Consider the following 56,569-nt stretch of genomic DNA (forward strand, 5'->3'; position numbering starts at 1 on the left):
GCTCACTTTCGTGAGCCGGAGGCTTTGCCGGTATCGGCCCTTATCCCGTCATCCCCATGACGGTCTTCGGGAAACTTTTACTCTGCGGTTGGCAGTACGAACGAAGCGTCGATTTCAATCTTGACCTTGTCGCTGACCAGGACGCCACCGGCTTCCAGTGCTGCGTTCCAGGTGATGCCGAATTCCTTGCGGGAGATGGTCGTGGATGCGAAGAAGCCGACGCGGGTTGCACCGAAAGCGTCCACTGCTTCGCCGCCTAGCTCTGCTTCGAATTCAACTTCCTTGCTCACGCCGCGGATGGTCAGATCGCCAACGAGAACGAACTCGCCGGCGTCGCCCTTGACCGCAGTGGACTTGAAGGTCATGGTTGGGAACTGCTCGGCGTTGAAGAAGTCCTCGCCCTTCAGGTGGCCGTCGCGGTTGGCGTCCTTGGTGTTGACCGATGCGATCTGGACGGTTGCCTCGACCGTGGAGTCTGCCAGGGTCTCGCCGGTGGTCAGGGTTGCATCGAATTCGGTGAAGCTGCCGCGGACCTTGGAGATGCCTGCGTGGCGAACCGAGAAGCCGATCTCGGAGTGCGATGCGTCGAGGTTCCAGGTTCCGGTGGTCAGTGCAGATGCAGTCATGTCTAAATCCTTTCGTCGGGCCATCAAGTAGTTGACGCCTCAATTTGTTTTGCTGATACCAGTATGACACTAATGAAGTTGAAGCGTCAACCACTTTTCCCGAAAAAGTTTCAAATGAGCCCTCAATGGATTCATTTTCACTATCTGACTAGGAAAGTTTCTACTGAAATTATTTTTCGCTCATCCCTTTACTCCTACGTGTACATGGCTAGACTGAGGCCATGAACGCAAATACCCCAGATCCCGATCATGCCCAAGAAGAAGCCGAGCTATCCGCAGAGCTAGAGGAAATCTGGCAGGAAGAATCCATCACTACCGCTGCCACGACCGAAATCGCCGATGAAGTCGACGGCGAACTCGGCACCCGGGATCAGCAGTAGGTAGATGGCCTCCACCTGTTTCCATCCTGCAAGCAAATCCAACAGAGCGAAACCAATCTCCAGTGAATCCTCGGCGACATTAAACTGGATCCCCGGCATCGCGATGCCGGGGATCCAGTGCTTAAGCTATGCAGTTTTCATTGTCTTGGTTAGGGGTTGGAGACCAAGCCTTGTCCAACCATCCATTCGAAGGCAACATCCGCTGGCTCACGACCAACGACGTCCACCTGGTAGTTCAGGTCCATCAGGACCTGATCAGTCAGCAACGGAGCGATCTTGTCCATGATCTGCTGGATTTCCGGGTGCTTTTCAAGGAATTCTCCGTTGAAAGCCGGGGCGGCGTTGTAGCTTGGGAAATACTTGCGGTCATCTTCCAGCACGGTCAAGTTCAGCGCCTTGATGCGCCCGTCAGTGGTGAAGACTTCACCGAAGTTGCACGCGCCATTGGCGGTTGCCTGGTAAATGGCACCGACGTCATACAGGCCAATGTTGTCCTCCGTCACCTCTGAACCACGGTCGATATCGTAGTGTTCCAGCATTGGAGTCAGACCATCGCGACGCGAGTTGAATTCCGGGTCGACGCAGAACGTCAGGTCCTCGCGGTCAAGCTTCTGCAATTCAGAAAGCTTGGTGATTCCCAGCCGCTTGGTCGTTTCTTCGTTCATCGCCAAGGCATAGGTGTTGTTCAACGGTGCCGGATTTCCCCAGATAATTCCGTTGGCAACATCCTCGTCATGCACGGACTGCCACTGCTCTTCTTCACCCACTACCGGCGCTTCGTGGCCCAAGTAGGTCAGCCACGCGGTACCGGTGTACTCCCAGAGCACGCTCGCGTCGCCGGAAAGCAGCAGCTGTCGTGCCGGCTGGGAGCCAGGCACATTGGTCAGGTCGGTGACGTCATACCCGGCGGCCTTGAGCGCGATCACGGTGATCTTCCCCAGCAGCAGCTGCTCGGTAAAGGCCTTGGACGTAACGGTCACGGTGGTGTCTTCAGCGTTCTCGACCAGCGGCTTGATGTCGGCCGGGCCGGCTTTGGGCACCGTACCGGTCGATGGGCTAAGCCCGCATCCAGTCAAACCGATCAGCGCGGCCATGGACAGCACGGCGAATTTCAATTTGCGGTTCACGAAAGTCCTCTCGGTCGGGCCACCTGTTCGACGACGCGGCCAAGCCAGTCAATCGTCAATGCCAGCAAGGCCACTAGCAACGAGCCGGCAATCAGCACCACATTCAGGTTCAGGTTCACACCCGTGGTGATCAAGATGCCCAGCCCGCCGCCGTTGATAAAGGTTGCCAGCGTTGCGGTGCCTACCAGCAGCACCAAGGCCGTGCGGATGCCCGAAAGCATCACCGGGACGGCCAACGGCAGTTCAACCTTCAACAGCACGGACATCTGGCTCATGCCGATTCCCCGTCCGGCTTCCACCAGGCGTTCGTCAACCTGCTGCAGGCCAACAATCGTGTTGGAGAGCACCGGAAGAATCGCATAGATCACCAGCGAGACAATCGCAGTTTTCGGACCGAAGCCCAACCAGAAGGCCAAGAGCACGATGACGCCAATGGCGGGGGCGGCCTGGCCGAAGTTGGCAATGGCGCGCACCGCCGGAGCTGCCTTGCGCAGTCGCGGGCGGGTGAGCAGCACGCCGAGCGGAATAGCGATCAGCAGGACGATAAGCGCCGAGATGACCGTGATCTTCAGGTGGTCAAGGGTGTAGCCCCAAATCGTTGCCGGATCCAGCGTCTGCTGTTCGGTCTCGGTCAGGTCGGCGGTCACCAGCCAACCCACCAAGATGGCAAAAGCAGCTGCGATTCCGGCGATCTGCCAAATCAAGCTGCGGGTTTCGGACCTCATGCCGATTCACCACCCTGCTCGGTGGCCGCACTATCGATATTCACGACGTTAATGGCACCCGAATTCAGGCCAACCGGTGCCTCATGATTAGCATCCGTGGTGTTGTTCGCGGCGGCGATCGCCTCCATGACGGTCTGCACGGTGATGACACCCGTGAGCACATCACGGCGCCCCGTTACCAACGCCGACTCCGAACTGGCCACCAGCATGGTGTCCAGTGCGTCGTTCAAGGTTGCCTGCTCACCGACTACCGGCATGGATTCATCGTAGGTACCCTCGATGATCTGGGCACGCGACAGCTGCCGGCGGTCCATACGGCGCAGCGGACGTCCACGCGAATCGAGCACCACCGCGTATTTGCGCCCGGAACCCTGCAGTTGAGAGAGCACATCCGAAGCGTTCTTGCCCGGGGTCGTGGTAACCGCTTCTCCCAGCTCCACTTCGTTCACCCGAGTCAGGGTCAGCTGCTTCAACCCGGCACCCGAACCGATGAAGTTCTCCACGAACTCGCTGGCCGGATTGGCCAGGATCCGCTCTGGGGAGTCGTACTGCTCCAACTGCGCACCTTCGTTGAAGATCGCAATCCAGTCGCCGAGCTTCACCGCTTCATCGAAGTCATGGGTCACGCACACAATGGTCTTCTGAACTTCAGACTGGATGTTCAGCAGCTCATCTTGCAGACGCTGGCGGGTAATAGGGTCAACCGCACCGAATGGCTCATCCATCAGCAATACCGGAGGATCCGCTGCCAGCGCACGGGCGACGCCCACACGCTGCTGCTGGCCGCCGGAGAGCTCCTTGGGGAAACGGTCCCGGTAGAGTTCTGGATCCAGGGAGACGAGCTCCAGCAGCTCGTCAACGCGGGCAGCGATCTTTTCCTTGGGCCAGCCCAGCATCTTTGGAACCATGGCGATATTGGTAGCCACGGTCATATGCGGGAAGAGGCCGCCGGCCTGGATCACATAGCCAATGCGGCGGCGCAGCTCATCACCGTTCATGCCGGTGACATCTTCGCCATCGATAACGATCTTGCCGCTGGTTGGCTCGATCAGGCGGTTAATCATCTTCAGCGTGGTCGTCTTGCCGCAACCGGATGGCCCCACGAACATCACGATGGATCCGGCAGGGATCTCGAGGGTCAGGCCGCCTACGGCCGATTTCTTCTGTCCCGGGTAAGTCTTGGTTACTTCTTCGAGCATGATCGAAGCGCCGGTGACATTCTGGGCCATGGCATTTTCGGAGATCTTATGTTCAGACACGGATACCTCGCGGGGTAGTCAGTCGGCCAATGCCGAGCAAAATCAAATCAAGGATGAGCGCTAGGATGACGACGCCAACTACGCCGGTGATCACGGATTCCAGGGAGTTCGCGCCGCCAAGACGCGAGAGTCCTTGGAAAATGAACCCACCAAGGCCTGGGCCCAGGGCATAGGAGACCACCGCGGCGACGCCCATTACCATCTGGGCTGAAATACGCACGCCGGTCAGGATCACCGGCCAAGCTATGGGGATTTCTACCGATACCAGCGTCTTCAGCCGGCTCATGCCGATGCCGCGCGCTGATTCGATAATGGTTGGTTCGATATTGTTCAGCCCTACGATGGCGTTGCGCAGAATCGGCAGGGCCGCGAAGAACGTCACCACGATGACTGCCGGCGTGACGCCGAAGCCCACGGGAACAATAAGCAAGCCGATCAAGGCAAAGGATGGAACAGTCAGGCCGACGGCGCTAATGCCGTTGGCCAAACCCGATAAGGACTTATTGCGGTATACCAGTACGGCAATAAGCACAGAAATAATTGTCGCTAGGATCAAGCACTGCGCGACTAGCGAGAAGTGCTGCCACGAGGCGAAGAGGATATGGCGAGATCGCTCGCCAAAAAAGTCACCCACATTAAAACCTGCTTCACTTTAGTTTCGTATCTAGATCATTATTTCAAGACTGGTCTCTGGGACCGGAGCATGCCATGAGTTTAGCCGGGTCACTGGAGCTTGACCAAGCCACGTTTTCATAGCAGAACTCTGGCTTGGACGTATTTAGAGCGAATAACTATAAATTGCCAATCTTGAAATATGGTGCACTTTCAGCAAGAAATGTAGTGAGATAGATTCATGAAACTTGCAACGCTCCGCCTCGCCAGCGAACCAGGCCACACTACCGCTGCTGTCATTGACGATGGCCGCGCCTACTACTTGGATAACCTCGATTCAGTGCAGCGCTTCCTGCGTCTTGACGAAGCCGACCAGCAAGAAGTCATTGCCCGCGCGCTGGTCGGTGATTCCATCGCCGAGGGCGAAGCCGACTACGCCGCGCTGATCCCCAAGCCGGAGAAAATCTACTGCATCGGCTTGAACTACAAGACCCATGCGGCCGAGGTCGCCGAAGAGCTGCCGAAGTATCCGACGGTATTCGCGAAGTTCGCTTCCACCCTATGCGGGGCCAATGACACCATTGAAATTCCAGTGGAAGACCACCGCGTGGACTACGAAGCGGAACTGGCCATAATTATCGGCAAGCCAGGTCGTCGCATCAGCCAGGAGGATGCTGCCTCGCATATTGCCGGTTACGCCGTGTCCAGCGATGTATCCATGCGCGGTTACCAGGGCCGCACCCAGGAATGGCTGCAGGGCAAGATCTGGGATCATTCCACTCCCCTGGGCCCTTGGCTCGTGACCCCTGATGAGCTGAATCCTGCCGCCCGCATCACCAGCTCTGTCAATGGCACCGTGGTGCAGGACCAGCAGATCGATGATCTCATTTTCTCGGCGGATGCATTGGTTTCCTACCTTTCAACCTTCAATGAATTGCAGCCGGGCGACGTCATCTTGACGGGTACCCCCTCAGGTGTGGCTTTGGGCCGCCGCGACGAAAATGGGCGCCACCCGTGGCTCAAGCACGGCGATGCACTTGAAACCTCGATTGAAGGCTTGGGTACCTCAACGGTAATTTTCAACGCGCCGCAGAACTGATTTTCCCTATTGCCTTCGGGGGCCTGGCCGCATCTGCGGGCGGGCCCCCGAAGCTTTAATCCCCGTTCACGACTTTGCTATTGAGACTCATTCTCATATAAGCTGAAACGCGTGAATCTTATCGTTCTCTCCGCACTTGATACTTCCAGCCGCGACTCCGGCCTAAGCCACCTGCGGCGCCACCACCGTGATGCCATCATCCTGCGCTACGACTTCGTCGACGGCAACCGGCTGGTGCGCCATGTCGCCGGATCAGCAGCCGCTGAACATGCCGAAACCGTCCTCGGGCATCCCTGCATCGGCTGTGCAACGAAGTTCGAGATCCTGCCAACGATCCAGCGCCTGGCGCCTGAAGATTCCGAGGCCACCATGATACTGGGGTTGCCAGCCACCTGGCATAGCGGAACAGTGCTGGAGATGATCGGAACGAAGCTCGAACCGCTGAAAATCCAGATCGGCAGCATCGCATTGGCCCTGGACCCAGCCGAGCTGGAGGACCAGATGTGGGACCGGCATTCCCTCTGGGAGTCGGGATTCAACGCCATGGAACACGACGAGCGGACTTCGGGAGAGTTTTTCTTCACAGAACTCATGCAGGCAGATACCCTCATTCCGGTTGAAGGCCTGGAAACCCAGCTGCTTGAAAGCGCCTCAGGTCCACGACGCGCTGGCGGCACCGACTATGAAGCCGGCCTCGAATTGGCTCGGCAGATGGCGCCGCATGCGCAAGTCTGCGTGCACGAAGAGGAACTCGGTTCCTTCCATCCCGCTGCAGCGCGCAAGCGCACCAGCGCCGGGCACATGCCGCGAGCCGCGATAGATGCCGGCAATGCCCCGATCCGCTTGCAAGCCGAACGGCCGCTTCACCCCGAGCGCTTCCGCCAGGCCCTGCCTTCCCTTGCCGAATCCTGCACCTGCATCCGCGGCATCCTCTGGGTGGCCAGTGCCCTCAGTGAGCGCGTTGCCATCGGCGGAGCTGGTCCACGCATCTGGATGGAAAACACCGGAGCGTGGAATTCGAATATCGCCGTTTCGGAACTGCTGCTCTACGGATCCGAACACGAAGCTTCGCAGATCGAGACGGTCTTCGAACAATGCCAGGTCACCGAGGAAGAACTCAAAGGACTTTTCAGCTCCGCACATCGTGAAGGAGGTGAATGGCATGAAAGTTAGGAACTCCATCCGCGCACTGAAGAAGGCGCCCGGCTCCCAAGTGGTCAGACGACGTGGTCGCGTCTTCGTGATCAACAAGAAAAATCCGCGCATGAAAGCGCGGCAGGGCTGAAGCCCGGAAATTGCCGGCGTCCACTTTGGTGGATGCCGGCAATGCGATGCCCGCCAAAGCCGTGATCCATTCGTGAAATAAAGTTAACGAACCGGACATGACATCCGCCAGCGCGCTTTGTGACACAGCTCTCCCCTTGTCATATGATGGCACTCACATAAGGGGATCGGCTTCTCGCTTGAGACTCTTGATCATCAGTCACTCGCAAATAAGGATGTTAAATCCATGGACGATTTGGGCGCTCTCTTCGGAGATATCTCCTCCGTCATCTGGGGACCGTTTGTCCTCATCCCGCTACTTTTGGGTACTGGCCTGTACCTGACCATCCGCTTGGGCGGCCTGCAATTCTTCAAGCTCGCCGCCGCACTGCGCCTTGGCCTGCTCAAGCGCAAGGATGCCGAGGCAGAAGGCGACATCTCGCAGTTCCAGGCGCTGACTACTGCGTTGGCCGCCACCGTTGGTACCGGTAACATCGTCGGTGTCGCAACCGCCATCGGCATCGGCGGCCCGGGCGCCCTGTTCTGGATGTGGGTTACCGGCCTGCTCGGCATGGCATCGAAGTACACCGAGGCCTATCTGGGCGTTCGCTTCCGTGGCACAGACGCAGCCGGTGAAAAGTCCGGCGGTCCGCAGTACTACCTGGAGCGCGGCATCAAGGGCCCAATTGGCAAGTTCCTGGCCCTGTTCTTCGCTATCGCTGCCACCCTTGCCAGCTTCGGCATCGGCAACATGACCCAGGGCAACTCGATTGCCGCCAACTTGGATAATTCCTTCCATGTGACCCCTTGGGTTACCGGCGTGATCCTGACCGTGCTGTCCATCGCCGTATTGGTTGGCGGCATCAAGTCCATCGGCCGCGTTACCGCTGGTTTCGTTCCCGTGATGATCGTCTTCTACGTAGCAGCCTCGATCTACATCCTGATCGCCAACGTGGGCGGCATTCCGGCGGCCTTCGGCGAGATCTTCACCGATGCCTTCACCGGCACCTCGGCAGTGGGCGGCTTCGTCGGCTCGGCCATCATCATTGCTGTCCAGTACGGTGTGGCCCGCGGCATCTTCTCCAACGAGTCCGGCATGGGTTCAGCAGCGATCGCCGCTGCTTCGGCACAGACCACCCACCCGGTTCGCCAGGGCCTGGTCTCCATGACCCAGACCTTCATCGACACCATCATCGTTGTTACCTGCACCGGCCTGGTCATCATCACCACCGGCACATGGAAGATGCTCGATGGGGAAACCGGCGAGCAGATCTCCGCGGCGCTGATGACCGGTCAGGCATTCACCAATGGCCTGCCCGGACAGTGGGGCCACTGGATTGTGACCATCGGCCTGGTCATGTTCGCTTTCTCCACCATCCTGGGCTGGTGCTACTACGGCGAGCGGAACATCGAGCGCCTCTTCGGCCGCAAGCTGGTGATGCCGTTCCGCATCGTGTTCTCGCTGGTCGTATACGTAGGCTGCACCACCGAGCTGACCGCCGTTTGGAACTTCTCTGACATGATGAACGGCCTGATGGCACTGCCGAACCTGATCGGCCTACTGATCCTTTCGGGCATGGTTGCCCGCGAAACCGGCTGGTACCTCAAGAATGACCCGAATCTGCAAGCCAACAAGGCGCAGATCGAGGACTTCATGAACGAGCGTCCGGGTTGGGCTGAATGGAAGGCTGGCGACGTAGTCGGTTCCTCGCGCAACCGCGGTGCCCACGAAGCATAAGCTCCGCAAGCGAAAAGAACCCGTCCAGCATCTGATTGATTTCAGATGCTGGACGGGTTCTTTGCTGTTGGAAGGCAGCTAAAGGCTTAGGCGTTCCACAGGCCGTAGGAGTCGGCCAGGTCGGCAATCTTCTGGGCACGGGCCAGACGCGGCAGGTAGGACCCGTCGCCCACCGAAGCACCGGCAGCGTGCGCTTCGAGCAGTTCCATGGCCCAAGACAGTTCGTCTTCGCTGGGGGCCAGCGCGGCATTAATGCCATCTACGTGATCGGTAGACAAGGAAAGCTTGCCGGTCATGCCCATGGATGCGGTGATCCGGGTTTCTTCGGTCACCTTGGCTGCGTCGGCGCCTGCTGGTGGTGGTCCGTCGATAGCGCCAGGCAGCTTGCCCACGCGCGAAGCGATCACGAGCCGTCCGCGTGCGTAGGCCAGCGCCATCGGGTCATCGGAGACGCCGGTGTCCTTGCGGAAGTCGTTGATGCCGAACGCCAAGCGGAAGGTACCGGGAGCCGAAGCAATCTGCGTTGCGTTCTCGATGCCCAAAGCGGTTTCGATCAAGGCCAGCACCGGAGTGCCCGCACGCAGACGCATCGCGCTGTAGGTGACCTGTTCTGGCTGCTCGGTCATGGCCAGCATGATTCCACGCAGGCCCGGAGTCCCCGACAGCGCGGCAAGGTCATCGGCCCAGAAATCAGTGTCAATGCCGTTGACGCGCACCCAGGCAGTCATGCCATTGGACAGCGCGCGCACTACGTTGTCGCGAGCCTGAATCTTCTGATTATCAGGAACGGCAGCTTCCATGTCAAAAATCACCGAGTCCGCTTCACAAGCCAGCGAAGGAGCGAAAGTTTCCTCCTTGGCCGCATTGACCAAGAGCCAGGAACGGGACAATTTTGCAGGAAGAGCCGCAGCTCGACGATTTCGGAATGCCATACGTCCTACACTACTCACTTGCCCCTCCAAGCTTCCACTGGCCATGTACAGTATTTGCTTCAAGTGAACCAATAGGCTCGGAATGCACCGCAGGAGCATTCCGGTTTCACATTTTCAAGATGCACCGCGCAGCCTTTTCCACAGCGGAGCTGACCTAGGATTCCGTGGTGCCCGAGGTGGCTTCCAGTGTCCCATGCTGCCATTTCAGATACCCTGTCGCAGACTGCGGAATACGGGAATTGATCATCTATTGTTCTGATTCTGCTGATCAAGCGCGTTCCGCTAATTCCAATTGCTGGAACCGGAGGAATTCCTTCGCGAATTTTCCCGTGGCTTTATTCCGCTGCTATTTCTGCCAACCCGATGGCCAGCAGCGACGAAGTGCCCCCTTCAAGTGCTGTCCCTGCACACCCAGCCATGGCACGGAGCTGTGCCCCGTCTGCCTGGATCCAGCGGCATATAACCAATTTCACAACTATTAAGCTTGCTCACAGTCCACGGTGACGACCAAATATAGCTGCTCAATATAACTGCGATAACCTCTTTCAGCGGTCTAGTTCTTCTCCCGGGCAGACCGTCTCCTTCGAAAAACCGAAGGGATCTGCTCATGAAAGGTGCAGCCGTGGCGAACGATTCCACGCAACTGAAAACCGTTTCCGACGGAACGAAACTTGAGCGCGGCCTGTCCAGCAGGCACATCCAGCTCATGGCGATATCCGGAGCAGTCGGCACCGGTTTGTTCATGGGCTCCGGCAAGACCATTTCCGCTGCCGGCCCGTCGGTCATCTTCGTATACATGATCATCGGTTTCATGCTCTTCTTCGTCATGCGTGCCATGGGCGAAATCCTGCTCAGCAACTTGAACTACAAGACCTTTGCAGATTTTGCAGGAGATCTCTTGGGACCTTGGGCTGCCTTCTTCACCGGTTGGACCTATTGGTTCTGCTGGGTCGTCACCGGCATTGCCGACGTAGTCGCGATCGCCCAGTACGTCGCCTACTGGTGGTCCGAGATCCCGTTGTGGCTGCCTGCGCTCTGCTGCATCCTGCTACTGGTCGGGCTGAACCTGCCCACCGTCAAGGCTTTTGGCGAAACCGAGTTCTGGTTCTCATTGGTGAAAATCGTTGCAATCCTGGCATTGATCGTTTGCGGCTTGGCAATGGTCGTCACCGGATTCAGTTCTTCGGAGGGAGACACCGCTTCCTTCGTCCACCTGTGGGCGCACGGCGGCATGTTCCCCACTGGTTTCATGGGCTTCGTCGCAGGCTTCCAGATCGCTGTTTTCGCCTTCGTTGGCATTGAATTGGTTGGTACGGCTGCGGCTGAAACCAAGGATCCTGAAAAGAATCTCCCGAAGGCCATCAACTCCATTCCACTGCGCGTGATCCTGTTCTACGTCGGTGCCTTGACCGTCCTGATGGCCGTCACCCCTTGGTACAAGTTCTCCGCTGATGCATCGCCATTCGTTGGCATGTTCTCGATGGCTGGTTTGGCCGCAGCTGCGGGCCTGGTCAACTTTGTCGTGCTGACGGCCGCCGCTTCCAGTGCGAATTCCGGGATCTATTCGACATCGCGCATGCTGTATGCCCTGTCCCAAGATGGAGATGCTCCGCAGAAGTTCAGCAAGCTTTCTTCCACCCAGGTGCCACGCAATGCGTTGCTGTTCTCCTGCATTTTCCTTCTTGCTGCCGTCGTGCTGTTGTACTCGGGTGACTCCGTAGCCCAGGCCTTCACCCTGGTCACCACTGTGTCAGCCCTGTGCTTCATGTTCGTCTGGTCAATGATTCTGATCAGCTACTTGGCCTTCCGCAAGCGTCGCCCGCAGCTGCACGATGCCTCGAAGTTCAAGGTCCCCGGCGGCCTGGGAACCCCGTACATGGTGCTTGCGTTCTTCGTATTCGTCCTGTGGGCGTTGACCACGCAAGCCGATACGCGTGCTGCGTTGCTGGCTACGCCCCTGTGGTTCCTTCTTGTTGGAATGTTCTATGTAAAGGTGCGCAAGTCCGATCGCCACAAGGAGCTGCGTGTCGCGCACCGAGCCAAAGTATCTGCCGAGAATGATGCGGCGAAGTTGTACCGCATGGGCTAAGTCCGCCCAAGCAGTCTTGTCCCGCCCTGGCCTCTTGCCCTGCAAGGAAACTCTTCACGGACACGATGCACTTGAAAAGTGCACTCGTGGGAACGCCAGCCACGTGCCGCACTAGCGATATTCCGTGGCTGCCTGCGCGGGGCGCAGCGAGGAGGTCCGGGAGTTATGCAATAGCGGCTCGCTCCCTTTCCCGTCTAGTTTGCCCCTCGACCACAGCAGCTTTTGGAGCATTGGATTCGGCAGCTGAATGCCATATCCAGCTGCCGCAACTGGAGATGGACTTCTGGCCATGAGAGGACTTCAAAGTGCTATTCGAGCCATCCAAGCCTAGAAGCGGCTATGCCCAGCTGAAATCGAGTGCTCACCTCGGCTCGATTCATCAGTAGCTGCAAGCGACGCTGGACCGTGCGCAGACTAACGGAAAGCTGCCCAGCGATTGCATTATCCGTGATGCCTGCACGGAGCAACACCAGCAGGTGGCGGTCTGATTCGTCCAGCGAATCGAACCCTTCAGCATTCTCCGGCGATAGGTAAGTTGGCTGCGCCTGCTTCCAGCACAACTCATACAGTGCTCGCATAGCGTCAAGCAGTCCGCTGGGGCGCAAAAGTAGCGCACCGATTTCACCGCCGGCCCCCGTCTGCGAATTCAGGGGAAGAAGTGCTAGCTCCTGATCGGCAATGAGCATCCGCAACGGAAGAGAATCGGTCAGCCTGATCTCTTCCCCGGAATTTGATGACAAAGCCGCTTGCTTTGCGAATCCAGGCTTATTGAAAGCGCCGGATTCTACAATCACCTTGTACTTGACGCCCCGCGCCAGAGCGGCTTCCTCGTCAACATTGTCTGCGGAATCCACGACCGCCACATCGCTCTTGACCATCGCCCACACGGATCTCTTGGCGCCACGCTGCAACTGGGCAAAATGCTGGGCAACAGCCTGTGGCCCTCGAACGATGTCAATGACATCCACCCCTGCCCTACCGGTGGCGGATTTGTGGAACATTTCAGCCAAGGCATGCAATTCAAGTTCTGCTTTGCGTAACTCTTGTTGTTGATCGACGATCAAAGATCCCAAAGCCAGTTCCGGAGGCGAAGCGTTGAAATGCTCCGGCGCGGCTACTGAGCGCGCTGCCAGCCCGAGTTTTTCCAGGGATTCCAAAGCCAACGTCACCTCAGACTGCGACAGCCCAAGATCCTGTGCAATTTCCGCAGCCGTGGCTGACGCGGCCGCCACCAGCCGGCGATACACGCTTTCTTGCAAATCAGTTAGTCCGAGCACACTTAGCATTTTTCCCCCTAGGGACAAGGAACTGAGCTACTACCACTGGCAGAAAGTAGTCATGTCATATATCCGCCATTGAAGATCCTACATAGGTTTGGCAGATTTATGTCAGAAGTTCCGAACTCGTTTCCCTGAAAGGTCACCATGCATCGCAATAAACGCCTGCCAGCTGCCATCCTGGCGCTGGCTGTCGGCACCAGCCTTTTCTCAGCGGCTGTTCCACCTGCAATGGCCGCTCCCCCGAATAGTTCCAACACCGTTGTAGGGCATTCCAAGGAAACGCTGGCAGAAGCCGTCACACTCATTAACGGTGCCACGATCCAGGTCACGGTTTCAGGCGACGGCCACCCTTCGGCCATCCTGCCAGCTGGAGAAGACTACTACACGCGCGTCGTGGACAAAGATCTGTACGTGTTTCCCGCCGAGGCCCAAAATCTGATCGCATCAGGAGTGCTGGACCCTGAACTGTTCAACGTCACGGGGTTGATTGCCCAAGGATATGGGGATGCGGAGAGCCAAACACTTCCGCTGATTATGCAGGCCAAGAGCTCAGCCATGGCCAGATCCACCGGATTGACGCTGAATTTGTCACTCGAATCTATCGGCGCTTCTGCTTTGACTTTGGACAAGTCCACGGCGGCGAAGACCTACGACCAGCTATTGGGTTCCCGGGCGAGAGCTGCTGGCACCGTCCAGAAAATCTGGCTCGACGCCCGAGTCTCTGCGAGTTCAGTGCCGTTGGATCCTGCAACGGGTGTCGAGCAAACCGGTGCCCCAGAGGCCTGGGACTTGGGATTCGATGGATCAGGAATTAAGGTCGCGGTGCTCGACACCGGGTATGACACCGACCACCCGGATCTAGCGGGCCAAGTTGTGGCCGCCAAGGATTTCACTGGCGAAGGCATCGAGGATCATCAAGGGCACGGTACGCACGTAGCCTCGACAGTCGGTGGTGCTGGCCTTGCCGACGCATCGAAAATTGGCATGGCACCACAGTCTGATTTGCTGGTCGGCAAAGTCTTGGGCAATTGGGGCGGGCAAGCTTCGTGGATCATCGACGGCATGGAATGGGCTGTCGAACAGGACGCCGATGTGGTCAATATGAGCCTAGGTTCAGATATGCCAACTGACTGCAGCGATCCAATGTCTCTGGCAAGTGAACAGCTTTCGGAGCAAAGTACAACCTTGTTCGTCGTAGCCGCCGGAAATGCGGGCCTCCGAGAAACTGTTAGCGCGCCAGGGTGCGCCGAAGGAGTACTAACAGTCGGTGCCGTTGATGCCAAAGGCGAAGTTGCCGCGTTCTCCAGTCGTGGTGCCACTATGGGCGGCCACCGGGTCAAGCCGGACCTATCCGCCCCAGGCGTGGATATTGCCGGTGCCCGTGCTGGAGGCACTGACGACGAGGCTTACACCACGATGTCCGGCACTTCCATGGCCAGCCCGCACGTGGCGGGCGCGGCCGCACTATTGCGTCAAGCCCACCCCGGATACACCGCACAACAGCTCAAGGCGGCTCTTGTCTCTTCTGCCAAACCGGATGCGGAGGACACAGTCTATGCACAAGGCAGTGGAGAACTATGGACTCCGGCAGCCATTGCCACCGAGCTCTTCAGTGAAACCAGCATCGAGCTCGGCGAATTCGATTGGCCGCATGACAAGCATCAGAGCTCTACGCGTCCATTGACCTACACGAATACGTCGGACAAACCGATGAAACTGAAACTGAAGCTCCAAGACCTGACCGGTGCCGATGGGAAATCGGTTCCTTCTAGCCTCATCGAAATCGAGCACAAGAACATTACGGTCCCGGCCAATGGTTCCGCCACCGTCGATATCACGGCCAAAGGCAATTCGAATAATCTCCGGGAAAGTGCCTTCGGCGAAATCGGAGCTCGAATCGTCGCTACCGAGGCAGGATCTGGAAATTCCCGAGCAACGACCTCCGTCGGGTTCTGGCTGGAGCCAAAAACCGTCTCCGTGACGGTCAAGGCCATTGACCGCAATGGCAAGGCAGCCACCCGCGGCTTCCTGGATCTGACCGATATGCACCAGCCCGCGCGGGCCGTAGAGTACTTCACCGGCGAAGACCTTGAGCTTCGGGTACGAGCTGGGGAACACTTGGCCACCGCGATCATCAGCACCATTAGCGATGAAGGAGACAATACATATTCCTATGTAGGACAGCCGCAAATGAGCTTTTCGGAAGACACCACACTCATTCTGGATGCCCGCGAAGCCATTCCGGTGACGCTGGAAGGCGACCGCCCAATGGCTATCCGTTCGGGCTCTTTGTCAATTGACCGCGCATGGGATGAGACTTGGCGCGTGGCCAGTTCCGTAGTCGCCGCTTCAGTTACCGATCTCTACGTGACGCCAACCCAAAAGGTCAAAAATGGCACTTTCAACTTCGGCACCTACCTGCGTGCCTACGACCCTGATGCAGCCGTAGAAACCAGCTCCTACCTATACAATCTCGCATTCACCAACGAGGGCCGCGTTTCCAAGAACCAGCACCACCACGTTCCCGATTCTTCCCTCGGCACGGTGGAGGAGTCCTGGCATGCCCAAGGCGGCCGGAATTGGGAAGCGGAAGAGTGGGCCCGAATCATGCCCGACGAAGCAGGTGCAAGCCCGTTCTACGCTTCTTCCGGTTCCTACATCTCAACTCCGTTGGAACGTACCGCCTACTACTCACCGGAGCTTCGATGGCAGCAGTTGTCCCAATCCGGTCCCTTCAACCAATTCCCGGAACTCTGGTTCGACCCGATTCGGACCTACCCGGCCGGGTCGAACTCTGAAATCGACTGGTTCAAGTTGCCAACTAACACCGCAATGGCAGTCCATCCCGATGGCGCGCCCAGCCGGGTTGCAGAACGCCAGGGAAACCTGGTCGGCTTCAGCTTCCCGCAATGGAAAGATAGCGAAGTCGGACGCACCGCAATTGGAGGGTTGGCCGACATCGGGAAGCTATCCATATACGAAGATGGACAGCTCCTTGACACCTTCCCTGTAGCCGGAGGAACTGCAGAAGTAGGAGCCGGGAATTCAACGATCACAGCCGTGGTGGACCAGCGCCGGCTTCGCCGCAATGGCTACTGGGACCTGGGGTTCCACACTCAAACCACTTACACTTTCGAGTCGCAGCGCCCGGATCACGATGAAACTGTCCCGTTGCCCATCGCGCTGCCGATTATTGACGCTGAAGTCGATGGATTCAACCGGGCTCCGGCGCAGGCCGACTTCCCGGTACGGGTTGACTTGCTCGGACAAGAAGGATACGACCCCGGTGGAATCGCCAGAATGACTGCCTCGGTCAACTACGACCGTCACCAGCAGTCCGATGAGGATTCCGAGAGGGAGCCAGAGTGGATTGAGGCCACCGTGGTGAAGCACGAAGGGAAGTGGCAGGTCCTGGTCGATAACACGTTGGCGGACGAAGGCTTCGTCTCGCTCAAGTTGGATATCGTCGATGGACAGGGAGCCCGAACCGGGCAACTCATCAAGAACCTCTACGCTGTCAATAACTAGCTCAACCCAGGTGGCCCGGTAACGCAGTAATGCGCTACCGGGCCAACTGGTTTTCTACCGTCCTAAGACCTGGCCAGCAAGGGTACAAGCCTTGCTCGTGCCGCAGAGTTCTCTCGAGGAGAAAATTGCTACTGGGTCTGTTCAGCTTCCGCAGCCACGGCCGCAGCAACAGCAGGCATCACGCGGTCATCGGTTGCCGAAGGAATGATGTAGTCCGCTGCCAGATCATCGCCAACCAGGTTGGCAATGGCGTGAGCCGCCGCAACCTTCATGCCTTCGGTGATCTTCTTGGCTCCCGAGTCCAGCGCCCCGCGGAAGATGCCCGGGAAGGCCAGCACGTTATTGATCTGGTTCGGGAAGTCGCTGCGTCCGGTGGCAACCACGGCTGCATACTTCGCGGCAACATCCGGCATGATTTCCGGGGTCGGGTTGGACAGCGCGAAGATGATGGCGTCCTTGTTCATCTTCGCCACGGCGGCCTCGTCAAAGGTCGACGAGGACAGGCCGACTACGACATCCGCACCGTCCAACGCCTCTGCCAGGGAACCCATGACGTCATCGCGGTTGGTGCGTCCGGCCAGGTCGGCCTTGACCGGGTTCAGGTCGTCGCGTTCGCGGTGGATGGTGCCGCGCGAGTCGAGCACGATGACATCGTCCACGCCGGCCGAGAGCAGCAGGTTGGTTACGGCGACGCCGGCCGAACCAGCGCCGGAGATGACGACCTTCAGCGAGCTGATGTCGCGATTGATCTGGCGGGCAGCACCGATCAGCGCTGCCAGCACCACCACTGCGGTGCCGTGCTGGTCATCATGCATAACCGGGATGTCCAGTGCCTCGATCAGGCGCTTTTCGATTTCGAAGCAGCGCGGGGCGGAGATGTCTTCCAGGTTCACTGCACCGAAGCTCGGGCGCAGGCGGATGACGGTTTCGACGATTTCGTCCACGTCGGTGGTGTCCAGCACCAGCGGGATGGAATCCAGTCCGCCGAATTCCTTGAACAGCGCGCTTTTGCCTTCCATGACCGGAAGCGAGGCAGCGGCGCCGATGTTCCCCAGGCCCAGCACCGCGGTGCCGTCCGAGACCACAGCGACCAGGCGGGAAGCCCAGGTGTGGGTGGCGTGCTTGGCTGGATCATCCGCGATGGCCTGGGATACCTTGGCTACACCCGGGGTGTAGGCGATGGACAGATCGCGCTTGGTATTCAGAGGCATTTGCGAGGAGACGGAAAGCTTGCCGCCAAGGTGGGCGTCGAAAATCTCTGCGTCGGTGATGGTTGACAGGTCTTTAGTGGATTCAACAGACATTGAATAGCTCTTCTTTCAAGAAAGTTCTGATTGACGAAAACGCAGTACCCACGAAATTGGTGGCAGAGCGTAGGAACGCGCATGACCATTCATCCGACCGCAATGGAGCGTGACCCACAGGCAATTAAGCAGGGCATCAGGCTTCCATGTACACAATTCCCAGTTGGGCTCCGCCGGGTGAGGCTGAAGGATCCGTCATGGTGTGCCGGAAGATGGCTGGTCAGTACTTTCTTTAGACCTACAATTTCCACCATACGGGAACCGCTCACCGCATGACAAGACCGCTTATCCCGGGCGTGCACCATGAACGTCGGGGCCTGAGGCGAACGCCGACAGACCCCGCCAACCTCAGCGCACTTGAAGTTACGCCGCGAATTCAGGCCTGACTTGGTCAGAAGCTAGATTCACCAGCTGCTCGCCGAGTGCTGCTTCCAGGGTCTGGAGCAACTGCCGGCCCTGCGGTAACCCGGCGAGATTTTCTAGTTCGTCATAATCGCAGCGATGGTCATAAAGCTCGTAATCGCCGGTGCCGAAATACTTCGTTAGCCTTCCCTCTGAGGTAATTACCGAACGGATGCGCACAGGAGCGCTAAGTCCATCCAGCGAAAATGGCTGGTCTTCCTCAATCAGCAGGGCTCGATGTTCTTTCCCCAGCCCCAACTGACCTTCCTCCACCAAGCTCTGGCCCTGGATGCCCCTGAAACCTGGGACCTGCGCCAGGTCCATGAAGGTCGGTGCCAAATCGGCACTGGATACCAGCTGCTCGCTGCGCCGTTCGGTGGCCTGTCGAGGCATGTGGATCAGCAAGGGCACTCGAGTCACGGCGCGGTAGTGGACGAAATGCTTGAGCATCAATCCATGATCACCGAAAAGGTCGCCATGATCCGAGGTGAAGACCACGATAGTGTTCTCAGCTTGGCCGGTTTCTTCCAAGGTATCCAGCACTCGCCCGATCTGCTCGTCCATGAATTCGATCAGGCCGTATTGGGCCGCGGCGGCCAGGCGGTATTGTTCCTCGGTCACGGCAAAGGACATAGTCGGGTCAGCGTTGGGCTCGCCCCGGCGCTCGAGCATCTTTCGGATGTGCTCCGGCGAGCGCGAGTGGTCCTGGGCGAAGCCCACCGGCAGCTCAAGGCTCTCGGGATCGTAGCGGTGCGCGTATTCAAGCGGCGGGGCAAATGGATGGTGCGGGTCCGGGAAGGAAACGAACATGAAGAAGGGATCTTCCTGTCCCGCGGCCTGGCGGATCCTGCCGGCAGCCTTGTCCCCGATGTAGCGGGTGGGATGCACCTCGGCCGGGATCGAAGACGCGTACACTTGCTCCCAGCTTTCCAGGACCTGGCTGCCAGCCGCCGGGCCGCCCAGCTGGCCAGGATCGACTCCTCGTTCGCGGGCCCAGTGCTCCCAGTGCCCGCCCGGCGCGTCGCCGTGACCGATGACCAGGTCGACGTCCTGGTAGCCGTAGTAGTCATCGGGCAGAGGCAAGAAGCCGGCGGCATGGCGCGCACGGTTCTCCCATTTGTCCCAGCCTGCTTCGCGCCGGCGCGTAAAGGCGTCCGCAATGGCCGTGTCCATCAGCTTGGGTGCGCTGGCTATGATCTGGTCAAGTTGCTCCGGTTCGAAATCCCAGCCCATGCTCTGGTGGTGCAGCTTGCCCACGGCCGAGGTACGGTAGCCGCAGCGGGCCAGCTGGCGCACGAAAGTGGACGCTTCGGGGTCCACCGGGATCCCGTTGTACTGCGTGCCATGGGCACTGGGCCAGCGTCCGGTAAGCAAGCTGGCCCGATTGGGCATGCAGGTCGGGTTCGCCACGTGCGCGTTGTCGTACACCGTGGAGCGCTTGGCCAGGCGATCCAGGTTCGGGGTGCACACTTCGCTGTTGCCGTAGGCGCCTAGGTGGTCTGCCCGCAGCTGGTCGGCGATGAACACCAGGATGTTCGGACGCGTGGCCTGCTTCGGGCTCATGCTGCGGACTTACGGATCAGCGAGAGCACCTCGGTTCGCAAGCCTGAAAAGGCCGGCATGGCACGGGTGCTGATCTGGTCGCGGGGCTGCGGCAGCTCTACGGGCAGGATTTCCAGGACGCGGGCCGGCTTGTTTCCGATGGCGACAATTCGGTCGGAGAGGTACACCGCTTCGTCGATGTCGTGGGTGACCAGCAGGATGGTCATGCCCAGCTCGTCGCGGATTTTCAGGCATAGGTCCTCGAGCTCGAAGCGGGTCTGCGCATCCACCGAGGCGAAAGGCTCGTCCATGATCAAGATTTCCGGACGATAGGCAAGAGCACGGGCGATGGCTACGCGCTGCTGCATGCCGCCTGACAGTTGCCAGGGATAGCGCTTGGCCGCGTGGGACAAGCCCACCTCCTCCAGTGCTTCCTTGGTTCGGGAGCGCATTTCCCCGGCCGGCAGATGCAGGTGGCGCAGGGGCAGCTGCAAGTTTTTCTCCACGGTCAGCCAAGGCATCAGGGAGCGGGAATAGTCCTGGAACACCAGGGCCATTTCAGGTGGCGGGCCGGAAACCTTGCGTCCATCGATCCTCATCGTCCCGCCGCTGGAAGGCTGCAGGCCGGCCAGGCATTTGAGCAGGGTGGTCTTGCCGACTCCGGAGGGACCGACGATGCAGACGACTTCCCCGGCGTTGACTGAGAAGGTCAGGTCCTCGATGACTTCAACGGCTTTCGGGCCGGACCCGTAAGTCTTGGCCAGGCCTTGGACTTCAAGCCGGGCAACGGCCGCTTCAGAGGATTCGGCGTGCGTTGGGGTGGGAATGGTGGAATTCACGATACCTTCTCCATTTTCTTGGAACCGATGTACCAGGCCAATGCCCGGTTCTTGATGAGGTCGAACAGGATGTTGCCCAGGAAGCCGACCAGCCCGAGCAGCAGGATCCCGGCCCACATGTCGGCGGCCATGAAGGTCTGCTGCGCCAGCAGTGTCATCGCCCCGATGCCCTGGGCGGTGCCCATCATTTCCGAGGCGATCATGACGATGAAGGCCACCAGTAAACTCACCTGCATGCCGGCGGCGATCTGCGGTCCGGCCGAGGGCAGGTAGACCGAGAACAATCGGTCCTTGCGGTCCAGCTGGTAGACGGTGCATACATCCTTCAGCGATGAATCCACTGCCTTGATCCCGTCCATCGTGGCGATCAGCGTCGGGAAGACCGCGGCGATCACAATCGAGGAAATGCGCATCTGCTCGGTGAATCCGACCAGCGTAATCAGGATGGGCACCAGCGCTACCGGCGGGATTCCGCGCAACAGGTGCAGCGAGGGCTCGAACAGGGCGCGCAGCAGCGGTACGGTGGCCAGCACGAAGCCGAGCACCACGCCCAGCACTGCGGCCAACAGGAAACCGAACACCAGGTTGCGCAGGCTCGGGATGATGTCGCTGGCGAAATGCTCGAAGAGCCACAAATCAGCGAAGTGGGCCAGGATCTCGCCAAGCGGCGGGAAGAACGGACTGGCCGACTGGCTGGAGAGCTTGAACCAGGCCAGGATCAGCAGCAGCGGCGTCGCGATGGCCAAGCTGAGATTGAACAGGTGGCGTTTCATTTCGCGTCCTTCCGGAACGCCGGGTGCCAATGCAGCACCCGCCGTTCGATCGCGCCGGACAGGTTCTGGGCCAACAGCCCGAGCACTCCGAGAACCAGGACCAGTGCATAGGTCCGTGGGAAGTCCCCTGCGGCCTGGGACTGGTAGATGGCACTGCCCAGTCCCGGGGCGCCACCCAGCAGCCCGGCGACCACGACGATAATCAGGGCTGCCGGAGCTCCGATGCGCACCGAAGTGCCGATGTAAGGAGCGGCCGAAGGCAGGGTGATCCGCAGCAGCCGCTCGGAGTGGCCCATTCCGTAGGAGCGCGCGGTATTCATGGCCACCGGGTCGGTGTCGTTAACTCCGGCGACAACCTGGATGGTGGTGGCCAAGACGGTACCGATCATCACTAGCACCAGTGCCATGGTGCTGGTCGGACCCCAGATCATCACGCACAGCGGCAGCACGACAATCGGCGGGATGGGCTTAAGGAATTCAGTCACTGCGCGGGAGGCATGGCGCAACCAGTCGATGGTGCCCAGCAACAGCCCGAGCAGGATCCCGGCGGCAAGCGCGATCACCATGCCCAATGCGGCAAGCCAGATAGTCGTGGCCGTGTCTGCCCAGAATTCGGGATCACCGAGCAAGCGGGCCAGCGCGACGGCGGTGGCATCGACGCTGGGCAGGCCACTGCCGAAGATCCCGCGTATTGCCGCCAATTGCCAAAGGCCCAGCAAAAGCAACGCCCCGAGCAGCCCCAGCCCGAGCTTGGTTGGCCCGGAGTCGTAGTCCAGCTGCCAGACCGTGGTGCGCGTGCTACTGGGATTCGAAGATAAGCGATTCATCGAGACCCACCTCCTGTTCCAGGTAGCCGAGCTTGGCCAGCTTCGCGTCGACGCGCTGCAGGTCGGCGATGTCCACCTCGGCTGGCCAGTAGGAATCGGCCCCGCTCTTGATAGTTTCCAGATCGATGCCGGTGATTTCGGCGGCCTTGGCCTTCATTTCTTCCAGGTTTTCGTTGGCGTAGGCATTCGCTTTGTAGATTGCCCGCTGGAATGCGGCCATGCTTTCGGCATCGCCGCTGACCTGTTCGGCTCCGGCTACCCAGAGGCCTACCGCGCCATCTTCGAAGAACTCGACTCCGGGGCTGCCCAGCAGCTCCATGCCCTCGGACTTTGCATTGTTGGTGAAGGGAGCTACCAGCCCGGCGGCTTCAACGCGGCCTTGCTGCAAGGATTGCAGGGAACTGGCCGGATCCAGCACCATCCAATTGATGCTCGCGGGGTCTCCGCCGTCCTTTTCGACCATGTCGGCCACGGTAACCTCGATTTGCGCCTTGCGTGCTGGCACGGCGATCTTCTTGCCGGCCAGATCCCGTGCGCGAGAGATGCCGCTGTCCGGCTGGATGTACAGCCCGGTGTCATCCACCGAATCGGGTTCCATCGAGTCGACGGCGCCTTCGGCGTAGCCGTCCGCCGCGGCGATGACCGTCAGCTTGACGTCCTGCGACAAGGCATTGAGCAGCGGAATGGACGGGGTGTAGGCCACGTCCAGCTGCCCGGATTGTGCCGCAGCGATTCCGGCAGGCGGATTGGCGACGACCGTGGTTTCAACTTCCAGGCCTTCTTCTGCGAAGTATCCCTCGTCGATGGCTGTCTGGATGGCGGCATCGGAGCTGATGCCGATGATGCCGACGGTGAGCTTCTCGCTGCTGTTGCCGCCTTCGGCGGAGCAGGCAGCCAGGGAGGCGGTCATGGCGAGCAGGGCCGCTCCTGCAAGAGTTCGTTTTTTCATGTCGTTTTCTCCTGATACTTCTCAGTTGGGCGAGTCGAGCCGATGCACTACGTCGCCGTTGACGATGGTGTGGGTCGTGGGATTCTGCTGCAGTTGGCGCACGTCCTCGGACAAGGGGTCGCGCAGGATGCACAGGTCGGCGAGCTGGCCGACCGCGATGCGCCCCTTGTGTTTCTCTGCATGGTCCTGCCATGCGGGAGTCTGGGTCATCATGGCCAGCGCCTGGGCCAAGCTGATCCGCTCGCCATCTCCGGTGCCAGCACCTGCACTCGTATCCCGGGTGACGGCCGCGATGACGCTGTTGCGCCAATCCGGATCGGTAACCGGGGCATCCGAAGCCAGCGAGGCCGCAACACCCAGCCCGGCCGCGGTGGCCAGCGGCTGTTGCTGGGCGAAGCGCTCCGGGCCGAGCAAGGCCAGTTGCAATGCACCCGCATCTGCGCGGATCTTGGGATTGGTGCTGTACCCCATGCCCGCGCGCTGAACCCGTTGGAGCAGCGCCGGTTCACGGAAGGCCCCGTGGATGATGTAGTGCCGGTGATCCCGGCCCTGCCCTGCGTCGCCGAGATGTTCGACCGCCTCGATAAGCGCTTCTGTGGCAGCATCGCCGGTCACGTGCACGCCTGCTTGCAGGCCAGCCGCATCGATTTCGGCAATGATCTGTCGGAATTCGGCCACTTTCTGCTCATCATCGTCGCCGTGCAGGACCAGGGCGCCGTGCCCGTGCCCGCAAGGCAGCTGGTATTCGTCGTGGAACCAGGATGTGCCCGAGCGCGGGATACCGTCGGCGAAGACCTTGACCCCGGCGATGCGCAGGCGCAGCGGGTCGATGCCCTCGGCGGCAGCCGTCATTTCGCCAGCCAGCCCCTGGCGCACCGCCTGCAATGATTCGCCACCGGTACCGGAGAACAGCAGCAAGGCATTGATGCGCAAGGTCAGTTGCCCATCGCGGGCCATGCTCACCAGGATCTGCAGGGACAGGGTGCTGCAGCTGGCGGCCATCAAGGTCTTGCCGCCCGGCCCGAGTCCCGGCTCGGTCAGCGAGGTGATCCCGCAGGCGTGCAACTCCTGCTGGTGCTTGGCGAAGGCCGCGCGCAATTGCTCCTCTGCGAATTCTGGCAGCCCGTTGTTGACCAGTTGCATGGCGGCATCGCCAAACAGCCCACTGGGCGATCCGTCGGGCAGCCGCCCGATGACTCCGCCGGGAACCCTTGCTGAGATGCGCTGCAGTCCTAGGGTCTCCAGAGCCACGGCATTGACCATCACCTGGTGCCCGGTCTTGTCGAAAGCGACGACAGGCCAGCGCTTGTTGGCCGCGAGCACGGCTTTCGCGCCGCCGGAGCCCAGGCTGGCTTCGTCCCAGTGCGCGGCCCTGATCCATCCGCTGGCATCGGGTTCGGCCTCCTCCAGGAGGTTAGCCACCTCATCCCAGTTCGAGGCACCGGCCACCGAGAGGTGTGCATGGCGGATCATCGCGCTGGCCGAGAAATGCAGGTGGCCGTCGTTCAGTCCTGGAAGGATGGCTCCTCCCTGCGCATCAATCACGGTAGTTTCCGGGCCAGCCAGCTTGAGCAGCTGGTCGTCGCCCACGGCGATAATCCGCCCACCGCGCACGGCCACGGCCGTGGGACGCCCGGCACGGTCGGCGGCATCGCATTGTGCCGACAGCCCGATATCCGGAACTACTCCCGAATGGACTACCAGCTGGGCAACCTGATCGGACATGATTCCCTCTCCCCTGAAGACGGCGCCAGCATGTGACTTGCGCAACAACTTCAAGTAGTATGTCGTATGACTTAGTCATTTGACCAGCTTTGCCGGCAAATTAATTTATTTGACTTCCGCGAAGGGCTTCGGCCGATCGGCTAGAGTCCAAATGGAGAGTAGTTTTTGGGACGGGAATCATGGCGCGCATATCAGTAGAAGACCGCAGCAGGCAGTTCATCGAAGCGGCCGCACGCGTGATCGCTTCTGAAGGAATCGCGGCTGCCACTACCAGGCGCATCGCCACCGAAGCAGGCGCCCCCTTGGCGGCCTTGCACTACTGCTTCCGCAGCAAGGACGAGTTGCTGGACGAGGTATACAACCACTTGAGCCGCGACTACGCGCGAGAGCTCGATCCAATCCCGGAGAATGTTGGCCTGGCCGAAGCCGTGGACCTGCACATCCGCCGTGTTTGGCGGCGCATGCTCAATGCCCCGCACGAGCAGGTGACCACCTTCGAACTACTGCTGCGTGCCACCCGGCTGGCCGATCCGGAGGAGATCGAGAAATCGAACAGGATCAACCGCTCCATGTACGATGCTTGGGTCTCTTCTACAAGTGCCGTCTTCCGGGACGCGGCCGAGCGATCCCAGCTCAAGGTCAAGACGGATCTGGACACCGTAGCGCGGATGCTGATTGCCAGCATCGACGGGATCAACCTCCAGCATCTCTCCGATCCGGATCTGGAACGTTCCGCCCGGCTCATCGACCAGCTCTGCACGAGCATCAAGCACATGCTGATCCCCGCCGCCCCAAGGCAGGAAACATGAGCACCTGCTGCGCTCCGCAGCGGACTGGACCGCAGCCCGGAATCCGCCCCGTCACTACTGCCGTGGAACTCGAAACAAATACAGAACCCCGATCCGCAGGCCTCATCAACCTTCCAGGCGGCGAGTTCATGATGGGCGACCATTTCAACGAAGGCTACGAAGCCGATGGCGAACTGCCCGTGCATCGGGTCAAGCTCAATGCATTCACTATGGATGCCACGCTTGTCACCAACGCGGAATTCGCCCGTTTCGCGGATGCCACGGGCTACCGCAGCGAATCCGAGCAGCTGGGCTACTCAGCGGTTTTCCATGCCTATCTTGCAGCACCCAGCCAAGACGTGCTAGGCCCGGCCGAGGGAGCGCCATGGTGGCTCGGCGTGCGGGGTGCCTGCTGGCGCAATCCCGCCGGCACCCAGTCGAACTGGCAGGATATCCCCGATCACCCGGTAGTGCAGGTTTCCTGGAACGATGCACAGGCCTATTGCAAATGGAGCAGGCGTTCCCTGCCAACAGAAGCACAGTGGGAGTATGCTGCGCGTGGCCTGGTCCCCGGGCAACGCTATGCCTGGGGAAATGAGCTGGTTCCAGGGGCTGTGCACCAGTGCAATATCTGGCAGGGCAGCTTCCCCGGCTCAAATACCTTGGAAGACGGGTACCTGGGCACCTCCCCGGTGGGTACCTATCCGCCAAACCCTTTGGGCCTGTTCGATATGGCAGGCAATGTCTGGGAATGGTGCCAGGACTGGTTCCTGCCCAAGTACTACCTTAATAGCCCGGTCAGTGACCCACAGGGGCCGACCATCGGCAAAGGCCGGGTCATGCGCGGAGGTTCGCACTTATGCCACACCTCCTACTGCAACCGGTACAGAGTTTCGGCGCGAAGCAGCAATACTGCCGATTCGGCCAGCAGCAACACCGGTTTCAGGACCGTTGGCTCGAGGTATTAGACGCGCATCTCGCCAAGATCGGCAGGTCTCAGGCAAAATGAAACCATGGCATCACCGACTTCAGCACTAGGCAGGGTCCGCACTTTCGAAGCGTTGGACGAGAAGACCACCGCGCGACTGCGCCGCGCATTGGACGAGTCAGATGACACGACCGTATTCGTCAACGGCACTGCCTTGCAGCTGCCCAAGGAAGCGCACCAGGCCCTGATCGAGGTGCTTTCCCGCTTTGCCGATGGCGAGTCGGTCAGCATCGGCACTCCCGAGTTGCTGCTCAATACTTCCCAGGCAGCCCAGATGGCAGGAATCTCCAACAGCTACCTGCGCAAGCTGGCCGATGCCGGGATCATTCCAGTGGAATACCGCGGCACCCATCGCCGTATTCGCCCGAGCGCCATTCAGCATTGGCTGGATTCCCGCAACGAGACCGAGAAATGAGCCAACCAGCCAGCGAATCCGCCAGCGCCCCGCAGGAGGTCGTTTGGTGGGATCGCCTGCTGATCCGTGTCCCGGGCTATTCCTTGTTCGCATGGCTGGGTGCTTACGGCATGTACCAAGCCGGCGACATCAGCCTGGGTACCGCGGCCCTGCTCTTTTTCGCCCTCGCCCTTCCCTTGCTGGCTGGTTGGCAGATCTTCCAGGTCCTGCGCAGCCGCCGGCGCATCCAGTTATGGCGAAACGCCCAGCGGATCTCCCAGGGCAGCTTGGGCGTTCCCAACGTGGCCGAAATCCGCGCGAAGCTCGACCGGATTATCAGCACCCGGGCCCTTCGCCCGGAGCCGAAGAAGCCACGATTTGGCGGCCTGGCCATCTTCTTCATCATCCTCGGGATCACGGGGATAGCCATCACTGCGGGAATTCTGCTGGCAAAGCTCGGCATTGCCAGCCTGTCGACATTCGTCATTATCGGCTTGCTTGTGGCTGCCCTGCGTCCGTTGCAGCTCATGGGCGTACAGAACCGGGCGTACCGCGCAGTGGTTTCCATTCCCGGGAAGCTCACCGAGGTGCGCGACCTGGTGATGCGGGAGCGCCAAGCATCCAGCGGGCAACGCAGCACGCAAGCTGCCGACAGTGCGCTGGATGCATCCTTGCTGATCATCAATGCTGCCATCGCCGAGTCCCGGTCCGGATATTTCCGGGCTTCGGCGGACTGCGTCGATTTGCTGGCCCTCTTGACCGGGCAGTGCTGGCTGGCCGGCAGCAAGCCGCGAAATCTTGCCGAGAAACTTCACAGCCGCGTCAATGCGGCGCTAGGCCAGCTGAGCATCGAGGAACGCAACGCCTCGCGCTGAGGCAAAGAACCACGCTGTTGAAAGCGCAGGTCTTGCCAAGCCTTGAATTTCCTGCTGGAATACCAAAGTATTCTATTTGAAAACAATTCTTGTGCCGCACCCAGCGCAGGACCCCCGCTCCCTTGCACAGGGAGCCTAGGCCGAGGAGAACCATGACCACCGCATCACAATCGCTGACAACTTTGCACGAAGCCCTGCTTTCCGAGCGCGCGGCGGGAATCAAGCAATCTGCGGTGCGCGACGTTTTCGAGCTCTCGCTGGACCCTTCGTTGGTGTCACTGGCCGGAGGCAACCCCTTCCTGCAACTGCTCCCGCTGGAAAAGGTCGGTGAAATTGCCCAGCGCATCATCGTTGAGCAGGGTCCCGAATCGTTGCAGTACGGCTCCGGACTTGGCACCCCTGAACTGCGTGCGCAGATTATCGATGTCATGGCCGCTGAAGGCATCACGAACGCCAAGGTTGAAGATGTCGTGGTAACCAATGGCTCCCAATCAGCCCAGGACATGGCATGCAAGGTTTTCTGCAATCCCGGGGACACGGTGCTCTGCGAAGACCCGACCTATGTCGGTGCGCTGAACACCTTCGAGGCCTACCAGGTGACTGCTCGCCCCGTGGGCACTGACGAGAACGGCCTGATTCCTGCCGCCTTGCGCGAGCGCATTTCCGAACTGCGCGCAGCCGGCGAGCGGATCAAGTTCCTCTACACCATCCCGAACTTCAACAACCCCTCAGGCATCACCCTGGCTGCCGAACGCCGCCAGGAAATCGTGGACATCTGCCGTGAAGCCGGGATCCTGATCCTGGAAGACAACCCGTATGGCATGCTGCGCTACGAAGGCACCCCGGCGCCTTCGCTGCGCAGCCTGGATCCGGAAAACGTCATCTACATGGGTTCTTTCTCCAAGATCTTCGCACCTGGCCTGCGCATCGGCTGGGCTGCGGTCCCGACCCACCTTTTCCGCCGCTTCTACCTGGCCGGCGAGGCGGTAGCCCTGTGCCCTCCGACCTTGAACCAGATGATCATCAGCGCCTATCTCAACGAGCATGACTGGAAGGGGCAGATCACCAAGTACAACGACCTGTACCGTTCCCGCCGCGATGCGATGCTCGAGGCATTGGGCAAGTACCTGCCAGCAGGTATCACCCATACCCATCCCGAAGGCGGCTTCTTCATCTGGTTGACCCTGCCCGAAGGCATCGACACCTACGCGCTGCTTCAGCAGGGCGTGAAGGCTGGCGTCATCTTCATTCCGGGCGCGGCATTCAGCCCGAGCGGCCAGGCCGACAACAAGCTGCGCCTGGCCTTCTGCTCTGTTGATGAGAAGACCATCGACGAGGGCGTCCAGCGCCTGGCGGGCCTGCTGGCCTCCGCGATCGAGGCAGCGGGCCGCTAGGACCCGGCGGGGCTCAGGCCAGCCGGCCGCCGAAGTCATCGGCAATGGCCGCGGCGGCTTCGCGCAGCTTGGGCAGCAGTCTCTGGTTGATCGCCTCGGGATTATTGCGCCCGGCCTGCACTGAGATGTTCAGCGCCCCGAGCAGCTGGTCCCTGCGGTAGACGGGCACGGCCAGGCCGCGCAGCCCCTCGTCGAGTTCCTGGTTGACCAGGGACCAGCCCTGCTCGCGCACCGTTTCCAGTTCCCTTTTCAGCGCATCGAGGTCCGCCACCGTATGCTCGGTGTACTTCTGGAGCTGCACGCGTTCCAGGAAGGATTCCCGCTCGGCCTCTGACAGGTGCGCAATCAGCACGCGCCCCATCGAGGTCGCCCAGGCCGGAAGGCGATTGCCGATTGACACGTTCATCAAGTGCAGGCGCGGTGCGGCGACGCGTTCCACATAGAGGATGTCCTGTCCTTCGAGCACGCACAAGGAGGAGGTCTCCTCCAGTTCGCGCGCCAGGGCTTGCAGATGGGCGGTGGCGGCCTGGGGCAGCGTGAGCCCGGAGAGGTAGGAAGCGCCGATATCCAGCACCCGCGGGGTCTGCCGGAAGGTGCTGCCATGGGCTTCCAGATATCCCAGATCCGCCAAGGTGAGCAGGAACCGGCGCGCCGAGGCGCGGGTCTGCTCCGTGGCCGCAGCGACCTGGGAGACCGTCAGCTCGGTGGCTCCGGCGCTGAACGCCAGCAGCACGGCCAAGGTCTTCTCCGTGGATTTAACAAAATAATCCGGCCGCTGTGCCACGCTACGGTCTCCCCGCGTTCCTAGTTCCTGCTCCAGCGATTGCTCTCGAATTGCGCAGCCAGCCGGACCGGGGCATTGGGCGCCCCGTATCCATCGTAGCCAGCGCGGCGCTCAACCACCTCGAAGAACATGTTCCCGAGCGTCTTGGTGTAGAAATGCAGGAACTCGCCCTGCTCATCCCGGTCATAGAGCAGGTTCAGCTCCTGCAGCGTCGCCAGCAGCTGCCCGTCCAGGTCGAAGCGGGCGGCCAGGTCCTCGTAGTAGTTGGCCGGCACCGGCAGGAATTCCATCCCCCGGGAGCGTGCCGCACGCGCCAGTTCCACGATGTCCCCGGTGCGCAGGGCCACATGCTCCGGGTACTCGTGGTGCCGCTCGATGGCATTTTCCAGCCCTTGCGGCACGATGTTCAAGGCCAGGCGGACGCTGGAGTCGGCGGTGCGCAGCACCTGGGAACGCACCAGCCCCATGGGGCTGGGCACCTCGGTGCCCGGCAGCATCGCCAGATTCAGCACGCTGCTGTAGAACAGCACCGATTCGTCGAAGGACTGCCAGGGCTGGGCCAGGTTGATGTGGTCGATGCCGGCAACAGCAGGATGCCCGGCCTGCGGCGCGGCCGGCCCGGCATCGGAGAATTCAGTTTCCCAGTTGCGCGTATTGCTTTGGGAGCTGAAGAAGACCTCGGTGTCGTCGGGGGCCAGGAAGCCGGGCAGCTCCTGCTCGTTGTGCGTCTGCTGGCGCGGGACCTTGGTGGCCAGCAGCGCCGCGCCGCGCGCGCCGCCGGCGATGGGGTCCGGAACCTGCACGCCGAACCCGGAGACCGCGGCCTCGACACCGCGGCTGCGCTGGGAGTTGATGATGATCCGGGCCGCGCCCGAGCACCACAGCTGCACCGGCTTGCGCCGGTGCTGGCCCTTGAAGGAGAAGCCCAGCTGGGCCAGCATCCCGGCCACGCGCTCCGGGTCCTCGGTGCGGATTTCGGCGAAGTCGAAGGCTGTGGCTTCCTGGGCTCCGGGCAGCGCAGCCAGCTCGAGGGCCGAGGGCTGGTCGCCGGCGGCCAGCAGCGCGGCGGTCTTGGACTGCAGCCATTTCAGCGAGCGCAGCCCGTCAATGGCGGTCCGCTCGACATTGGACTGGCGGAAGACGTCGTTGAAGATCTCCAGGGAGACGATGCCGGCATAGCCCGAGCGGACCAGCTGGAGCATGAACTCGTCCAGGGCGAAGCCGCCCTGTCCCGGGAAGAGCCGGTAGTGCCGCGACCAGGACAGGATGTCCATGGACAGCACCGGGGCATCGGCCAGCTGCACGAAGAAGATCTTCTCGCCGGGGATCTGCGCGATCTGCGCCGGGTCATCGCCGCGCGAGAGGATGTGGAAGCTGTCCAGGCACAGCCCGACGTTCTGCCGGTCCACGCGCTGCACGATCTGCCAGGAGCGCTGGTAGGTGTTCACGTACTTGCCCCAGGCCAAAGCCTCGTAGGCGATGCGCACGCCGTACTTGGCGGCAAGGTCGGAGAGCTGGCGCAATTGCTGGACGAACAGCTCATCGTCGTCGATGGTGGCGGTGGCGACGTTGGAGCACAGCAGCACCAGGTCCATGCCCAGCCGGTTCATCAGCTGGAACTTGGCTTCGGCGCGATGCAGGTTGGCCTGCAGCTGCTCCTCGGTGACGCCCTCGAAGTCGCGGAAGGGCTGGAACAGATCCAGGCTCAGCCCCAGCCGGAGGGCCATGGCCTTGACCTCCTCCGGGGACATCGGGCTGACCAGCAGGTCCTGCTCGAAGATCTCGATGCCGTCAAACCCGGCCTTGGCGCAGGCCAGCATCTTCTCTTCCAGGGTTCCCGACAGGCATACGGTTGCGATTGATGTGCGCATCAGCGTCCTTCCTCCAGCATGGCCAGCAGGTGCGCGCGCATCCGCGCCGCATCCGGCTTGATTCCGGTGATGATTTCGAAGGCATCCACGGCTTGGCCCACGGCCATGTGCCCGCCGTCCAGGACCTGGCAACCCAGGCTGCGCGCGGCGGTGATCAGTTCGGTGTCCACCGGGCGGTAGATGCAGTCGGCTACCCAGTGGCGCGGCTCAAGCCCCGCGATGTCCAGCGGCAGGCCCGGGTGGTGGTGCATGCCGATCGGGGTGGCATTGAGCAGGCCGTCCTTGCCGGGCAGCAGGCCCGGAACCTCATCGGGGGCCGCGGCGAAGATGTCCGCCTGCGGGAAGTGGCCGCGCAGCTCGGCCACGCGGTGGTTGACCCGGTCCGCGTCCAGATCCACGATGTGCAGCTGCGTAGTGCCCGAGTCCAGCAGGGCGTAGGCCACGGCGGCTCCGGCGCCGCCGGCCCCCAGCTGCAGCACCTTGCCCAGATTGGCTCCGGGCAGCCCCGCAGCCAGCCCGCGGGCGAAGCCCGAGGCATCGGTGTTGTGCCCGTAGAACTTGCCGTCCTCGATGACCACGGTGTTCACCGCGCCGATGGCCCGTGCGGTATCCGAGATGCCGTCCAGGTGCTCAAGCACCAGCTGCTTGCATGGGTGGGTGATGTTGAAGGCGTTGTAGCCCAGCTCGGCTCCGGCGGCCAGCAGCGCTCCGACGTCCTGCCCGGGGCGCTGCAGCGCGGTGAGGTCGATCGGCCGGTACAGGTAGCGCAGGGACTGCGCGTCGGCTTCATGCTCGTGCATGGGAGGCGTGAGCGATGGCATCACGCCGTCGCCGATCAGGCCCACCAGGAACGACTCGGTGCGTGTGCTCATTTTCGTCGCTGCCCTTCATAGTTGGCATCAGGTCTTGCCTGAGATGTGATTTGCCTCTACTCTAAACCAATGAACACATTCCGAACAAGTGTACGCAATGCGCACAAATCGGATTGAGGTTCCGTTCAAACCACTCGATCAGGGAGTATCCCGATGCATGCTGCACACCAGCCAACGGCGTCCAATGACGCCGGAAGCGGAAAGCGAACACCAGTCAAGGCGGCCATAGCCAGCTTCATGGGAAGCGCCGTTGAATACTACGACTTCTTCATCTTCGGCTCCGCCGCCGCGCTCATTTTCCCGCACATCTTCTTCCCGGATACTTCCACCAATGCCGCGGTCATGTCGCTGGCGACCTTCGGCTTCGCCTACGTGGCCCGCCCCATCGGCGCCATTTTCGTCGGGCACTTCGGCGACCGCATCGGCCGGCAGAAGGTGCTGATGTTCACCCTGATCCTCATGGGTGCATCCACCTTCCTGATCGGCTGCCTGCCCACCTTCGACCAGGTCGGCTGGCTCAGCCCGATCCTGCTGGTCTTCGCACGCCTGTGCCAGGGCCTTTCGGCTGCCGGCGAGCAGGCCGGAGCCTCCTCCATGTCCCTGGAGCATGCCCCGGATAACCGCCGCAGCTTCTTCACCTCCTGGACGCTGACCGGCACCCAGGGCGGGCAGATCCTGGCCGCGCTGATCTTCATCCCGGTAGTCGCACTGCCCGATGAGATCAAGTACGGCATCGGCTGGCGCATCCCGTTCTGGCTCTCTGCCGTCGTCGTGATCGTCACCTTCTTCATCCGCCGCTCGCTGCATGAGACCCCCGAATTCGAAGAAGCCAAGAAGAACAACGAGATCGCCAAGCTCCCGCTGGCGGTACTGCTGAAGTTCCACTGGAAGGACGTCCTGCGCGTTATCTTCTGCGCATTCATCGCCGCCGTGTCCACCGTCTACGGCACGCTGGCCATCTCCTACGGCAAGACCATCGGGAACATGGACGAGTCCATTACCCTGTGGCTTGTGGTTGCCGGCAACATCGGCGCGCTGTTCACCCAGCCGCTGTTCGGAATGCTCGCCGACAAGATCGGGCGCAAGCCGGTGTTCATCTACGGCGCGCTGGGCTCCGCGGCCATCATGCCCTTCTACCTGCGTTCCATGGAATCGGATAACGCGCTGGCGCAGTTCAGCCTCTCGGTGCTGGTCTTCTCCTGCGCCTATGCGGCAGCCAATGCGGTCTGGCCGAGCTTCTACGCCGAGATGTTCTCCTCCCAGGTCCGCTTCTCGGGCCTGGCCATCGGCACCCAGATCGGTTTCCTCATGGCAGGCTTCGCCCCGTCCATCGTTGCCGCCCTGGGCGGGCTGGAAGCCAACGGCTGGGTGCAGATCAGCATCTTCACCGCGGTGATCTCGCTGATTTCCGCTGTCGCGGCCATGACCGCCCGCGAAACCTACCGGGTGCCCACCCACGATCTGGGCCGCAAGGTCGAGAAGGTCGCCAGCTAGGCTCCTTCCAGCCGGTACCCGTACACGCCGATTCCGGGCAGCTGCACCTGCAGCTGCCCGGAATTCTGCGTTAGCCGGGCAGGGAATCGGGATCTGCGGCAATCCGCAGCAGCGTTTGCTCGGTGCTGCCCAGCACCTGCGTTGCCGGCCAGATGGCGCGCAGTTCGCGCAGCAAGGCCGGGCCGTCAAAGGCAATCTCCACCAGGGTCCCGGCCTTGAGCTGGCTTTCCACAGCCAATTGGCTGAGCACGGCCGGGCCCATTCCGCCGGCAGCGCACTGGCAAATGGTCGCATTGCTGTTGAATTCGGCCACCGGCTTGGGCCGTTGGGCATGGGCGATATAGTCCAGGAAAGCGCGGGTCCCCGAGCCTTCCTCGCGCTCGATCAGGGCCGTACTCTGCAGCTCATGCAGGGTCAATGCCTGCTCGCGTTGCGCCCATTCATGCCCGGGAGCCACCACGATCAGCATCTCATCGCGGAACACCTGCTTGCTCTTGAGCCCCAGCGGTATATGCGGGGTCTCCACGAAACCGAAACCGAGCTCGCCATGCTGCACGGCGCGGATGACGTCCTGCGAGTTCATGATCCGCATGCTCGGCTTGATCTGCGGCAAGGCCCGGTGCAACTGTCCGATCCAATGCGGGGCCAGGTACTCGGCCACCGTCATGCTCGCCCCGAAGTGCAGGTCGGATCCACCGGCATCAGCCAGCGACCTGGCCCCGGAGGCCAGTGCCTCCAGGCTCGCCAACGCATCCCGGGCCCACTGCACGGTGAGCACGCCTTCGGCGGTCAGCGTGGAGCCGGTTGTCTTGCGGGTCACCAAGGAATACCCCAAGCGGCGTTCCAGGGTCTTCAACGCCCGCGAGGCATTTGGCTGCGCCATCCCGGCCGCACGGGCCCCGGCGCTCAGGCTTCCGTGATCGGCGATGCCCACCAGCAGTTCCAGGGAGGAAATCTGCAGCCAGTGGGACAGGCTCTTGGATGAGTGGGAATCGCTTTCCATATCACGATCATATGCCCGGGATAGCTCGATGGGGCGTACCGCAATCGGCGGATCGGGTTCAGACTGGTTATCGTGCACCATCTCCCTCCTGCCTCCGAAAATACCGCCCGGCCATCGCCCGGCCACCCCCGGAAGACTCCTGCGCCGCGGCTCGTGCAGGCGCTGCCCGGATTGCTGCTCTGCCTGCTGCTCGGGGCGCTGTGCATGATCGCCAGCCAGTTCTTCAACGGGCTCAGCGCCCTGTTGCTGGCCATCCTGCTCGGCGCGTTGTGGCGGAACATCGCCCCGGTCCCAGCGGCATTGGCCCCGGGAACTGCTATCGCGGCGAAGCAGCTGCTGCGCCTGGGCATTGTGCTGCTTGGACTGCAGCTGTCGCTGGGTACCATCCTCGGGCTCGGGCCCGGCGTGCTGCTGGTGGTGCTGGCCTCGGTCGGAGCCACCTTCTTCGCAACCCTGTGGATCGGCAAGAGGCTCGGCATGGATGCGCAGCAGCGCCTGCTCATTGCCACCGGCTTCTCCATCTGCGGCGCCGCCGCGGTCGCCGGCACCGAGAACGTCATCAAGGCCAAGCAAGAGCAGGTGGCCACCGCCATCGGCCTGGTGGTCCTCTTCGGCACGCTGATGATCCCGGCCATGCCCGCCCTGGGCCTGCTGCTGGGATTGGATGAACGCGGCATCGGAATGCTCATCGGGGCTTCGACCCACGAGGTGGCCCAGGTCGTGGCCGCCGGCGGCTCGGTAGGCGCGGGAGCGCTGGTTGTGGCCGTAACGGTGAAGCTGGCCCGCGTTGTGCTGCTGGCACCGATCATTGCCGGTGTCGGGCTCTGCATGCGGCGCAAGCACTCGGTCCAAGGCGGCAAGAACCCGCCGCTGGTCCCGTTATTCGTGCTCGGGTTCCTGGCCGCGATGCTGCTGCGCACCACCGGGATCCTGCCCGAGTCCCTGCTCTCGGCCGCCTCGACCGTGCAAACGCTGCTGCTTTCAGCGGCAATGTTCGCCCTGGGCCTGGGCGTCCACCTGCGCAGCATCGTGAAGTCAGGGGGCCGCTCGCTGCTGCTGGGCCTGCTGGGGACCTTGGTGATCATCGTGGTGGCCGCCTGCGGCACGATACTCTTCCCGCCGGCCTGATGTGCCGCCTGCGGAGAGCGCTGCCATTGCCCTTACCTTGCGCTCCATCCCCCGTCCATGGCGTAGGAAGCACCGGTGACCATGCTCGCTGCATCAGCGCAAAGCCAGGCCACCAAGGACGCAACTTCTCCGGGTTCCACCAGCCGCTTGACCGCCGCTTCGGTGAGCATGATTTTCTGGACAACCTCGGATTCGGCAATGCCGTGGAGCTTGGCCTGGTCGGCAATCTGCTTTTCCACCAGCGGCGTGCGCACATAGCCCGGGTTGATGCAATTGCTGGTGATCCCGAAGTCGGCACCTTCCAAAGCCGTGACCTTCGACAGGCCCTCCAACCCGTGCTTGGCCGCAACGTAAGCGCTCTTGAAGGCGCTGGCCCGCAGTCCGTGGATGGAAGAAATATTGATGATGCGCCCGAAGCCGCGCTCGCGCATGCCGGGCAGGGCTGCCCGGATGAGCAAAAAAGGCGACTCCAGCATCAGCCGGTGGATCAGCCTCCAGGCTTCGGGGTCGTACTCGTGGATTGGAGCCACCCTTTGCACGCCGGCGTTGTTAATCAGGATGTCGGTTTCCAGGCTGAGATCTTCCAGGGACCTGGTATCCGAAAGATCCACGGCCCATGCTTTTCCGCCAAGCTTGCGGGCCGCTTCTTCAGCGGCTTGTTCGTTGAGGTCGGCAATCGTCACGACGGCACCAGCGTGGGCCAATGCGGTGGCACTGGCCAGGCCTATGCCGGAGGCGCCGCCGGTAATCAAGGCGCTGCGCCCTTTCAGCCCCTGGGGCCATGGGCCAATCTGTTCCGCCATTGCGCTCATCCTCTGCTCGGCTCCCCTGCGTCTTCTAGTTGCATTGCCCGCAGCTTTGCGCAGGGCTCTTCGTTTCAAACTAGGCTCCGGAAAGGAATCCGGTCAACGGCATTCGCTGTGCAGATTCCGCAGGTGAATGTGCAGGCATGCACAGTGGCGCCTGCTGGTTCTGCGTTTGCTGTGCGCCGGAAGCTAAGCTGGCTCTCGAAGGCTATTTTCATTCTCAAGAGCCAAGGACATGGTAGGCAATGACGACTTCCCCGATACCCGCGACCCCCTCCGAGGTCCCGATCCGCAAAGCGGCCAGTGTTTTGCTGCTGCGCGAGGCAACTGGCGGGTTTGAAGTTTTCATCCAGCATCGGGTGAACACCATGGACTTCGCAGCCGGCATGGTGGTCTATCCCGGGGGCCGTGTTGATGCCCAAGACGGCCAGATGGTGGATGGCGCCGAACTCGATTCCGCCCTGCTCGGCAAGCACGCCCAGCAGTGGGCGCACACCTCGATCCTCGGCGAAGGACCAGAACGCGCGGAGTACCTGGCCGGCGAAATCCTGGCCGCGGCACGTCGTGAAGTGTTCGAGGAAACAGGGCTCCTGCTGGATCCTGGCCAACTGCACCCATGGGCCAACTGGGTCACCCCAGCCGGTTTCCCGCGGCGGTTCGACACGTACTTCTTTGTTGCGGCGTTGCGCGCCGGCCAGGAACCGGTCCACCAGACCACCGAAGCGGTGATCTCCAAGTGGATCAGCCCACAGGAGCTCTTCGCTTCCCTGGAACGCGGCGAGATCAAGATGATGCGCCCCACCCAGCGCACCTTGCTGGATGCGATGGAGCAGGGCAGCATCGAGCAGATCGTTTCCAGCAGGCCGGTGATCTCTTCGGTCCATCCGAATCCCGAGGATTCCCAGTCGGGAAACGCTGTGCGGAATACGGAAAAGCACTTCAACGCTTGATAATCGCCAATCAGGATTCCAGCAGCGTGCGTCCGACAATCAGCGACATGATCTCGTTGGTGCCTTCCAGGATCTGGTGCACGCGCAGATCCCGGGCGATCTTCTCCATCCCGTAGTCGGCGAGGTAGCCATAGCCGCCGTGCAGCTGGATAGCGTTGTTGGCGGCATTGAAACCGGCGTCCGTGGCCATCTTCTTGGCCATCGCGCACAGGCGGACCCGGTCCGGGCTCTTCGCGTCCAAGGCGGCCGCGGCACGGCGCAGCAGTGAACGCGCGGCTTCCAGTTCCATGTCCATCTCGGCCAGCTTGAAGACCAGCGCTTCCTGCCTGGTCAGCGGTCCGCCGAAGGCCTGGCGCTCTTTCAGGTACAGCGCGGACTTCTCCAGCGCGCTCTGCCCGCCGCCCAGCGAGCAGGCCCCGATGTTCAGGCGGCCACCATTGAGCGCCTGCATGGCCATGGAAAAGCCCTGGCCCTCTTCGCCCAACAGGTTGCCGGCGGGAATGCGCACGCCTTCCATGATCACCTGGCGAGTGGGCTGGGCCTTCCAGCCCATCTTCTTTTCGTTCGGCCCGAAGCTCAGTCCCTCGGCATCGCCGGGAACCAGGAAGGCGCTGATGCCGCGCGAACCGGTATCGGCGGTCCGGGCCATGACGATGTAGAGCGCCGAGCTTCCGGCACCAGAGATGAATTGCTTGACGCCGCTGAGCACGTACTCGTCACCGTCCTTGCGGGCACGGGTTGACAGGGCCGCCGCATCGGAGCCGACTCCGGGCTCGGTCAGGCAGTAGGAGCCCAGGTCGTCCATGGCGGTCATCGATGGCAGCCATTTGGCACGCTGCTCGTCGTTGCCGAAGGTGTCGACCATCCACACGACCATGTTGTGGATGGAAATGTAGGCGGCCAAGGTCGGATCGGCTTTGGCGAGTTCCTCGAAGACCAGCACCGCGTCGCTGCGGCTCAGACCGGATCCGCCATGATCTTCTGAAACGTAGATTCCGCCCATGCCCAGCTGCCCGGCTTCGGCCAGCACATCGACCGGGAAATGCTGCTCCTGGTCCCAGGACAGGGCGTTGGGAGCAATCCTGGTCTCGGCGAAATCATGGACCATCTCGATCAATGACTTCTGGTCTTCGCTTACTTCAAACAACACCGGCTCCTTTGCCTGTTCTTGCGTCTTCGACCTCAGTCTATGTGACGCAAGATACAACCGGAGACCAAAGTGGCAAGGTCAAGATTATTCGTTTCGAATTGCTTGGTCCCCAGCACAACTGTCCATCTGCAGTTCCTCGGATGATCATTTTGCCCTCGGAAATTGCCACCTCGACCAGTTATTCGCGGGCGTCGAATTCCTCACGGGCCGCCAGCACCATAGGCACATGCTTCTCGGACCATCTCCGCATGGTTTCCATGGGCTCCAGGATTCCGTAGCCCAAATCCGTCAACTCGTAATCGACCCGCACCGGCACCTGGGCATAGATGGTACGCCGCAGCAGGCCGTCGCGTTCCAAATTGCGCAGGGTGCTGGTGAGCACCTTCGGAGTCACGGTGCCGACCCGTTGGCGTAACGCAGAGAAACGTAAGGGCCCGCCGGCTAGCGCGAGCAATACCAGCGGTGTCCATTTGTCGCCTAAACGCTGCATAATTTGACGTGAAGGGCACTCCTGCACGAAGACATCGAACGACTCATGACTATCCATTAGGAAACCTGGTTTCGTTGTAGATTTCAGTATCTAAAAGATACCATCGTGTTGAACCTATTTCGTTTCGCGAGGAAAAGAGAACACCATGAAGATTGCAGTTTACGGAGCCACCGGCATGGTCGGCTCGGAAGTCGTTGCCGAAGCAGCCTCCCGCGGCCACGAAATCACCTCCGTCACTCGTTCGGGCAAGGAGATCGAAGGCACTACCGCCGTGGCCGCCGAGCTGGGCGACGGCGCAACCTACCGCGACCTGGGCAAGAACAACGACGTGGTCGTCATTGCCGTGCCTCCTTCGCGCACCGGCGGCGACCACCAGGAATACCTGGACGCCTTCGAGCAGATCACCGAAACCCTGGTTCCAGCCCGCCTGGTGGTTGTCGGCGGCGCCGGAGCTACCGAGGTAGATGGCGTGCGCCTGGTTGACACCCCGGGGTTCCCGGAGGAATACAAGGCCGAGGCCACCACCTGCGCCGAGGTCTACGACATGTTCACCTCGGTTTCGGGCATCACCTGGACCGTCGTGGCCCCTGCCCCGGTAATCATGCCAGCACGCCGCACCGGCAGCTACACCCTGGGGACCGATTCGCCAGCAGGCGACTTCGTTTCCTCCCAGGACTTCGCCGTGGCGATCCTCGATGAGATCGAAACCCCGGTCCACCAGAACCGCCGCATGACCGTGGCCAGCGAAAAGTAGATACCCTCGAGGATTGCCGCTGGCCAGGTTTCGTCAGATCGGAGCGATTCGCTCCGATCTGACGAATGCGTTCCAGATGACTAGAGTTGGTTTGGTCATCACCACTAGTTCATCGAGGTAAGCCCTTCCCCATGCAACGTAACTCGCGCGCGTCCCGGATCCTTGGCTGCGCTATCGCGCTCCCGCTACTTGGATCCCTTCTAGCCAGCTGCTCGGCAGGTGCAGGATCCGATTCCACCGCAGAGGATGTGAAGCCGGTTGCCGGCGGCACCCTGGTCTATGCTTCGGGCGATGCCGAGCCGGCCTGCCTGGACCCGCATGTGGGCGGCAACTACCCGCAGGCGCTGGTGGCAAGCCAGTACCTCGAATCCCTGTTCACCAAGGATGCGGACGGGAAGATCATCCCGTGGCTTGCCGAAAGCACTGAAGTTTCCGAAGATGGCTTGACCCGCACCATCACCCTGCGCGACGGGATCTCCTTCACCGACGGCACCAAGCTCACCGCCGAAGCAGTCAAGGCCAACATCGAGCACCTGAAGGATCCGAATACCGCTTCCTCCACCGGCTACCTGGCCGTGGGCAAGGTCGTGGATATCGAGATCGCAGATGAGCTCACCGCAGAACTGACGCTCTCCGCCCCGGATAACGCATTGCTCGAATCGCTGTCCATGCCATGGACCGCCATCGAATCCCCCAAGGCGCTGGAACGCGACCAGGCGACCAACTGCGCCTCACCGGTAGGCACCGGCCCGTTCAAGGTCGAATCCTGGGAGCACCAGAAGGCTGTGAACCTGGTCCGCAATGAAGACTACGTGCTGCCGGTCCAGAACCCGGAACGCGCCGATGGCAAGGCCTATCTGGAGGCCATCACGTGGCGCTTCATCCCGGAGGCCGCTACCCGCTACGCGGCCCTGGTCTCGGGCGAAGTCGATGTCATTGACAATGCCCAGCCGGACACCATCGCCACCGCGATGAAGGACAACGCACTAGGCCATCTGGATGCCCCGCGTCCGGGCGCTTCCAACCGCATCGAGCTGAACAGCTCCAAGGCGCCATTCGACGACCAGCGCGTGCGCGAAGCCTTCATCCGCTCGGTGGATGCCAGCGCCGGCGTCAATTCCCTCTACTTCGGCACCACCAAGCGCAGCTACTCGCTGCTGTCTTCCCAGGAGCCGCTGGGCTACGCCGATGAATCGCTCTTCGGCACCGATGCGGCCAAGGCCAACGCGCTGCTCGACGAGGCAGGCTGGAGCGAACGCGACGTCGAAGGCTACCGCGTGAAGGACGGCAAGCGCCTGTCGCTTCTCTTCCCGGTCTCCACCAACCAGTCGGTCCCTGCCGAACAGTCCCTGTTCGAGCAGTTCCAGGCCCAGGCCAAGGCCGTGGGCTTCGAGGTCAAGATCCAGCTGCTGGACCTCTCCAGCTGGTACGGCGCCCTGGCCCAGCACGAATACGACCTGGTCTCGGCTCCCTACACCAAGGTCGGCCCGTCGGTGCTGCGCATCCTGTACCACTCCGATTCGACCGTGCCGGCGCCATCGGGCTACTTCGCCAACAACGCGCAGGTGAAGAACGAGAAGCTGGACGAGATCCTGGCCCAGGCCGAAGAGGCCAGCGATGAAGCGCAGCGCGCTTCGCTGTACGAGCAGGCGCAGAAGCTGGTCCTGGAGGGCTACTACGTGCTGCCGCTCTACGATCAGCAGAACCACTTCCTCTACGGCAAGAACGTGCACGGGCTCGGCGCCACCACCGCGGTGTCCTCGCCGGTCTACTACGACACCTTCATCACCGAGTAGCACCCCATGGGCACGATTGCTTGGGCCGGGCGCAAGATCGGCGGCGCGCTGGTGGTGCTGTGGCTGGTCGCCACCGCCATCTTCATCGCCATCCGGCTGATCCCCGGCGACCCGGCCGAAGCAATCATGGGCGGCCCCGGTTCCCAGGCCTCGGCCGAAGCGCTGGCCGCGGCCCGCGCCGAGTACGGCCTGGACCTTCCGCTCATCGCCCAGTACCTGATGTACCTGGGCAAGCTGGCCACCTTGGACTTCGGCACCTCGTATTCGCTCAAGCAGCCGGTCGCCGGCATCATGGGCGATCTCCTGCCCAATACCCTCTGGCTAGCGCTGCTCGCCCTGGCGGCCGCGTGGATGCTGGCCCTGGGCTTCGCGGCATTGGCCATGCGGGCTAACCGCCTTGGCGCTTGGGTTGGGAATATCGTGGAAATCATTGCCGCCGCCGTGCCGCACTTCTGGCTCGGCGCGGTGCTGATCATGCTCTTCTCCTCGGTGCTCGGCTGGCTGCCGGCCGTGGACAACGGCACCGCGAAGGGCCTGGTCCTTCCGGTGCTGACCCTGGCATTGCCGCTGGCGGGGTTCCTCACCCAGTTGATGCGCGATTCGCTCACCGGAGCCATGGGCAGCCAGTTCGCGCTGGCCGCCCGTGCCCGCGGCGAGAGCCGGCTGGCCGTCTTCTGGCGCCACGGACTGCGCCATGCTGCCCTGCCCGCCCTCGGCCTGACCGGTTGGGCATTCTCTTCCCTGCTTTCAGGTGCAGTAGTGGTCGAGGCGATCTTCGCCCGCCCGGGCCTAGGCCGCTCGCTGCTATCTGCGGTGCTGGCCCGCGACATTCCCATGGTCACCGGCATCGCATTGTTCTCCGCACTGGTGTACATCGTGGTCATGGCGATTACCGAGGGCATCGAACGCGCCATTGATCCGGCAGGGGCCAGCTCATGAGCCGTGCCGCGAAGATCCTCTCGGTTTCCTTTATTGCCCTGTGGGCGCTCATCGCGCTGGCCCCTTCGGTGCTGGCTCCGGGCGACCCGTTGGCCATCAACCCGGCCGAAGCATTCCAGAAGCCCGGCGCCGCGCACTTCTTCGGCACCGACGAATCCGGCCGTGACATCTATACCCGCGTCATCCATGGTGCCCGCGACTCGCTGGCTATCGGCTTGGCTGCCACCGCCCTGGGCATGGGGCTGGCCATCGTCTTGGGCACCGTTGCGGCACTGTCCCCGCGCTGGCTCGACGAGATCATCCTGCGCGTGCTCGAAGCGCTCTACGCGATTCCCTCCTTGCTGATGGCACTGCTGATCATTGCCTTCACCGGGCCCGGCGTCGGGCCGGCCATCGTCGCGGTGGGCCTGTCCACCGCACCGGGATATGCCCGGTTGGTGCGCAGCCAGATCCGCACATTGAAGAGCTCGGAAATGCTGGAGGCAGCCACCGTGCTGGGCCGTGGCACTTCGCTGAAGGTCCGCAACCACTTGGTTCCCAACGCCCTGAAACCCCTGCTGGCACTGGTGACTTTGGGGATCGGCCAGGCGGTCATCTGGGCTGCCGCCTTGTCCTTCCTGGGCTTGGGCACACCGCCGCCAGCTCCCGAATGGGGTGCAATGCTCTCGGCCGGGCGCACCTACCTGCACTTTGCCTGGTGGATGAGCTTGTTCCCCGGCTTGGCCATAGTTTTCGTCTCCGCAGGCGCCACGCTGATTGGCCGCGCGCTGGGCGGAAAGGCCAGGACAGCATGAACGGGCAAGCAATGATTGCAGTCAAGGATCTTTCGGTCAGTTTCGGTTCTGCCGTGGCGGTGAGAAACGTTTCCTTCACCGTCCAGGCCGGACGTTGCCTCGCATTGGTCGGCGAATCCGGGTCGGGCAAATCCGTCACCGCACGCAGCCTGCTTGGCCTCTCCGGCGGCACCGTCAGCGCCACGGAGCTATCTGTCTGCGGCCAGAACGCCTTGGCGTTCTCCGACCGCAGCTGGCAGCAGATCCGCGGGAATTCGGTGTCCATGATTCTGCAGGATGCACTGATGGCGCTCGATCCGCTGCGCCCGGTGGGCCGGGAAATCGGTGATGCGCTCAAGGCGCACGGCAAGATCTCCAGGCCCGAGCTCCAGCAAAGCGTGATCCAGGTGCTCCAGTCCGTGCGCATGCCCGAGCCCGAGCGCCGCGCCAAGCAGCGTTCCACAGAGCTATCCGGCGGCATGCGCCAACGTGCCCTGATTGCCCAAGCACTGGCCGGCAACCCTCAGGTAGTCATCGCCGATGAGGCGACTACCGCCTTGGACTCGGGCTTGACCGCACTGGTTCTGTCGCAGCTGCGCGAGCTCAAGGACCAGGGCCGCGGTGTGCTGATGATCAGCCACGATCTGGCCCAGGTAGCGCACTTGGCCGACGACATTGCGGTGATGCGCAACGGTGAAATCGTTGAGGCCGGCATCACCGGGCAGATCCTGGGCAACCCCCAGCACGAGTACACCCGCCAGTTGCTGCGGGCCGTGCCCTCGGGGGTACCGCGCTTCGCCCCGTTGTCGGTATCCAGCAAGCCCGTGGCCGCACCGGCCCCGGAAGACCCCGCGGCAGCATCCAGCGCGTTGTCGGTCAAGGATCTGTCGAAGAGCTTCGGCAAGCACGCGGCCGTGAATTCGGTCAGCTTCGAGGTGCCTCGCGGCAAGACCCTGGGCATCGTTGGCGAATCCGGATCCGGCAAAACCACCACTGCCCGCATGGTCCTGGGCTTGCAGAAACCCGATGCTGGAACCGTTGAGTTGCTCGGCGAACGCTTTGCCCCGGCTCATGAGGCACAGCGCCGGAAGCTGCGCGAGCAGATGGGCGCGATCTACCAGAACCCGCTGGGATCCTTTGATCCCCGCTATTCCGTCGGGCAGCTGCTGGCCGATGCCTTGAGCCGGGGCAGGTCCAAGCGCGCGGCCGAGTACCGGAAACCGGTAGCCCAGCTGCTGGAACAGGTTGAGCTGTCCGATGATTTGCTGGGCCGCAATCCGCGCGAGCTCTCCGGCGGACAGCGCCAGCGCCTGGCAATTGCCCGTGCGCTAGCGCCCAAGCCAAAGGTGCTGGTCCTTGACGAGCCGGTTTCCGCCCTGGATGCATCCATCCAGGCAACCGTGCTGGATCTTTTGGACCGGATCCAGTTGGAGACCGGAACCAGCTACTTGTTCATCAGCCACGACCTGTCGGTCATTGAGCATATGAGCGACACGGTTGCGGTGATGCATGAGGGCAAGATCATCGAGCAGGGCGCTACGGCCCAGGTCTTCGGTGCCCCGCAGCATCAGTACACCAAGCTCTTGCTCTCGGCCATGCCGCGGCTGCGCTAGTTCCGCCCGGACCGGCCATGCGTCCCTAGACCAGGTCCACCATCTGGTCCTTGACCTGCTTGCGCAGGATCTTGCCCAACAGCGAGCGCGGCATTTGATCGATCTGCACGATGCGCTTGGGCACCTTGTAGGCGGCCAGCAGCTCGCGGCAGTGGGCGCGCAGCGCGTCCTCGTTCAGCCCGCAGCCCTCTTCGAGCTGCACCGCGGCAACCACCATTTCGCCACCGCGGGCCAATGGCTTTCCGAAGACCGCGGCATCGGCAACATCAGCGTGCTGGCGCAGGGCGATCTCGACCTCGGTCGGGGATACGTTGAATCCTCCGGTGATGATCAGCTCCTTGGCGCGGTCCACCACCTGTGCGAATCCCTCCTCGTCCACGGTGACCACGTCGCCCGAGCGCAGCCAGCCGTCCTCGGTCTTGGCCTTGGCCGTTTCCTCCGGGTTGTTCCAGTAGCCGCCGAACACCTGCGGGCCCTTGATCAGCAATTCGCCCGGCTCGCCCTGGGCCACCTCCCTGGACGGATTCTCCACGTCGACGACCTTCATCAGCGTCGAGGGGAAGGGCACGCCGATGGTGCCGGTGCGGCGGCTCGGGTGGAACGGGTTGCCCAGTGCCACCGGCGAGGACTCGGTCATGCCGTAGCCTTCCACCAGCAGGCCGCCGGACATCGATTCCCACAGCTCCACGACGTGATCGGGCAGGTTCATCGCCCCGGAGATGCAGTACTTGGCACTTTTCAGCGAGACGCCGCGCTCCTCGGCCGCCAGTGCGGTGCGCTCGTAGATGGGCGGCACCGCGCAGTACACGGTGGCCGGGGACTTCTTCCAGGCATCCAGGATCATCTCCGGGTCGAACTTCGGGAAAAGCACCAGCAGACCCTGCTTCTTCACGCCGAAGGTCAGGTACAGGGTCATGCCGAAGGCATGGAACATCGGCAGGATCGCGTAGAGGATTTCCTCGCGTTCCTGCGCCCCGAGCATCCATGCCTCGCCCTGCAGCGCGTTGGAATACAGGTTAAAGTGGGTGAGCATGGCCCCCTTGGGGTGCCCGGTGGTACCCGAGGTGTACTGGATGACCGCCAGGTCATTGACGCCCGGATGCGGGTGGCTCTCATCCAGCTCCGCACCGGAGAGCAGGTCCTTCCAGGCCACGGTGCCCGAGGTGCGGGCCGTGAGCGAGGCCCTGGTCTCGCGCAGCTTCTTGACCGGCAGGTTCAGTGCCAGCCGCTTGAGGGCGGGGAAGGCTTCAAGCAGGTTGACCGAGACGATCGCGTCGAGCTGCACGTCCTTGGGGAATTCCTGGACGTTGGCCACGACCTTGTCCCAGGCAATCGCGATGCGCGCCTGGTGGTCTTCGAATTGGTGGCGCAGTTCGCGCGAGGTGTACAGCGGGTTGTGCTCCACCACGACGGCGCCGAGCCGCAGGATCGCGTAGAAGGCGATCACGTGCTGCGGGCAGTTGGGCAGGATCAGCGCAACGCGGTCCCCGGCACGCACGCCGAGCTTGCGCAGGCCCTCGGCGGCCTTGGCTACCTGCGCGCCCAGATCGGCGTAGCTGGTGCGGCGGCCGAAGAATTCGGTCGCCGGGCTATCGCCGGCTTCGCGCACGGAGCGCTCGAACATGCGGCTCAGCGGTTCGGTGGGCAGCTCGATTTCGGCCGGGACTCCCGGCTGGTAATTCGCCACCCATGCGGGCGCAGCACTATTTTCCATATGTCCAATCATGCCTTGTTGCAGCCACTGGCGCGATTTAAAAGGCAGGGCGCGCGTTGAAACAGCTTGCCCGTGTTGTCTGCGTCACTGGTTAGACTGCGCGTAGGAGACTAGGAGGCCATCATGGTGCGTTGCTACCCGCAGGAACCAGAGTTCACCAGCCAAACTGCCGCAGAGAAAAAGGTGTGGGATATCCTGCGCCGCAGCTTGCCTGATGACGCAATTCTTTTCCATTCCGTGCAGTTGCGCCATCAGCGGGCAGAACATGAAATTGATCTCCTTGTTCTTTTGCCCGGAGTAGGCGTAGCCGTCATCGAGGTCAAAGGCGGGCTGGTCAGCGTGGAGAAGGGTACCTGGTACCAGTCGGGGGCCAAGGATAAGCATCCGTTGAAGGAAAGCCCCATGGCCCAGGTTCAAAGTGCGTCCCACGCGCTCAGAGAACTACTGGGCACGCACATGGGCAGTCGCTTCACTAGCCGAATCGCTGATGTGGTTTGCTTCCCTTACACCGACTGGCCAGTTGATTATTCGTCTGTGGGCCTTCCGCGTGATCTGGTGATTGACCGGGGCCAGGTCGAAAATCTCGTAGCCTGTTTGCACACAGCCATCGAAGAACGCGGTGTCGGTTCCTCCGCATTGGCCCTCGATTTCGCCGAGCGCATGATCAGGCATTTGAACGGAGATACCGGTCCATTAGGGGCATCGCCCGCTGAAGTTGATTATGCCCAGGCCATGTCCAACGAGGACATCCAGGAAACGCTCACCGCCCGCCAGTCCATCTTGCTGTCCTGCACCCGTTCCTTGAAGCGTTTGCAGTTCCTTGGCGGCGCTGGAAGCGGCAAGACCTGGATGGCGTTGAAGAAGGCCAAGGAACTAGCCAAAAGCGACAAGCGAGTAGGGCTATTCTGCTACAACAAGGGCCTTGGGCTCTATCTGCAATCCGAGGTGGAGACTTGGCGTCAGAACAGGCCGGTGCACGTTGGCGAATTCCACGAGTACGCCCGCAAATTGGGGGTTCCCGATGGTTACGGCCGAGAATACTTTGAGGAAGAGCTGCCACAGCATCTGCTCGCTCTGGGAGCTTCTCTACCCGAAGATGAAAAGCTTGACGCGGTGATTGTGGACGAAGCGCAAGACTTTGCCAGCAGTTGGTGGGAAGCGCTCTTGGCCTGCACCAAAGATCCTGAGCACGGCGAAGTCTACGCCTTCATGGATGACCGCCAAGATGTGTACCAGCGCTGGGACGGTCAGTTCTCCGGAGATGGTACGCCGCTGGTTCCGATCCACGTCGACGATAATTTGCGCAATACCCGGCGGATTGCAGATACGTTCAAGGAGATCATCGGCAATCACTCTAAGCTTCGTGGCGGCGAAGGCTTTGCTGTCCGCTACGTTAATTGCGCAACGGACGACGCAGTGGACGTCGCATCCGATTGCGTTGACGCTTTGCTTGGCGAAGGGTGGGCAAACAACCAGATCGCCTTGCTGACCACAAATCGGCGCCACCCCATTCACCAAGACCACTTCGAGAACGACACGATCGACAGCGAATACTGGCCAGCCTTCCACAGGGATGAGGAGGAGTTCTATGGCCATGTTCTTGGCTTCAAGGGGCTGGAACGCAGTGTGGTGATCTTATGCGTCAACGGTTTCAAGGACATGGAACGCGCAACTGAGCAGCTCTACGTTGGCTTCTCACGTGCCCGCAGCCTTCTGGTAGTCGTCGGCGACAAGGAACTTATCGACGCGGCTAGTGGTGCGAACCGGCAGATTTCCTTGGACGCGGCGCTGGATTGGTGCCCATGCCCCGAACCCGCGAGCAGCTAGAAGTTCAGCCCTCGGGCCGCTACATCCCATACCTCGCTGGTGCCGTCCTCGTGCACCGCCAGCACGCTGTCGACCAGGTTCACCGCGACGCAGACGTGGTTGGGGATGACCTGGACTTGCTCTCCGTAGGCCGGCAGGTCCAGGCCTTCGGGCCATAGCACGGTGGCATGATGTTCGGATAGCGCGCTGATGCGCGCTTCGGGGCACTCCGCGATGCGCCCGTAGCCGGTGGCCCAGGCCGGGCGGTCGCCTCCGAGCACCTTGCTGCCGGCATCCAGCACGATGCGCCGGGGAATCTGCCCATCGCCTTCATGCCGGCTGATCACGGTGGACGCGACGGTCAGGGAAATATCCTCCCAGCGCACGCGCCCCAGCTCGAACTGCTGCGCATCGCCGAAGACGTAAACGCCTGGGCGCACCTCGGTCAGTACCGAGTTATCGCTGAGTTCGGCGCTCGGGGTGGAGCCGCCGCTGATGCGCTTGATCGCGTGCCCGGCGTCGCGCAGGAGGCAGGCTGCCTCGGCGAGAGCCTTGTGCTCATCGTTGAGTGCGGCGTCGATGCCGTCCGGCGAGTAGCTGTGGCCGGGGAAGGTGAAGATCCCATGCACGCGCATTCCTGCCGCGCGGGCGGCATTGGCTATTTCCACCGCGCCCTGGGGGCTGGTGCCGCTACGGTGATGGCCGCTGTCGATTTCAATGACGAGCTTGACCTTGGAGGCCTTCTCCCCCAGCATCCTGGCCATCTGCTGCACGGCCTCGACAGAGTCCGTGCCGATGCTCAGCTTGGCACGGCGCATCAGCTCCAGGATGCGTACTGCCTGGGATTCGTTGACCCACAAAGGGTAGGCAATGAAGATCTTCGCGACCCCGTGCAGCGCAAACGCGAGGGCTTCGCCTACGGTTGCCACGGTGAGCCCGGCGGAACCGGCGTCCATCTGGCGCTCGGCTATTTCATGCATCTTGTGGGTCTTGGCATGCGGGCGCAGTTTCAGTCCTTGGCTCGCCACCCGGTGGGCCACCCGGTCAATGTTCTGCTGGAGCTTCGCCACGTCAACGATGACCTGCGGGGTGTTGATTCCGGCCGGGATAGTGCCCAAATTTTCCGTCCTTCTGCACTTGAACTGCGTCGCGGAGAATCCTGGAAATAGGCATTCCCGCCGATCTGAAAGATTACCGCAGGAAGCTTTGTACAGGGGAAGGAAAAACTAGCGTGGCAACGTGCTGGACCGGGCCGACAGCTTGGTGGACAACTCATGGGCATGGTGCAGCAAGAGGTTGCCCAGTTCTTCGCGGCGGCCCGCTTCAAAGCGCGTGTGGATCCCGGTCAGGCTCAGTGCCCAGGCAGGCTGCCCGGAGTTGTCAAAAACTGCGGCGCCCATGCCCCAACTGCCCTCGACGATCAGCCCCGGGTTGACCGAATAGCCCAGCTGGCGGGTTTCGGCGACCTTTTTGCGCAGCTCTTCCCGTGAATGCGCAGGCCCATATCCTGGCTCAAGATCGGCATTGCGCAGGTAGCGCTCAATGCCCTGTTCAGGCAGGAAAGCAAGGATGGCTATACCGGCCGAGGCGACTCCCAGCGGGAAGCGCCGTCCTTCATACAGGACGAACGAGCGGATGGGAAAGGCTCCATCCTGGCGCAGCAAGCACACGGTTTCGTCGCCTCGGCGTGCCGAGAGGAATGCGCTTTCCCCGGTTGCCTCGGCGAGCGCGGCAACATGCTCGCGGGCCATTTCGCTGATGTCGTAGCGCTCGGCTGCCACCGCGCCCATGAGGTAGAGCTCGGGGCCAAGCAGCCAGCGGCCGGTGCGATTGTCGTGGTCGCAGAATCCTTCGGTGGCCAACGCGCTGAGCAGGCGATGCACGGTGGGGCGGGCCAAACCGGTGCTTCGGGCGGTATGCGTCGTGGTGATGCCCTCGGGCATTGCAGTGCTCACGGCACGAAGCACGGCGGCCAGCCGTCCTACGACTTGGGTTCCAGCCGGGGAATTGCTCATGACCACATTATGGACGATCGGTTTTGGGCCGGGTAATTCCCGCTTCATACTTTGTCGCTATACCCCTGTTGCTATCTAGCTAATCGGCGGATAATTCAGCACATGGAAAAGACATGGCAGATCGTCATCGACTGCGCCCGGCCGCAGGCAATGGTCCGGTTCTGGGCTGAAGCCTTGCGCTACGTTCCCGAGCCTGCTCCGGACGGGCATCCCACGTGGCGCGCCTACTGGCAGTCGATGGGCGTGCCGGAGAATGAATTGCCTCCCGGAGCCGGTGACACTCCGGAGTCGCTGGTCGATCCGCAAGGTGGTGGGCCCCGGATTTGGTTCCAGCAGGTACCGGAAACCAAGAGCATCAAGAATCGCCTGCATCTGGACTTGCTGGTCAGCGGCGGTCGCGGTGTTCGCTTCGAGCAACGCAGGCAAATCATCACCGATGAGGCAGAGCGCCTGGTCGCCCTAGGGGCAAAGGTCCGCACCGTTCACGACATGCCCGAGATGGGGCATTTCGCCATCTGCATGTTCGATATCGAGGGCAATGAATTCGACATCGTCTAGCCCTCGCCACAAGCGTCCATAATATGGACCGCTCGATCGTTTCTCCTCACCATCCGACCAATTCCGCGGCAAAGCACCTGGCCTATTGCATGCTCACCTGCGACTACGTACGTTAGAAGATAAGCAGATCCGCGCTCCACATAGTGGACACATGGAGGAATCGATGACAACGAAGTTTCGGGATGACGCAGCCGCCGCCTTGGCTGCCGTCGTCGAAGATGGCATGACCATCGCAGTAGGCGGATTCGGCTTATCCGGCATCCCCAACCGCCTGATCACCGCGCTGCGGGACTCGAAGGCAACCAATCTGACCATCGTTTCAAACAACATGGGCGTAGATGGCAAGGGGCTGGGCATCCTGCTGGAAAACAAGCAGGTCTCCAAGGTCCTGGCCTCCTACGTTGGGGAGAACAAGCTGTTCGCCCAGCAGTTCCTCGATGGAGACCTGGAAGTTGAATTCTGCCCGCAGGGCACCTTGGCCGAGCGCTTGCGCGCTGGCGGTGTTGGCATTCCCGGGTTCTTCACGCCTACCGGTGTGGGAACTCCGATCGCCGAGGGCAAGGAAGTCATGGAATTCAATGGCAAGCCAGCGATCCTCGAGCGTGGCATCTTTGCCGATATCGCGCTGGTCAAGGCACACCAGGCAGACGCGGAAGGCAACCTGCGCTACCGGATGACCTCGAAGAATTTCAACCCGCTGGCCGCCATGTCCGGCCGCCACACCTTCGCCGAAGCCGAGGAAATTGTCGAGGGCTATTTGGATCCGTCATTGGTGGAAACCCCGGGCATCTTCGTGCAGACCCTGGTCCAAGCCGATGCAGTCAAGGACATTGAACAGCGCACCGTGCGCAGCCGAGAGGAGGCCTGAGCATGTGGACTCGAGATGAAATGGCGGCCATTGCCGCCAGCGAACTCACCGACGGCCAATACGTGAATCTCGGTATTGGAATCCCCACGATGGTGGCCAACAACCTGCCTGAAGGCGTTTCGGTCAAGCTGCAAAGCGAAAACGGCCTGCTGGGCATGGGCCCCTTCCCCTATGAAGGTGAAGAAGATGCGGATTTGATCAATGCAGGCAAGCAGACCGTGACCATCCTGCCCGGCGGCAGCTTCTTCGATTCGGCGACCTCCTTTGGCATGATCCGCGGCGGCCACGTCCAGACCGCCATCCTCGGAGCCCTGCAGGTGGCCGCCAACGGCGATCTGGCGAACTGGACCATCCCGGGCAAGCTGGTCAAGGGCATGGGCGGTGCCATGGATCTGGTCGCCGGCACCCCGCGAGTGATCGTTTTGACCGATCATGTGGCCAAGGACGGTACCTCCAAGATTGTGGAGAAATGCGACCTGCCGCTGACCGGCGTGGGCGTGGTCAACCGCATCATTACCGATCGAGCGGTGTTTGATATAGAAAACTCGAGCTTGACCCTGCGTGCAGTAGCCCCGGGTGAAAGCGTGGAAACCATCAAGGAAATCACGGCAGCAGAATTCGCCGTGGATATTGTGGAGGATCTGAAAGCATGAGCGCAAAGATTGTGGGCTACGCCCGTACCCCATTCGTGAAATTCAACGGTGCCTTCGCCTCCGTTCCCGCCACCGAGCTCGGTGCCCATGCCGGCAAGGCCGCGCTGGAACGTGCCGGAGTTGATCCGAGCGAGGTCCAGCAGGTCATCGCCGGCCAGGTGCTGCAAGGCGGTGCCGGCCAGAACCCAGCCCGTCAATCTGCTGTGGGCGCCGGCGTTCCGCTGAACGTTCCGGCCATTGCCGTGAATGCCGTTTGCCTCTCCGGTGCCGAGGCCGTGGTGGCAGCTGCCCGCATGATCAACAGCGGTGAAGCAGATGTTGTTCTGGCTATCGGCCAGGAATCAATGTCCCTGGCTCCGCACGTGCAGCGCGCCCGTGCCGGTGCCAAGTACGGTGCCATCGAGATGATCGACACCCTGGAATACGACGGCCTGACCGATGCTGCCGAGAAGCGTTCCATGGGCGCTTCCACCGAGGAGCACAACGCCAAGTTGTCGATGACCCGCGAGGCACAGGATACGGTTTCGGCCGCATCCCACCAGCGCGCTGCCGCAGCCCGCGGCTTCGCAGCCGGCGAGATTGCACCATTTACCATTTCCAGCCGTCGCGGCGACACCACGGTCGGCGAAGATGATGGCATCCGCGAAGCAACCACCGTGGAGTCCTTGGGCAAGCTGCGTCCGGCCTTCGCCAAGGAGGGCACCATCACCGCGGGCAACTCCTCGCAAATCACCGACGGCGCGGCAGCAGTGGTGCTGGCCAGCGACGCGGCCATTGAACGCCTGGGCCTGAAGCCGCTGGCCGAAATCGTCTCGCACGCCTTCGTCGCCGGCCCGGACCGCACCCTGCACGAGCAGCCATCCAACGCAATCAGCGCAGCCCTGAAGAAAGCCGGCGCCGAAGCCAAGGACCTGAAGGCCGTAGAAATCAACGAGGCTTTCGCCGCTGTATCGGTGCAGTCCACCAAGGCGCTGGGTCTCGATGACTCCATCGTGAACCCGCATGGTGGCGCGATCGCACTGGGCCACCCGATTGGCGCTTCCGGTGCGCGCATCATCGGCACCTTGGCTCGCCAGCTGCACGAGATGCCGGCCGGTTCGCTGGGCGCCATCGGCATCTGCGGTGGCGGCGGCCAGGGCACCGCAGTAGTTCTGCGCTCGCTGTAGCCGCTGTCGAGATGAGTGCCGCCCGTGATTTCGCGGGCGGCACTCATGCATTTCCTAGTGCCAGAGCGGTTCGCGCGACACGTGGTTGACCAGTAGCTGCGCATCGAGCTCGACGTAGGTTCCGTTGGCCATGCGTGGATTGCTTTCGCCGGTGAGCGCTGCGATAACCGAGCAGATCAAGGCGCTGTGGCTGACTACCAGCACATTCTGCCCGGGGTGCTGATGGCAGATCTTGAACAGTGCGTTCACTGCGCGCCCCACCAGGTGCTCTTCGGTTTCTCCGGTGCCGACCAGCAGCTGGCGCTGTTCATCGGCGCCATCGCCAACCAAGGTGCCTTCGAGATCGCCGAAGTCCTGCTCCATCAGTTCCTGGTTTTCGTGCAGGGCACGGATGCCCATGCTATTGGCGATGATCTGCGCGGTTTGGCGGGCACGGAACAACGGGGAAGAATACACCGCGTCCCAAGGGCCTTGGGGTGCCAACTCGGCGGCGAGCTGCCGGGCTTGGCGGATACCGGTATCGTTCATTGGCAGGTCGCTGCGTCCGTGCAGGCGTCCTGCCTTGTTCCATTCGGTCTGTCCGTGGCGGATCAGGATCAATTTCTGTGCGGTCATCGTCTTCTTCTTTCTGGCATGCACCGTAGCTTCACGTGCCCGGTGCGAAGTACTGTTCTTCGGGTCAGTCGCTGGTCTGCGAACTCTTGACCGGCGCTGGCAGTGCGGGACTTTCGTTCAGCACCGCGCACTGGTCGCTGGACACGGCGAACGCGTCCACTGATTTGGCACCTACCTTGATGACGTTGAATCCGGCTGCGGGCTCGGCAACGATCTCGGTCGGGGCAAAAGGATTCATGTTGTAGGACACTGCGGGAGCCATGAACACCGGGGTATTCAATAGCTGGCTGCTAGCCGCTTGATGGTAGTGGCCGCAGAGGATCGCACGGATATCGCTTCCGGCGGCGATAGCCGCCAGCTCCATGGGGTTCTCCAGCCCGCGGCCGGCGCGGGCTTCATTGGCCGCTTCCACGGGAGGATGGTGCAGCAGCAGCAGGGATCCCCGTGGTGCCGGCGCCGTCAATAGCGAGGAAAGCCAATCGAGCTGCCGCTGTTCCAAGCGTCCCTGGGCCAATTGGAATCCCCCGCTGTCCAGGCCGATGATCCGAAGTCCCAGGACCTCGTGCACCGTGTCGGCTGGATGCGGACCGGTGGACAGGCGCCTGGTGTTGAAGGATTCGCCAATCGCACCTAACGGATCATGATTTCCCGGAACGGTGATGACCGGGCAATCCAGTTCGCGCTGGGCCTGGTTGAACATCTCTGCGGCCCGCTCATGGATGCCCGCACCGCGGTCTGCGATATCGCCGGTCACCACAATGGCATCCGGATCCAGGCACGCGGCCGCTTCCAGCGCCCGTTCGGTTCGTTGCCACGAATCAATGGTTTCGTGAAGCAGCTGCCCTTCGGGGCGCAGGTGGGTATCGCTCAATTGGATTATCGTCAGAGGCTCCATCTTTTCCCTCCTTCGCGGCTGCTGCATTTCATCCCATTGAACGCCGGGGTTCTGACCAGCAGGTGAACGCGGTGTCGACGCCATATGAAGTCCTGAAGAATCGGGATTTCTCGATAACCGAACGAATTGGCCATCGAAGGCAGGGAAATCGGAGTGAGACATGCTTTCTGGCGCATATGAACGGCGAGTAGCATTCAAAACGACTAATCTTAGAAGAGAAGATTTGAATCCACCGAGGAGCTATATCCATGACCGGCAGCAAAGTCGTCGCCTTTGGCCACTTCCAGCCAGAGCGCATCGTCCCGAATACCGAGCTGGAGAAGCTGGTGGAAACCAGCGACGAATGGATCACCCGCCGCGTAGGCATCCAGGAACGCCGCTGGGGCACCGGCGTTGAA

At 61.7% G+C, this 56,569-nt stretch carries 52 protein-coding genes (1 of these 52 cut by a window edge); 26 read left to right on the plus strand and 26 right to left on the minus strand.

Annotation, left to right across the window (positions count from 1 at the left end):
• Positions 1-77: 77 nt before the first annotated feature.
• Positions 78-626: a YceI family protein gene (locus ACRDT3_RS13380; RefSeq protein ID WP_431493446.1), complete on the minus strand. Its 549-nt coding sequence runs from the start codon at positions 624-626 to the stop codon at positions 78-80.
• 221 nt (positions 627-847) lie between these two features.
• Between ACRDT3_RS13380 and ACRDT3_RS13385 the strand changes: the two genes are divergently transcribed.
• Positions 848-1,006: a hypothetical protein gene (locus ACRDT3_RS13385; protein ID WP_431493447.1), complete on the plus strand. Its 159-nt coding sequence runs from the start codon at positions 848-850 to the stop codon at positions 1,004-1,006.
• Between the two features lie 149 nt (positions 1,007-1,155).
• Here the strand turns inward: ACRDT3_RS13385 and ACRDT3_RS13390 are convergent, their stop codons facing one another.
• Genes ACRDT3_RS13390 through ACRDT3_RS13405 form a run of 4 tightly spaced genes read right to left on the minus strand, consistent with a single transcriptional unit; the run spans position 1,156 to position 4,751 of the window.
• On the minus strand, positions 1,156-2,133 hold the full coding sequence (locus ACRDT3_RS13390) for a glycine betaine ABC transporter substrate-binding protein (RefSeq protein WP_431493448.1): 978 nt from the start codon (positions 2,131-2,133) through the stop codon (positions 1,156-1,158).
• Positions 2,130-2,858, minus strand: a complete 729-nt coding sequence (locus tag ACRDT3_RS13395) for an ABC transporter permease (RefSeq protein ID WP_431493449.1) — start codon at positions 2,856-2,858, stop codon at positions 2,130-2,132. The genes ACRDT3_RS13390 and ACRDT3_RS13395 overlap by 4 nt, the downstream gene beginning before the upstream one ends.
• Positions 2,855-4,087 carry a betaine/proline/choline family ABC transporter ATP-binding protein gene (locus ACRDT3_RS13400; RefSeq protein ID WP_431493496.1) on the minus strand — a complete coding sequence of 411 codons (1,233 nt, stop codon included), beginning with the start codon at positions 4,085-4,087 and terminating at the stop codon, positions 2,855-2,857. The genes ACRDT3_RS13395 and ACRDT3_RS13400 overlap by 4 nt, the downstream gene beginning before the upstream one ends.
• A gap of 22 nt (positions 4,088-4,109) precedes the next feature.
• Positions 4,110-4,751, minus strand: coding sequence for an ABC transporter permease (locus ACRDT3_RS13405; protein ID WP_431493450.1), 642 nt, complete (start codon positions 4,749-4,751; stop codon positions 4,110-4,112).
• A gap of 219 nt (positions 4,752-4,970) precedes the next feature.
• Between ACRDT3_RS13405 and ACRDT3_RS13410 the strand changes: the two genes are divergently transcribed.
• The 4 genes from ACRDT3_RS13410 (at position 4,971) to ACRDT3_RS13425 (ending at position 8,829) form a co-directional block, all read left to right on the plus strand.
• Positions 4,971-5,828, plus strand: a complete 858-nt coding sequence (locus ACRDT3_RS13410) for a fumarylacetoacetate hydrolase family protein (RefSeq protein WP_431493451.1) — start codon at positions 4,971-4,973, stop codon at positions 5,826-5,828.
• 111 nt (positions 5,829-5,939) lie between these two features.
• The gene (locus tag ACRDT3_RS13415; protein ID WP_431493452.1) at positions 5,940-7,001 is read left to right on the plus strand and encodes a GTP-binding protein; all 1,062 of its coding nucleotides are present in this window, start codon (positions 5,940-5,942) and stop codon (positions 6,999-7,001) included.
• Positions 6,991-7,113, plus strand: coding sequence for a type B 50S ribosomal protein L36 (gene ykgO / locus ACRDT3_RS13420; protein WP_073707785.1), 123 nt, complete (start codon positions 6,991-6,993; stop codon positions 7,111-7,113). Before ACRDT3_RS13415 ends, ykgO begins: the two co-directional genes overlap by 11 nt.
• Before the next feature lie 225 nt (positions 7,114-7,338).
• Positions 7,339-8,829: an alanine/glycine:cation symporter family protein gene (locus ACRDT3_RS13425; RefSeq protein ID WP_431493453.1), complete on the plus strand. Its 1,491-nt coding sequence runs from the start codon at positions 7,339-7,341 to the stop codon at positions 8,827-8,829.
• A gap of 86 nt (positions 8,830-8,915) precedes the next feature.
• Here ACRDT3_RS13425 and ACRDT3_RS13430 read toward each other — a convergent pair whose 3' ends face one another.
• A complete protein-coding gene (locus ACRDT3_RS13430; protein WP_431493454.1) occupies positions 8,916-9,761 on the minus strand; it encodes an HpcH/HpaI aldolase/citrate lyase family protein in 846 nt (281 codons plus the stop codon).
• 607 nt (positions 9,762-10,368) lie between these two features.
• Between ACRDT3_RS13430 and ACRDT3_RS13435 the strand changes: the two genes are divergently transcribed.
• On the plus strand, positions 10,369-11,850 hold the full coding sequence (locus tag ACRDT3_RS13435) for an amino acid permease (RefSeq protein WP_431493455.1): 1,482 nt from the start codon (positions 10,369-10,371) through the stop codon (positions 11,848-11,850).
• Positions 11,851-12,158: 308 nt separating this feature from the next.
• Here the strand turns inward: ACRDT3_RS13435 and ACRDT3_RS13440 are convergent, their stop codons facing one another.
• A complete protein-coding gene (locus ACRDT3_RS13440; RefSeq protein WP_431493456.1) occupies positions 12,159-13,136 on the minus strand; it encodes a helix-turn-helix domain-containing protein in 978 nt (325 codons plus the stop codon).
• Between the two features lie 138 nt (positions 13,137-13,274).
• Here ACRDT3_RS13440 and ACRDT3_RS13445 point away from each other — a divergent pair, with 138 nt between their 5' ends.
• Positions 13,275-16,658, plus strand: a complete 3,384-nt coding sequence (locus ACRDT3_RS13445; RefSeq protein WP_431493457.1) for a S8 family peptidase — start codon at positions 13,275-13,277, stop codon at positions 16,656-16,658.
• 128 nt (positions 16,659-16,786) lie between these two features.
• On the opposite strand, the gene ACRDT3_RS13450 is transcribed toward ACRDT3_RS13445, so the two are convergent.
• The 7 genes from ACRDT3_RS13450 to ACRDT3_RS13480 all read right to left on the minus strand — a co-directional run bounded on the left by ACRDT3_RS13450 (position 16,787) and on the right by ACRDT3_RS13480 (position 25,019).
• Positions 16,787-17,962 carry an NAD(P)-dependent malic enzyme gene (locus tag ACRDT3_RS13450; RefSeq protein ID WP_431493458.1) on the minus strand — a complete coding sequence of 392 codons (1,176 nt, stop codon included), beginning with the start codon at positions 17,960-17,962 and terminating at the stop codon, positions 16,787-16,789.
• A 363-nt stretch (positions 17,963-18,325) separates the two neighbouring features.
• On the minus strand, positions 18,326-19,927 hold the full coding sequence (locus ACRDT3_RS13455; protein WP_431493459.1) for a sulfatase family protein: 1,602 nt from the start codon (positions 19,925-19,927) through the stop codon (positions 18,326-18,328).
• The gene (locus ACRDT3_RS13460) at positions 19,924-20,745 is read right to left on the minus strand and encodes an ABC transporter ATP-binding protein (protein ID WP_431493460.1); all 822 of its coding nucleotides are present in this window, start codon (positions 20,743-20,745) and stop codon (positions 19,924-19,926) included. Before ACRDT3_RS13460 ends, ACRDT3_RS13455 begins: the two co-directional genes overlap by 4 nt.
• Positions 20,742-21,518, minus strand: coding sequence for an ABC transporter permease (locus ACRDT3_RS13465; RefSeq protein WP_431493461.1), 777 nt, complete (start codon positions 21,516-21,518; stop codon positions 20,742-20,744). Before ACRDT3_RS13465 ends, ACRDT3_RS13460 begins: the two co-directional genes overlap by 4 nt.
• Positions 21,515-22,345, minus strand: a complete 831-nt coding sequence (locus tag ACRDT3_RS13470; RefSeq protein ID WP_431493462.1) for an ABC transporter permease — start codon at positions 22,343-22,345, stop codon at positions 21,515-21,517. Before ACRDT3_RS13470 ends, ACRDT3_RS13465 begins: the two co-directional genes overlap by 4 nt.
• On the minus strand, positions 22,317-23,294 hold the full coding sequence (locus ACRDT3_RS13475; RefSeq protein ID WP_431493463.1) for an ABC transporter substrate-binding protein: 978 nt from the start codon (positions 23,292-23,294) through the stop codon (positions 22,317-22,319). The genes ACRDT3_RS13470 and ACRDT3_RS13475 overlap by 29 nt, the downstream gene beginning before the upstream one ends.
• A 21-nt stretch (positions 23,295-23,315) precedes the next feature.
• Positions 23,316-25,019 (minus strand): amidohydrolase, encoded by a 1,704-nt coding sequence (locus ACRDT3_RS13480; RefSeq protein ID WP_431493464.1) that lies wholly within the window; start codon positions 25,017-25,019, stop codon positions 23,316-23,318.
• A gap of 179 nt (positions 25,020-25,198) precedes the next feature.
• Between ACRDT3_RS13480 and ACRDT3_RS13485 the strand changes: the two genes are divergently transcribed.
• From ACRDT3_RS13485 to ACRDT3_RS13505, 5 genes are all read left to right on the plus strand, one after another.
• Entirely contained in the window at positions 25,199-25,828 is a 630-nt protein-coding gene (locus ACRDT3_RS13485) for a TetR/AcrR family transcriptional regulator (RefSeq protein ID WP_431493465.1), read from the plus strand.
• Positions 25,825-26,775, plus strand: coding sequence for a formylglycine-generating enzyme family protein (locus ACRDT3_RS13490; RefSeq protein WP_431493466.1), 951 nt, complete (start codon positions 25,825-25,827; stop codon positions 26,773-26,775). Before ACRDT3_RS13485 ends, ACRDT3_RS13490 begins: the two co-directional genes overlap by 4 nt.
• A 45-nt stretch (positions 26,776-26,820) precedes the next feature.
• The gene (locus tag ACRDT3_RS13495; protein ID WP_431493467.1) at positions 26,821-27,210 is read left to right on the plus strand and encodes a helix-turn-helix domain-containing protein; all 390 of its coding nucleotides are present in this window, start codon (positions 26,821-26,823) and stop codon (positions 27,208-27,210) included.
• Positions 27,207-28,064, plus strand: coding sequence for a hypothetical protein (locus tag ACRDT3_RS13500; RefSeq protein ID WP_431493468.1), 858 nt, complete (start codon positions 27,207-27,209; stop codon positions 28,062-28,064). Before ACRDT3_RS13495 ends, ACRDT3_RS13500 begins: the two co-directional genes overlap by 4 nt.
• 152 nt (positions 28,065-28,216) lie before the next feature.
• Positions 28,217-29,458, plus strand: coding sequence for a PLP-dependent aminotransferase family protein (locus ACRDT3_RS13505; RefSeq protein ID WP_431493469.1), 1,242 nt, complete (start codon positions 28,217-28,219; stop codon positions 29,456-29,458).
• A gap of 13 nt (positions 29,459-29,471) precedes the next feature.
• On the opposite strand, the gene ACRDT3_RS13510 is transcribed toward ACRDT3_RS13505, so the two are convergent.
• Genes ACRDT3_RS13510 through ACRDT3_RS13520 form a run of 3 tightly spaced genes read right to left on the minus strand, consistent with a single transcriptional unit; the run spans position 29,472 to position 32,985 of the window.
• Positions 29,472-30,242, minus strand: a complete 771-nt coding sequence (locus ACRDT3_RS13510) for an IclR family transcriptional regulator domain-containing protein (RefSeq protein WP_431493470.1) — start codon at positions 30,240-30,242, stop codon at positions 29,472-29,474.
• A 20-nt stretch (positions 30,243-30,262) separates the two neighbouring features.
• Positions 30,263-32,113: a bifunctional sugar phosphate isomerase/epimerase/4-hydroxyphenylpyruvate dioxygenase family protein gene (locus ACRDT3_RS13515; protein ID WP_431493471.1), complete on the minus strand. Its 1,851-nt coding sequence runs from the start codon at positions 32,111-32,113 to the stop codon at positions 30,263-30,265.
• Positions 32,113-32,985, minus strand: a complete 873-nt coding sequence (locus tag ACRDT3_RS13520) for a shikimate dehydrogenase (protein ID WP_431493472.1) — start codon at positions 32,983-32,985, stop codon at positions 32,113-32,115. The genes ACRDT3_RS13515 and ACRDT3_RS13520 overlap by 1 nt, the downstream gene beginning before the upstream one ends.
• Before the next feature lie 153 nt (positions 32,986-33,138).
• Here ACRDT3_RS13520 and ACRDT3_RS13525 point away from each other — a divergent pair, with 153 nt between their 5' ends.
• A complete protein-coding gene (locus ACRDT3_RS13525; protein WP_431493473.1) occupies positions 33,139-34,479 on the plus strand; it encodes an MFS transporter in 1,341 nt (446 codons plus the stop codon).
• 70 nt (positions 34,480-34,549) lie between these two features.
• On the opposite strand, the gene ACRDT3_RS13530 is transcribed toward ACRDT3_RS13525, so the two are convergent.
• Positions 34,550-35,563, minus strand: a complete 1,014-nt coding sequence (locus ACRDT3_RS13530) for a LysR family transcriptional regulator (RefSeq protein WP_431493474.1) — start codon at positions 35,561-35,563, stop codon at positions 34,550-34,552.
• On the opposite strand from ACRDT3_RS13530, the gene ACRDT3_RS13535 reads away from it, so the two are divergent.
• Positions 35,555-36,610 carry a YeiH family protein gene (locus tag ACRDT3_RS13535; protein ID WP_431493475.1) on the plus strand — a complete coding sequence of 352 codons (1,056 nt, stop codon included), beginning with the start codon at positions 35,555-35,557 and terminating at the stop codon, positions 36,608-36,610. The two genes, ACRDT3_RS13530 and ACRDT3_RS13535, sit on opposite strands and share 9 nt — an antisense overlap.
• 32 nt (positions 36,611-36,642) lie before the next feature.
• On the opposite strand, the gene ACRDT3_RS13540 is transcribed toward ACRDT3_RS13535, so the two are convergent.
• Positions 36,643-37,413, minus strand: a complete 771-nt coding sequence (locus ACRDT3_RS13540) for a 3-hydroxybutyrate dehydrogenase (protein ID WP_431493476.1) — start codon at positions 37,411-37,413, stop codon at positions 36,643-36,645.
• A 248-nt stretch (positions 37,414-37,661) separates the two neighbouring features.
• On the opposite strand from ACRDT3_RS13540, the gene ACRDT3_RS13545 reads away from it, so the two are divergent.
• On the plus strand, positions 37,662-38,366 hold the full coding sequence (locus tag ACRDT3_RS13545; RefSeq protein ID WP_431493477.1) for an NUDIX hydrolase: 705 nt from the start codon (positions 37,662-37,664) through the stop codon (positions 38,364-38,366).
• A gap of 10 nt (positions 38,367-38,376) precedes the next feature.
• Here the strand turns inward: ACRDT3_RS13545 and ACRDT3_RS13550 are convergent, their stop codons facing one another.
• Entirely contained in the window at positions 38,377-39,513 is a 1,137-nt protein-coding gene (locus tag ACRDT3_RS13550) for an acyl-CoA dehydrogenase family protein (RefSeq protein WP_431493478.1), read from the minus strand.
• A gap of 181 nt (positions 39,514-39,694) precedes the next feature.
• Positions 39,695-40,063, minus strand: coding sequence for a winged helix-turn-helix transcriptional regulator (locus ACRDT3_RS13555; protein WP_431493479.1), 369 nt, complete (start codon positions 40,061-40,063; stop codon positions 39,695-39,697).
• Between the two features lie 88 nt (positions 40,064-40,151).
• Between ACRDT3_RS13555 and ACRDT3_RS13560 the strand changes: the two genes are divergently transcribed.
• The 5 genes from ACRDT3_RS13560 to ACRDT3_RS13580 all read left to right on the plus strand — a co-directional run bounded on the left by ACRDT3_RS13560 (position 40,152) and on the right by ACRDT3_RS13580 (position 45,881).
• Positions 40,152-40,760: an NAD(P)-dependent oxidoreductase gene (locus ACRDT3_RS13560; RefSeq protein ID WP_431493480.1), complete on the plus strand. Its 609-nt coding sequence runs from the start codon at positions 40,152-40,154 to the stop codon at positions 40,758-40,760.
• A 131-nt stretch (positions 40,761-40,891) separates the two neighbouring features.
• Positions 40,892-42,556, plus strand: coding sequence for an ABC transporter substrate-binding protein (locus ACRDT3_RS13565; RefSeq protein WP_431493481.1), 1,665 nt, complete (start codon positions 40,892-40,894; stop codon positions 42,554-42,556).
• Between the two features lie 6 nt (positions 42,557-42,562).
• Positions 42,563-43,495: an ABC transporter permease gene (locus tag ACRDT3_RS13570; RefSeq protein WP_431493482.1), complete on the plus strand. Its 933-nt coding sequence runs from the start codon at positions 42,563-42,565 to the stop codon at positions 43,493-43,495.
• Positions 43,492-44,289, plus strand: coding sequence for an ABC transporter permease (locus ACRDT3_RS13575; RefSeq protein WP_431493483.1), 798 nt, complete (start codon positions 43,492-43,494; stop codon positions 44,287-44,289). The genes ACRDT3_RS13570 and ACRDT3_RS13575 overlap by 4 nt, the downstream gene beginning before the upstream one ends.
• Positions 44,286-45,881, plus strand: coding sequence for a dipeptide ABC transporter ATP-binding protein (locus tag ACRDT3_RS13580; protein WP_431493484.1), 1,596 nt, complete (start codon positions 44,286-44,288; stop codon positions 45,879-45,881). The genes ACRDT3_RS13575 and ACRDT3_RS13580 overlap by 4 nt, the downstream gene beginning before the upstream one ends.
• Before the next feature lie 25 nt (positions 45,882-45,906).
• Here ACRDT3_RS13580 and ACRDT3_RS13585 read toward each other — a convergent pair whose 3' ends face one another.
• On the minus strand, positions 45,907-47,595 hold the full coding sequence (locus tag ACRDT3_RS13585; RefSeq protein ID WP_431493485.1) for a long-chain-fatty-acid--CoA ligase: 1,689 nt from the start codon (positions 47,593-47,595) through the stop codon (positions 45,907-45,909).
• A 123-nt stretch (positions 47,596-47,718) separates the two neighbouring features.
• On the opposite strand from ACRDT3_RS13585, the gene ACRDT3_RS13590 reads away from it, so the two are divergent.
• Positions 47,719-49,422: an NERD domain-containing protein gene (locus ACRDT3_RS13590; protein ID WP_431493486.1), complete on the plus strand. Its 1,704-nt coding sequence runs from the start codon at positions 47,719-47,721 to the stop codon at positions 49,420-49,422.
• On the opposite strand, the gene ACRDT3_RS13595 is transcribed toward ACRDT3_RS13590, so the two are convergent.
• Both ACRDT3_RS13595 and ACRDT3_RS13600 read right to left on the minus strand, forming a co-directional pair.
• Positions 49,419-50,519 (minus strand): alanine racemase, encoded by a 1,101-nt coding sequence (locus tag ACRDT3_RS13595; RefSeq protein ID WP_431493487.1) that lies wholly within the window; start codon positions 50,517-50,519, stop codon positions 49,419-49,421. The genes ACRDT3_RS13590 and ACRDT3_RS13595 overlap by 4 nt on opposite strands.
• Before the next feature lie 108 nt (positions 50,520-50,627).
• Complete coding sequence (locus ACRDT3_RS13600; RefSeq protein WP_431493488.1) at positions 50,628-51,416, minus strand: IclR family transcriptional regulator; 789 nt, start codon at positions 51,414-51,416, stop codon at positions 50,628-50,630.
• Between the two features lie 102 nt (positions 51,417-51,518).
• Between ACRDT3_RS13600 and ACRDT3_RS13605 the strand changes: the two genes are divergently transcribed.
• From ACRDT3_RS13605 to ACRDT3_RS13620, 4 genes are all read left to right on the plus strand, one after another.
• Positions 51,519-51,974, plus strand: coding sequence for a VOC family protein (locus ACRDT3_RS13605; protein ID WP_431493489.1), 456 nt, complete (start codon positions 51,519-51,521; stop codon positions 51,972-51,974).
• Positions 51,975-52,137: 163 nt separating this feature from the next.
• Positions 52,138-52,842, plus strand: coding sequence for a CoA transferase subunit A (locus ACRDT3_RS13610; protein WP_431493490.1), 705 nt, complete (start codon positions 52,138-52,140; stop codon positions 52,840-52,842).
• Positions 52,843-52,844: 2 nt separating this feature from the next.
• Complete coding sequence (locus ACRDT3_RS13615; RefSeq protein ID WP_431493491.1) at positions 52,845-53,495, plus strand: CoA transferase subunit B; 651 nt, start codon at positions 52,845-52,847, stop codon at positions 53,493-53,495.
• Entirely contained in the window at positions 53,492-54,661 is a 1,170-nt protein-coding gene (locus ACRDT3_RS13620) for an acetyl-CoA C-acyltransferase (RefSeq protein ID WP_431493492.1), read from the plus strand. The genes ACRDT3_RS13615 and ACRDT3_RS13620 overlap by 4 nt, the downstream gene beginning before the upstream one ends.
• 54 nt (positions 54,662-54,715) lie before the next feature.
• On the opposite strand, the gene ACRDT3_RS13625 is transcribed toward ACRDT3_RS13620, so the two are convergent.
• Together ACRDT3_RS13625 and ACRDT3_RS13630 are read right to left on the minus strand one after the other, a co-directional pair.
• Positions 54,716-55,276 carry a histidine phosphatase family protein gene (locus ACRDT3_RS13625; protein ID WP_431493493.1) on the minus strand — a complete coding sequence of 187 codons (561 nt, stop codon included), beginning with the start codon at positions 55,274-55,276 and terminating at the stop codon, positions 54,716-54,718.
• Positions 55,277-55,340: 64 nt separating this feature from the next.
• Positions 55,341-56,171 carry a metallophosphoesterase family protein gene (locus tag ACRDT3_RS13630; protein ID WP_431493494.1) on the minus strand — a complete coding sequence of 277 codons (831 nt, stop codon included), beginning with the start codon at positions 56,169-56,171 and terminating at the stop codon, positions 55,341-55,343.
• 248 nt (positions 56,172-56,419) lie between these two features.
• On the opposite strand from ACRDT3_RS13630, the gene ACRDT3_RS13635 reads away from it, so the two are divergent.
• Positions 56,420-56,569, plus strand: the beginning of a protein-coding gene (locus tag ACRDT3_RS13635; protein ID WP_431493495.1) for a beta-ketoacyl-ACP synthase III. The gene runs 801 nt beyond the window's last position; the window shows 150 of its 951 coding nt (coding positions 1-150); it begins with the start codon at positions 56,420-56,422; its stop codon lies off the right edge, out of view.

This window comes from Glutamicibacter sp., from assembly GCF_050701915.1.
Classification (GTDB): domain Bacteria; phylum Actinomycetota; class Actinomycetes; order Actinomycetales; family Micrococcaceae; genus Glutamicibacter.

Coding starts and splice junctions, on each gene's coding strand:
- ACRDT3_RS13605 (WP_431493489.1), top strand. CDS start 51,519: ATGGAAAAGACATGGCAGATCGTCATCGACTGCGCCCGGCCGCAGGCA.
- ACRDT3_RS13615 (WP_431493491.1), top strand. CDS start 52,845: ATGTGGACTCGAGATGAAATGGCGGCCATTGCCGCCAGCGAACTCACC.
- ACRDT3_RS13400 (WP_431493496.1), bottom strand. CDS start 4,087: ATGGCCCAGAATGTCACCGGCGCTTCGATCATGCTCGAAGAAGTAACC.
- ACRDT3_RS13385 (WP_431493447.1), top strand. CDS start 848: ATGAACGCAAATACCCCAGATCCCGATCATGCCCAAGAAGAAGCCGAG.
- ACRDT3_RS13600 (WP_431493488.1), bottom strand. CDS start 51,416: ATGAGCAATTCCCCGGCTGGAACCCAAGTCGTAGGACGGCTGGCCGCC.
- ACRDT3_RS13580 (WP_431493484.1), top strand. CDS start 44,286: ATGAACGGGCAAGCAATGATTGCAGTCAAGGATCTTTCGGTCAGTTTC.
- ACRDT3_RS13455 (WP_431493459.1), bottom strand. CDS start 19,927: ATGAGCCCGAAGCAGGCCACGCGTCCGAACATCCTGGTGTTCATCGCC.
- ACRDT3_RS13475 (WP_431493463.1), bottom strand. CDS start 23,294: ATGAAAAAACGAACTCTTGCAGGAGCGGCCCTGCTCGCCATGACCGCC.
- ACRDT3_RS13485 (WP_431493465.1), top strand. CDS start 25,199: ATGGCGCGCATATCAGTAGAAGACCGCAGCAGGCAGTTCATCGAAGCG.
- ACRDT3_RS13590 (WP_431493486.1), top strand. CDS start 47,719: ATGGTGCGTTGCTACCCGCAGGAACCAGAGTTCACCAGCCAAACTGCC.
- ACRDT3_RS13440 (WP_431493456.1), bottom strand. CDS start 13,136: ATGCTAAGTGTGCTCGGACTAACTGATTTGCAAGAAAGCGTGTATCGC.
- ACRDT3_RS13435 (WP_431493455.1), top strand. CDS start 10,369: ATGAAAGGTGCAGCCGTGGCGAACGATTCCACGCAACTGAAAACCGTT.
- ACRDT3_RS13505 (WP_431493469.1), top strand. CDS start 28,217: ATGACCACCGCATCACAATCGCTGACAACTTTGCACGAAGCCCTGCTT.
- ACRDT3_RS13395 (WP_431493449.1), bottom strand. CDS start 2,858: ATGAGGTCCGAAACCCGCAGCTTGATTTGGCAGATCGCCGGAATCGCA.
- ACRDT3_RS13520 (WP_431493472.1), bottom strand. CDS start 32,985: ATGAGCACACGCACCGAGTCGTTCCTGGTGGGCCTGATCGGCGACGGC.
- ACRDT3_RS13495 (WP_431493467.1), top strand. CDS start 26,821: ATGGCATCACCGACTTCAGCACTAGGCAGGGTCCGCACTTTCGAAGCG.
- ACRDT3_RS13585 (WP_431493485.1), bottom strand. CDS start 47,595: ATGGAAAATAGTGCTGCGCCCGCATGGGTGGCGAATTACCAGCCGGGA.
- ACRDT3_RS13430 (WP_431493454.1), bottom strand. CDS start 9,761: ATGGCATTCCGAAATCGTCGAGCTGCGGCTCTTCCTGCAAAATTGTCC.
- ACRDT3_RS13410 (WP_431493451.1), top strand. CDS start 4,971: ATGAAACTTGCAACGCTCCGCCTCGCCAGCGAACCAGGCCACACTACC.
- ACRDT3_RS13380 (WP_431493446.1), bottom strand. CDS start 626: ATGACTGCATCTGCACTGACCACCGGAACCTGGAACCTCGACGCATCG.
- ACRDT3_RS13565 (WP_431493481.1), top strand. CDS start 40,892: ATGCAACGTAACTCGCGCGCGTCCCGGATCCTTGGCTGCGCTATCGCG.
- ACRDT3_RS13425 (WP_431493453.1), top strand. CDS start 7,339: ATGGACGATTTGGGCGCTCTCTTCGGAGATATCTCCTCCGTCATCTGG.
- ACRDT3_RS13575 (WP_431493483.1), top strand. CDS start 43,492: ATGAGCCGTGCCGCGAAGATCCTCTCGGTTTCCTTTATTGCCCTGTGG.
- ACRDT3_RS13545 (WP_431493477.1), top strand. CDS start 37,662: ATGACGACTTCCCCGATACCCGCGACCCCCTCCGAGGTCCCGATCCGC.
- ACRDT3_RS13525 (WP_431493473.1), top strand. CDS start 33,139: ATGCATGCTGCACACCAGCCAACGGCGTCCAATGACGCCGGAAGCGGA.
- ACRDT3_RS13625 (WP_431493493.1), bottom strand. CDS start 55,276: ATGACCGCACAGAAATTGATCCTGATCCGCCACGGACAGACCGAATGG.
- ACRDT3_RS13620 (WP_431493492.1), top strand. CDS start 53,492: ATGAGCGCAAAGATTGTGGGCTACGCCCGTACCCCATTCGTGAAATTC.
- ACRDT3_RS13540 (WP_431493476.1), bottom strand. CDS start 37,413: ATGGCGGAACAGATTGGCCCATGGCCCCAGGGGCTGAAAGGGCGCAGC.
- ACRDT3_RS13490 (WP_431493466.1), top strand. CDS start 25,825: ATGAGCACCTGCTGCGCTCCGCAGCGGACTGGACCGCAGCCCGGAATC.
- ACRDT3_RS13515 (WP_431493471.1), bottom strand. CDS start 32,113: ATGCGCACATCAATCGCAACCGTATGCCTGTCGGGAACCCTGGAAGAG.
- ACRDT3_RS13630 (WP_431493494.1), bottom strand. CDS start 56,171: ATGGAGCCTCTGACGATAATCCAATTGAGCGATACCCACCTGCGCCCC.
- ACRDT3_RS13445 (WP_431493457.1), top strand. CDS start 13,275: ATGCATCGCAATAAACGCCTGCCAGCTGCCATCCTGGCGCTGGCTGTC.
- ACRDT3_RS13500 (WP_431493468.1), top strand. CDS start 27,207: ATGAGCCAACCAGCCAGCGAATCCGCCAGCGCCCCGCAGGAGGTCGTT.
- ACRDT3_RS13570 (WP_431493482.1), top strand. CDS start 42,563: ATGGGCACGATTGCTTGGGCCGGGCGCAAGATCGGCGGCGCGCTGGTG.
- ACRDT3_RS13530 (WP_431493474.1), bottom strand. CDS start 35,563: ATGGTGCACGATAACCAGTCTGAACCCGATCCGCCGATTGCGGTACGC.
- ACRDT3_RS13610 (WP_431493490.1), top strand. CDS start 52,138: ATGACAACGAAGTTTCGGGATGACGCAGCCGCCGCCTTGGCTGCCGTC.
- ACRDT3_RS13560 (WP_431493480.1), top strand. CDS start 40,152: ATGAAGATTGCAGTTTACGGAGCCACCGGCATGGTCGGCTCGGAAGTC.
- ACRDT3_RS13555 (WP_431493479.1), bottom strand. CDS start 40,063: ATGGATAGTCATGAGTCGTTCGATGTCTTCGTGCAGGAGTGCCCTTCA.
- ACRDT3_RS13450 (WP_431493458.1), bottom strand. CDS start 17,962: ATGTCTGTTGAATCCACTAAAGACCTGTCAACCATCACCGACGCAGAG.
- ykgO (WP_073707785.1), top strand. CDS start 6,991: ATGAAAGTTAGGAACTCCATCCGCGCACTGAAGAAGGCGCCCGGCTCC.
- ACRDT3_RS13465 (WP_431493461.1), bottom strand. CDS start 21,518: ATGAAACGCCACCTGTTCAATCTCAGCTTGGCCATCGCGACGCCGCTG.
- ACRDT3_RS13470 (WP_431493462.1), bottom strand. CDS start 22,345: ATGAATCGCTTATCTTCGAATCCCAGTAGCACGCGCACCACGGTCTGG.
- ACRDT3_RS13480 (WP_431493464.1), bottom strand. CDS start 25,019: ATGTCCGATCAGGTTGCCCAGCTGGTAGTCCATTCGGGAGTAGTTCCG.